At 37.4% G+C, this 57,671-nt stretch carries 56 protein-coding genes (2 of these 56 running past the window's edge); 40 read left to right on the forward strand and 16 right to left on the reverse strand.

The genetic code is table 11. The features are described from left to right. On the reverse strand, nucleotides 1-392 hold the 5' portion of the coding sequence (locus H6614_05535) for a tetratricopeptide repeat protein (GenBank protein MCB9243115.1). The gene continues 541 nt to the left of window position 1, outside the view; 392 of the gene's 933 nt are visible here — the first part of the coding sequence; the start codon lies at nucleotides 390-392; its stop codon lies off the left edge, out of view. A gap of 204 nt (nucleotides 393-596) precedes the next feature. Here H6614_05535 and H6614_05540 point away from each other — a divergent pair, with 204 nt between their 5' ends. Both H6614_05540 and H6614_05545 read left to right on the forward strand, forming a co-directional pair. After that, on the forward strand, nucleotides 597-1,094 hold the full coding sequence (locus tag H6614_05540) for a YajQ family cyclic di-GMP-binding protein (GenBank protein MCB9243116.1): 498 nt from the start codon (nucleotides 597-599) through the stop codon (nucleotides 1,092-1,094). Then, nucleotides 1,094-1,891, forward strand: a complete 798-nt coding sequence (locus tag H6614_05545; GenBank protein MCB9243117.1) for an N-acetylmuramoyl-L-alanine amidase — start codon at nucleotides 1,094-1,096, stop codon at nucleotides 1,889-1,891. The genes H6614_05540 and H6614_05545 overlap by 1 nt, the downstream gene beginning before the upstream one ends. Nucleotides 1,892-1,929: 38 nt before the next feature. Here H6614_05545 and H6614_05550 read toward each other — a convergent pair whose 3' ends face one another. Continuing rightward, on the reverse strand, nucleotides 1,930-2,871 hold the full coding sequence (locus tag H6614_05550) for a septal ring lytic transglycosylase RlpA family protein (GenBank protein MCB9243118.1): 942 nt from the start codon (nucleotides 2,869-2,871) through the stop codon (nucleotides 1,930-1,932). Between the two features lie 417 nt (nucleotides 2,872-3,288). Here H6614_05550 and H6614_05555 point away from each other — a divergent pair, with 417 nt between their 5' ends. Together H6614_05555 and H6614_05560 are read left to right on the forward strand one after the other, a co-directional pair. Continuing rightward, nucleotides 3,289-5,499, forward strand: coding sequence for a thioredoxin domain-containing protein (locus H6614_05555; protein MCB9243119.1), 2,211 nt, complete (start codon nucleotides 3,289-3,291; stop codon nucleotides 5,497-5,499). A gap of 12 nt (nucleotides 5,500-5,511) precedes the next feature. After that, complete coding sequence (locus H6614_05560) at nucleotides 5,512-6,435, forward strand: helix-turn-helix transcriptional regulator (GenBank protein MCB9243120.1); 924 nt, start codon at nucleotides 5,512-5,514, stop codon at nucleotides 6,433-6,435. A 2-nt stretch (nucleotides 6,436-6,437) separates the two neighbouring features. On the opposite strand, the gene H6614_05565 is transcribed toward H6614_05560, so the two are convergent. Beyond that, complete coding sequence (locus tag H6614_05565; protein MCB9243121.1) at nucleotides 6,438-6,863, reverse strand: hypothetical protein; 426 nt, start codon at nucleotides 6,861-6,863, stop codon at nucleotides 6,438-6,440. A gap of 192 nt (nucleotides 6,864-7,055) precedes the next feature. Here H6614_05565 and H6614_05570 point away from each other — a divergent pair, with 192 nt between their 5' ends. The 3 genes from H6614_05570 to H6614_05580 all read left to right on the forward strand — a co-directional run bounded on the left by H6614_05570 (nucleotide 7,056) and on the right by H6614_05580 (nucleotide 10,166). After that, nucleotides 7,056-7,541 carry a hypothetical protein gene (locus H6614_05570; protein MCB9243122.1) on the forward strand — a complete coding sequence of 162 codons (486 nt, stop codon included), beginning with the start codon at nucleotides 7,056-7,058 and terminating at the stop codon, nucleotides 7,539-7,541. A 163-nt stretch (nucleotides 7,542-7,704) separates the two neighbouring features. Then, complete coding sequence (locus H6614_05575; GenBank protein MCB9243123.1) at nucleotides 7,705-9,540, forward strand: VCBS repeat-containing protein; 1,836 nt, start codon at nucleotides 7,705-7,707, stop codon at nucleotides 9,538-9,540. A gap of 107 nt (nucleotides 9,541-9,647) precedes the next feature. Continuing rightward, nucleotides 9,648-10,166 (forward strand): DUF1579 family protein, encoded by a 519-nt coding sequence (locus H6614_05580; protein ID MCB9243124.1) that lies wholly within the window; start codon nucleotides 9,648-9,650, stop codon nucleotides 10,164-10,166. A gap of 5 nt (nucleotides 10,167-10,171) precedes the next feature. On the opposite strand, the gene H6614_05585 is transcribed toward H6614_05580, so the two are convergent. Beyond that, the gene (locus H6614_05585; GenBank protein MCB9243125.1) at nucleotides 10,172-10,870 is read right to left on the reverse strand and encodes a hypothetical protein; all 699 of its coding nucleotides are present in this window, start codon (nucleotides 10,868-10,870) and stop codon (nucleotides 10,172-10,174) included. 433 nt (nucleotides 10,871-11,303) lie between these two features. On the opposite strand from H6614_05585, the gene H6614_05590 reads away from it, so the two are divergent. Beyond that, the gene (locus tag H6614_05590) at nucleotides 11,304-11,825 is read left to right on the forward strand and encodes a GNAT family N-acetyltransferase (GenBank protein ID MCB9243126.1); all 522 of its coding nucleotides are present in this window, start codon (nucleotides 11,304-11,306) and stop codon (nucleotides 11,823-11,825) included. On the opposite strand, the gene H6614_05595 is transcribed toward H6614_05590, so the two are convergent. From H6614_05595 to H6614_05605, 3 genes are read right to left on the reverse strand one after another with little or no spacing between them, the layout of a single operon-like run. Beyond that, complete coding sequence (locus tag H6614_05595; GenBank protein ID MCB9243127.1) at nucleotides 11,826-12,305, reverse strand: DUF4870 domain-containing protein; 480 nt, start codon at nucleotides 12,303-12,305, stop codon at nucleotides 11,826-11,828. A 9-nt stretch (nucleotides 12,306-12,314) separates the two neighbouring features. Next, nucleotides 12,315-13,154: a dienelactone hydrolase family protein gene (locus tag H6614_05600; GenBank protein MCB9243128.1), complete on the reverse strand. Its 840-nt coding sequence runs from the start codon at nucleotides 13,152-13,154 to the stop codon at nucleotides 12,315-12,317. Nucleotides 13,155-13,191: 37 nt separating this feature from the next. Continuing rightward, nucleotides 13,192-14,430 (reverse strand): Nramp family divalent metal transporter, encoded by a 1,239-nt coding sequence (locus tag H6614_05605; GenBank protein MCB9243129.1) that lies wholly within the window; start codon nucleotides 14,428-14,430, stop codon nucleotides 13,192-13,194. A gap of 82 nt (nucleotides 14,431-14,512) precedes the next feature. On the opposite strand from H6614_05605, the gene H6614_05610 reads away from it, so the two are divergent. Genes H6614_05610 through H6614_05620 form a run of 3 tightly spaced genes read left to right on the forward strand, consistent with a single transcriptional unit; the run spans nucleotide 14,513 to nucleotide 16,753 of the window. Continuing rightward, nucleotides 14,513-14,992, forward strand: a complete 480-nt coding sequence (locus tag H6614_05610; GenBank protein ID MCB9243130.1) for a hypothetical protein — start codon at nucleotides 14,513-14,515, stop codon at nucleotides 14,990-14,992. After that, entirely contained in the window at nucleotides 14,992-15,900 is a 909-nt protein-coding gene (locus H6614_05615; protein MCB9243131.1) for an alpha/beta hydrolase, read from the forward strand. Before H6614_05610 ends, H6614_05615 begins: the two co-directional genes overlap by 1 nt. Further along, on the forward strand, nucleotides 15,890-16,753 hold the full coding sequence (locus tag H6614_05620) for a hypothetical protein (GenBank protein MCB9243132.1): 864 nt from the start codon (nucleotides 15,890-15,892) through the stop codon (nucleotides 16,751-16,753). Before H6614_05615 ends, H6614_05620 begins: the two co-directional genes overlap by 11 nt. Nucleotides 16,754-16,761: 8 nt before the next feature. Here H6614_05620 and H6614_05625 read toward each other — a convergent pair whose 3' ends face one another. The 6 genes from H6614_05625 to H6614_05650 form a co-directional block, all read right to left on the reverse strand. Continuing rightward, entirely contained in the window at nucleotides 16,762-17,439 is a 678-nt protein-coding gene (locus tag H6614_05625) for a DUF4476 domain-containing protein (protein MCB9243133.1), read from the reverse strand. 76 nt (nucleotides 17,440-17,515) lie between these two features. Beyond that, entirely contained in the window at nucleotides 17,516-18,658 is a 1,143-nt protein-coding gene (locus tag H6614_05630) for an N-acetyltransferase (GenBank protein ID MCB9243134.1), read from the reverse strand. A 9-nt stretch (nucleotides 18,659-18,667) separates the two neighbouring features. Further along, complete coding sequence (locus H6614_05635; GenBank protein ID MCB9243135.1) at nucleotides 18,668-19,339, reverse strand: aquaporin family protein; 672 nt, start codon at nucleotides 19,337-19,339, stop codon at nucleotides 18,668-18,670. A 15-nt stretch (nucleotides 19,340-19,354) separates the two neighbouring features. Next, a complete protein-coding gene (bcp, locus tag H6614_05640) occupies nucleotides 19,355-19,807 on the reverse strand; it encodes a thioredoxin-dependent thiol peroxidase (GenBank protein MCB9243136.1) in 453 nt (150 codons plus the stop codon). 76 nt (nucleotides 19,808-19,883) lie between these two features. Further along, a complete protein-coding gene (locus H6614_05645) occupies nucleotides 19,884-20,759 on the reverse strand; it encodes an ABC transporter permease (GenBank protein ID MCB9243137.1) in 876 nt (291 codons plus the stop codon). Between the two features lie 12 nt (nucleotides 20,760-20,771). Further along, nucleotides 20,772-22,538, reverse strand: coding sequence for a Na+:solute symporter (locus H6614_05650; GenBank protein MCB9243138.1), 1,767 nt, complete (start codon nucleotides 22,536-22,538; stop codon nucleotides 20,772-20,774). A gap of 208 nt (nucleotides 22,539-22,746) precedes the next feature. On the opposite strand from H6614_05650, the gene H6614_05655 reads away from it, so the two are divergent. From H6614_05655 to H6614_05705, 11 genes are all read left to right on the forward strand, one after another. After that, nucleotides 22,747-23,550: a T9SS type A sorting domain-containing protein gene (locus tag H6614_05655; GenBank protein MCB9243139.1), complete on the forward strand. Its 804-nt coding sequence runs from the start codon at nucleotides 22,747-22,749 to the stop codon at nucleotides 23,548-23,550. 83 nt (nucleotides 23,551-23,633) lie between these two features. Next, on the forward strand, nucleotides 23,634-25,415 hold the full coding sequence (locus tag H6614_05660; protein MCB9243140.1) for a hypothetical protein: 1,782 nt from the start codon (nucleotides 23,634-23,636) through the stop codon (nucleotides 25,413-25,415). A gap of 121 nt (nucleotides 25,416-25,536) precedes the next feature. Continuing rightward, nucleotides 25,537-26,418, forward strand: a complete 882-nt coding sequence (locus H6614_05665; protein ID MCB9243141.1) for a PASTA domain-containing protein — start codon at nucleotides 25,537-25,539, stop codon at nucleotides 26,416-26,418. 71 nt (nucleotides 26,419-26,489) lie between these two features. Next, nucleotides 26,490-27,143: a ribulose-phosphate 3-epimerase gene (gene rpe, locus H6614_05670; protein MCB9243142.1), complete on the forward strand. Its 654-nt coding sequence runs from the start codon at nucleotides 26,490-26,492 to the stop codon at nucleotides 27,141-27,143. Nucleotide 27,144: 1 nt separating this feature from the next. Further along, a complete protein-coding gene (locus H6614_05675) occupies nucleotides 27,145-28,680 on the forward strand; it encodes an NAD(P)H-hydrate dehydratase (protein MCB9243143.1) in 1,536 nt (511 codons plus the stop codon). A gap of 11 nt (nucleotides 28,681-28,691) precedes the next feature. Further along, complete coding sequence (locus H6614_05680) at nucleotides 28,692-29,603, forward strand: VanZ family protein (protein MCB9243144.1); 912 nt, start codon at nucleotides 28,692-28,694, stop codon at nucleotides 29,601-29,603. A 6-nt stretch (nucleotides 29,604-29,609) separates the two neighbouring features. Beyond that, complete coding sequence (locus tag H6614_05685; protein ID MCB9243145.1) at nucleotides 29,610-31,043, forward strand: NADH-quinone oxidoreductase subunit N; 1,434 nt, start codon at nucleotides 29,610-29,612, stop codon at nucleotides 31,041-31,043. Between the two features lie 9 nt (nucleotides 31,044-31,052). Then, complete coding sequence (locus tag H6614_05690; GenBank protein MCB9243146.1) at nucleotides 31,053-32,144, forward strand: hypothetical protein; 1,092 nt, start codon at nucleotides 31,053-31,055, stop codon at nucleotides 32,142-32,144. A 4-nt stretch (nucleotides 32,145-32,148) separates the two neighbouring features. Then, nucleotides 32,149-33,012 carry a DUF1207 domain-containing protein gene (locus tag H6614_05695; GenBank protein MCB9243147.1) on the forward strand — a complete coding sequence of 288 codons (864 nt, stop codon included), beginning with the start codon at nucleotides 32,149-32,151 and terminating at the stop codon, nucleotides 33,010-33,012. Nucleotides 33,013-33,025: 13 nt separating this feature from the next. Beyond that, a complete protein-coding gene (locus H6614_05700) occupies nucleotides 33,026-33,874 on the forward strand; it encodes an NHL repeat-containing protein (protein ID MCB9243148.1) in 849 nt (282 codons plus the stop codon). 21 nt (nucleotides 33,875-33,895) lie between these two features. Next, nucleotides 33,896-34,318, forward strand: coding sequence for a single-stranded DNA-binding protein (locus tag H6614_05705; protein ID MCB9243149.1), 423 nt, complete (start codon nucleotides 33,896-33,898; stop codon nucleotides 34,316-34,318). Here H6614_05705 and H6614_05710 read toward each other — a convergent pair. Then, nucleotides 34,315-35,151: an amidinotransferase gene (locus tag H6614_05710; GenBank protein MCB9243150.1), complete on the reverse strand. Its 837-nt coding sequence runs from the start codon at nucleotides 35,149-35,151 to the stop codon at nucleotides 34,315-34,317. The genes H6614_05705 and H6614_05710 overlap by 4 nt on opposite strands. Before the next feature lie 104 nt (nucleotides 35,152-35,255). Here H6614_05710 and H6614_05715 point away from each other — a divergent pair, with 104 nt between their 5' ends. The 3 genes from H6614_05715 to H6614_05725 all read left to right on the forward strand — a co-directional run bounded on the left by H6614_05715 (nucleotide 35,256) and on the right by H6614_05725 (nucleotide 37,520). Continuing rightward, nucleotides 35,256-36,035, forward strand: coding sequence for an enoyl-CoA hydratase/isomerase family protein (locus tag H6614_05715; protein ID MCB9243151.1), 780 nt, complete (start codon nucleotides 35,256-35,258; stop codon nucleotides 36,033-36,035). A 96-nt stretch (nucleotides 36,036-36,131) separates the two neighbouring features. Then, nucleotides 36,132-36,983, forward strand: a complete 852-nt coding sequence (locus H6614_05720; protein ID MCB9243152.1) for a M48 family metalloprotease — start codon at nucleotides 36,132-36,134, stop codon at nucleotides 36,981-36,983. An 18-nt stretch (nucleotides 36,984-37,001) separates the two neighbouring features. Continuing rightward, on the forward strand, nucleotides 37,002-37,520 hold the full coding sequence (locus tag H6614_05725) for a hypothetical protein (protein ID MCB9243153.1): 519 nt from the start codon (nucleotides 37,002-37,004) through the stop codon (nucleotides 37,518-37,520). A 58-nt stretch (nucleotides 37,521-37,578) separates the two neighbouring features. Here the strand turns inward: H6614_05725 and H6614_05730 are convergent, their stop codons facing one another. Then, complete coding sequence (locus H6614_05730) at nucleotides 37,579-38,220, reverse strand: MBL fold metallo-hydrolase (GenBank protein ID MCB9243154.1); 642 nt, start codon at nucleotides 38,218-38,220, stop codon at nucleotides 37,579-37,581. A gap of 61 nt (nucleotides 38,221-38,281) precedes the next feature. Here H6614_05730 and smpB point away from each other — a divergent pair, with 61 nt between their 5' ends. Genes smpB through H6614_05745 form a run of 3 tightly spaced genes read left to right on the forward strand, consistent with a single transcriptional unit; the run spans nucleotide 38,282 to nucleotide 40,521 of the window. Next, complete coding sequence (gene smpB / locus H6614_05735; protein MCB9243155.1) at nucleotides 38,282-38,734, forward strand: SsrA-binding protein SmpB; 453 nt, start codon at nucleotides 38,282-38,284, stop codon at nucleotides 38,732-38,734. Then, the gene (locus tag H6614_05740; GenBank protein MCB9243156.1) at nucleotides 38,731-39,945 is read left to right on the forward strand and encodes a tyrosine--tRNA ligase; all 1,215 of its coding nucleotides are present in this window, start codon (nucleotides 38,731-38,733) and stop codon (nucleotides 39,943-39,945) included. Before smpB ends, H6614_05740 begins: the two co-directional genes overlap by 4 nt. A gap of 30 nt (nucleotides 39,946-39,975) precedes the next feature. Continuing rightward, a complete protein-coding gene (locus tag H6614_05745; GenBank protein ID MCB9243157.1) occupies nucleotides 39,976-40,521 on the forward strand; it encodes an arginine decarboxylase, pyruvoyl-dependent in 546 nt (181 codons plus the stop codon). Nucleotides 40,522-40,532: 11 nt separating this feature from the next. Here the strand turns inward: H6614_05745 and H6614_05750 are convergent, their stop codons facing one another. Continuing rightward, nucleotides 40,533-42,050: a right-handed parallel beta-helix repeat-containing protein gene (locus H6614_05750; protein ID MCB9243158.1), complete on the reverse strand. Its 1,518-nt coding sequence runs from the start codon at nucleotides 42,048-42,050 to the stop codon at nucleotides 40,533-40,535. A 71-nt stretch (nucleotides 42,051-42,121) separates the two neighbouring features. On the opposite strand from H6614_05750, the gene bshC reads away from it, so the two are divergent. The 12 genes from bshC to H6614_05810 form a co-directional block, all read left to right on the forward strand. Continuing rightward, complete coding sequence (gene bshC / locus H6614_05755) at nucleotides 42,122-43,777, forward strand: bacillithiol biosynthesis cysteine-adding enzyme BshC (protein MCB9243159.1); 1,656 nt, start codon at nucleotides 42,122-42,124, stop codon at nucleotides 43,775-43,777. 10 nt (nucleotides 43,778-43,787) lie between these two features. Next, nucleotides 43,788-44,735, forward strand: coding sequence for a glycosyltransferase family 9 protein (locus H6614_05760; protein MCB9243160.1), 948 nt, complete (start codon nucleotides 43,788-43,790; stop codon nucleotides 44,733-44,735). A gap of 64 nt (nucleotides 44,736-44,799) precedes the next feature. Beyond that, on the forward strand, nucleotides 44,800-44,985 hold the full coding sequence (locus H6614_05765) for a hypothetical protein (GenBank protein ID MCB9243161.1): 186 nt from the start codon (nucleotides 44,800-44,802) through the stop codon (nucleotides 44,983-44,985). 5 nt (nucleotides 44,986-44,990) lie between these two features. Then, entirely contained in the window at nucleotides 44,991-45,458 is a 468-nt protein-coding gene (locus tag H6614_05770) for a hypothetical protein (protein MCB9243162.1), read from the forward strand. Between the two features lie 14 nt (nucleotides 45,459-45,472). Further along, nucleotides 45,473-47,008, forward strand: a complete 1,536-nt coding sequence (hutH, locus tag H6614_05775) for a histidine ammonia-lyase (GenBank protein ID MCB9243163.1) — start codon at nucleotides 45,473-45,475, stop codon at nucleotides 47,006-47,008. Continuing rightward, on the forward strand, nucleotides 47,009-48,265 hold the full coding sequence (locus H6614_05780) for a serine/threonine-protein phosphatase (GenBank protein ID MCB9243164.1): 1,257 nt from the start codon (nucleotides 47,009-47,011) through the stop codon (nucleotides 48,263-48,265). Between the two features lie 80 nt (nucleotides 48,266-48,345). Next, the gene (locus H6614_05785; GenBank protein MCB9243165.1) at nucleotides 48,346-49,758 is read left to right on the forward strand and encodes a choice-of-anchor B family protein; all 1,413 of its coding nucleotides are present in this window, start codon (nucleotides 48,346-48,348) and stop codon (nucleotides 49,756-49,758) included. 81 nt (nucleotides 49,759-49,839) lie between these two features. Further along, complete coding sequence (locus H6614_05790; GenBank protein MCB9243166.1) at nucleotides 49,840-51,237, forward strand: choice-of-anchor B family protein; 1,398 nt, start codon at nucleotides 49,840-49,842, stop codon at nucleotides 51,235-51,237. 254 nt (nucleotides 51,238-51,491) lie between these two features. Further along, nucleotides 51,492-52,880 (forward strand): sigma-54-dependent Fis family transcriptional regulator, encoded by a 1,389-nt coding sequence (locus H6614_05795; GenBank protein ID MCB9243167.1) that lies wholly within the window; start codon nucleotides 51,492-51,494, stop codon nucleotides 52,878-52,880. Nucleotides 52,881-52,951: 71 nt separating this feature from the next. Further along, nucleotides 52,952-54,091: a 4-hydroxyphenylpyruvate dioxygenase gene (gene hppD / locus H6614_05800; GenBank protein MCB9243168.1), complete on the forward strand. Its 1,140-nt coding sequence runs from the start codon at nucleotides 52,952-52,954 to the stop codon at nucleotides 54,089-54,091. A gap of 112 nt (nucleotides 54,092-54,203) precedes the next feature. Then, nucleotides 54,204-54,563, forward strand: coding sequence for an Hpt domain-containing protein (locus H6614_05805; GenBank protein ID MCB9243169.1), 360 nt, complete (start codon nucleotides 54,204-54,206; stop codon nucleotides 54,561-54,563). A 66-nt stretch (nucleotides 54,564-54,629) separates the two neighbouring features. After that, nucleotides 54,630-57,671 carry the 5' portion of a response regulator gene (locus H6614_05810; protein MCB9243170.1) on the forward strand. Its footprint extends 30 nt past the window's final position, so only the first 3,042 of its 3,072 coding nucleotides appear in the window; its start codon is at nucleotides 54,630-54,632; its stop codon lies off the right edge, out of view.

The following is a 57,671-nucleotide window of genomic DNA, read 5'->3' on the forward strand; positions in this document are numbered from 1 at the left end:
AATGAATTTATTCCACCGGCAGAATCAGAAGAATATTGTTTAGCTGCAGCATTGAATTTATTTATGCCGTCATTGAATGTTGTTATATAGTAGTTTACTATGTTAGTTGCATAAGCGTCTGACATTGACAAACTTTTATTTAATGCCTCACCACCTTCTTTATATTTTTTTGTTTCTATTAGAGAAACACCTAGCATATACCAGCCTTCAGGGTCATTGCTATTTTTTTCAAGCCCTATTTTCAATTCAGTAGCAGCTTTTTCATAATCTTTATTCTGGAATGCGATCTTTCCAGCGTTGGTTTCCGCAGATGCGCATCCGCTGAGATATGCTCCTATTAAAACTAAAAGAACGATAACTAGTGAGCTAATAAGATTATTTTTGCGGTTCATATTTTTTCTCCGATAATATTAACTTTAATTAAATTATTATGTAATATAAATAAATTAACTCTCTTATTCAATTTAGGTTTTTATGTAAGTCTATATTTTTAAACCTCATAATAGCTTTTGGCTTAAGAATTATCTTTAAAAAATGTATCTTTCCGTTAAGTTTAATAATAAGATATAGCTTTTCAATAAATTAAAAATTACTAAATGGCAAACCAGTTCTCATTCGATATTGTGTCTGAAATTGACATGCAGGAGATAGATAATGCGGTAAATCAGGCTTCAAAAGAGGTCCAACAAAGATATGATCTAAAGGATACCGGCAGCTCGTATGAACTCAATAAAAATGATAAAAAAATAACCATAAACTCGAAAGACGAATATACCCTCAAAACAGTAGTGGATGTACTTCAGAACAAAATGATAAAGAGGGGAATTTCCTTAAAAGCACTCCAATATGATGATGTGGAACCAGCAAGCGGAGGAACGGTCAGACAAATAATTACGTTACAATCAGGTATAAGCAAGGAGAACTGTAAGAAAATTGTTAAAATGATCAAAGATACTAAGCTAAAAGTACAGGCGGCAATTCAGGATGAACAAGTTAGAGTAACAGGTAAGGCTAAAGATGATCTGCAGGATGTGATTTCCATGTTAAAAGGTGCGGATCTCGATTTTGCTGTTCAATTTACAAATTATAAGTAATGCTTAAGTATTTTTTAACTATATCGGTTAGCGTATCATTTTTAATGCTCTTTCTTGGGAATCTGACATCCCAGGAAGAGGATCAAACCGGTAAGACAAATAAAGAGATTAAAACTATTGTTATAGATGCAGGACATGGCGGAAAAGATCCCGGTGCCATAGCTATTGACGGCACATATGAAAAGGATATCAATCTTCCTGTAGCTTTAAAATTAAGAGATCTCTTACTTCAGGGCTATAATGATGTTGAAGTGGTTATGACAAGAGATGATGACAGATTTATAGAACTTCATGAAAGGGGACGGATCGCTAATGAAAATGGCGGTAATCTATTTGTAAGTATACATTCAAATTCCAAGAAAGTTGATGATCTCGAAGAAAAGACGGGATTTGAATTATATCTACTGGACCTTGTACGTAAAGAAAGAGCTACTGAACTGACGCAACAGGAAAATGTTTACCTTAAAGGGTCTGAACCATCTGCTGTCTCAGACTTCTTTGTTGCCTCATTAATGGAAAGTTCAAATCTTAGAGTTGCACACAGACTAGCCAATATTCTTAAGACAGAAATAGTGAAGGGGACACCGTTAAAAAATAATGGTGTCAAGCAGGATGCTTTCGTTGTATTGTACGGAGCCTCAATGCCCGCGGTTTTGGTCGAGTGTGGATTCTTAACAAATCAGAAGGATACCGATTACTTAAAGTCCGAGAAGGGGCAGTATGAAATTGCAAATGCGATCTATAAAGGAATACGGTTTTTTAAATATGATTACGACTACGAAAATTCACTCCGTTGAGTATAATAAAAAAGCCGTCTTTAAGACGGCTTTTACTTTCAACTTCCGATTGCTACCAGCTTAGGAAGAAAATCTAACTTCTTGAGTAACTTTTTATCGTTCCTCGATTCTCTCTTATCCTTGTAGTTTCCTACAAATATTTTATAGCTGGTTTCATCACCGGAAATTATTTCTTCAATAAAGATTGTTCCGAAATTATTCGATTCTAATCTTCCAATCAGTTCGTAAGCAAGTAATTTATCTTCGAATTTTGCGATCTCAAAAGTATAACCCTTTACGAATTTTATCCTGTTCGTTACCTCAAAGTAGTTAGTGTTGGGTTCTTCATCGATTGCTTGATAAATTGTAGAGCTAGCGTCTTCCGAATTAGGTGTCAGTACTTTTATCTTAACCCTTTTGAAGGTGTTAAAGATAGTGTTGAACTCTTCGTCGGAAAGTTCCTCTCCGAATTTACTTACCTCCTCAGCTTCCTGTCTTTCGTATTCTACAAAGACTTTGGATTTAAGAGGTAATATATTCTCGAACAGATTTACGGGGACAAGTTGTTCCTCTTCCTCGGCTTGTTTTTCTGCATCGAGTTCTTCCTGAGTCACTACTTCAAGTCTGACTTCTGCTAAACCACCCATACCTATTTCTTCTTTTGCAGCTTTGGATAAATCTATTATCCTGCCTTTTGCGTATGGACCTCTGTCATTTATTCTGACAACTACGGATTTATCATTTGCGAGGTTTATTACTCTCACTAGTGTGTTGAAGGGAAGTGTCTTGTGGGCGGCTGTTAGTTCATAGGTATTAAATCTCTCGCCGTTGGCGGTTTTTCTACCATGAAAGCCAGGCCCGTACCAAGATGCTATTCCTTCTTGAGTAAACTCGGCAATTTTATCCTTTGGTTTAGCGTTAAGTTCGAAATTTTGCTTACTGACCGGATTGATTAGAATTAGCGCACCTAAAACAAAAAATAACAATGTTTTAGTTTTCAATAATTACTTCTCCTATGTATGTTATCGAATGGTAATTCAAAAAAAACTTACCAGCACATTAAACTAAACGAATCCTGTGCTAAAACTTTTGTTAAAGAACGAGCTATAATCGTAATTTCTATAGCTTGTTTTAGATATCATATAAGATACCAAAAATGGATTTGAGTATCAAGACATTTTATGTTCCATTTAGGAGCTTTAAACCAACAAATCAATAATATTATGCTGTATTAACACTAGTATAAACTACTCAGATCATTGATATTGCCTTGATCTCAACTGTTTATAAGGGTTTGGCACAAAATATTCTAGAAAATATTTGAAATCAGAAACGAGATTGCCTATATGTAAGTTTTACCTTATAAGATTTGGTTATTTTTATATTTTAGTTATAGATATTTATCCATAATTTGAACTATGACCCAAAAACAACGAGCTAAGGATAAGTCAACGATTATTATTATATTATTGGTCGTTCTTTTGCCTATAATCTTATTTTTTGCCAATAGTGATTCAATTTCATTATTCGATAATAAAAAGCCCAACCGACTTGTAAACGAGAAAAGCCCTTATCTCTTGCAACATGCATATAACCCGGTGGACTGGTATCCCTGGGGGGAAGAAGCCTTAAATAAAGCAAAGGAAGAAAATAAGCCCATATTTTTATCGGTTGGTTATTCAACATGCTATTGGTGTCATGTAATGGAAAAAGAAGTTTTTGAGAATGACTCGATTGCAAATTTAATGAATGAGTATTTTATTAACATTAAAGTTGATAGGGAAGAAAGACCCGATATAGATCGTATTTATATGACAGCCTTAACTGCAATGGGTGCAGAAGGTGGCTGGCCAATGTCAATGTTCCTTACTCCCGATTTGAAGCCTTTCTATGGAGCAACATACATTCCTCCTTTTTCTTCCGACAAAGGGATGGGCTTTACTGAACTCATAGACCAGATCCACACATCATGGGTCAATAATCCAAAACAGATAACATCCGCAGGTAATAAATTTGCTGAGTTACTAAAGGAAAGTTCTAAACACGAAATGGAAAAGTCTCCCTTGAAAAAGGAGATTTTCGATCTGGCTTTTTCAAATTTTGTTGAGTCTTATGACAATGAGAATGGTGGTTTCGGTGAAAGTGCGAAATTTCCCTTACCTTATTCGTATGAATTCTTACTAATGTACGGAGATAGATTCGAGAATAGCGAAGCGGATAATATTGTATTGAGCACACTCCGGAAAATGATAAACGGCGGCATATATGATCATCTTGGCGGCGGTATCCATAGATATTCTGTTGATAAATATTGGCGTGTACCTCACTTCGAAAAGATGCTTTATGACCAGGCGGGAGTTTCTTCTTTACTGATCAATGCTTACCTCTCGACAGGTGATAGCATATACAGAAAACCGGCTGAAAAAACCCTCGATTATGTTCTTGAGAAACTGACTTCGGAAGAAGGGGGATTTTATTCGGCAGAAGATGCTATTGGGGCTTCGGTAGAAGGTACTATTGGAGAAGGTGCGTATTATCTGTGGACAAAAAAAGAAATCGATGATATACTTGGAAGTAACGCAGACCTTGTAGAATTCTATTTCGGCGTATCTCAACAGGGAAATGTGCCTCCGGCTTCCGACCCACTCGGCGAAATGAAGGGCAAAAATGTTTTGTATATAGCTAATTCACTAAATCAAACAGCCCAGAAATTTAAAAAATCCGAACAGGAAACGGAAAAAATAATTGACGACGCAATAACGAAACTCTATTCAGCAAGAAACAAACGTCCAAGGCTTTACAGAGATGATAAGATCATACTTGCATGGAATGGGCTTATGATCTCGTCTTTCAGCAAGGGGTACTCCGCATTTGGTAGCCCCAAATACCTGGATGCCGCTAAAAAGTCAGCTGACTTTATCTTAGCAAATCTTTACGACGAAAACACTCATACCTTGAAGCGCAGATACATGGATAAAGAAACGAAATACGAGGGTAATCTTGCCGATTATTCTTCTTTTATCCAGGGCTTGCTGGATCTGTACGAAGCGTCATTCGATCAAAAGTATCTCAAAACAGCAAATGATCTGGCACTCTCAATGATAAGCATATTTTATGATAATGAGCATGGAGGGTTTTATGATATTTCAGGGAATGATAAGTCATTATTAGTAAGAACGAAGGATGAATTTGACGGAGCAGAGCCCTCTGGGAACTCAATAGCTATACTGGATATTTTGAGGCTTGCCCAATATACTGACAATAAAGATTTTACTGAAAAAGGGAAGAAATCACTCGACTATTTTTCCGGTTTTATGTCGCAAAATCCCAACAGTATGGCTAATATGCTGAGAGCATTATCATTTTATCTATATAAACCTAAACAGATCATCATAACAGGTGATCCGTCCTCCCAGGAAACACAATCACTTATAAACACTGTAAATAAAAGATTTATTCCTGATAAAATATTTATAGTTGCCTCAAAAGTTGATGATAATTCGTTAATTCCATACCTCTCCTCAATAGTGACTGACAAAACTAAGCCAATGGCTTATGTCTGCGAGAATTATACATGTAAACTTCCTGTAAATAATTCCGTACAACTAGAGAAACTTTTAGACGAATAAATCGCCCTCAGCATGTCGGAAGTAAGAGTGATAAATCAATTCCCGGACTGGTACGCTCCGGATTTTAGAATTTCAGAATGGAATCGGAATTTTGTCGATTCCAATGTAATCCTTAATTCGGATGTGTATGAAGCCATTTACCCTGAACATTGGGGACCTCTTTCTTTGAAGTTTGCTTTTAATGGATGCGAGTTTTATGAATCGGATAACTGCCGTTATAGGGTAACAGACGGGTATTTCCTTCTTTTCAACCATAATCAATATTACAGCAGTTATCTAAGCTCAAATAAAGCCGTCAGGTCATTTACAATAAATTTCGCCAGAGATTTTAAAGAAAAGAAGATCGCTGACCTGGTTGTAAGCGATGATCAGCTTCTTGATGACCCGCTTTACGAACCTATTAAAAATATGAACTTCTTTTCAGGATTATATAGATTTAATGGCGAGATCCTCAAAGAGATAGTTGAGCTTAAGAGTTATCTCGATGGTTTAAATTACAACACGCTTTTTATAAATCAGAAACTATCAAGTATCCTTGAGCAGATGTATTATCTTAATTGTAATGTGGCACTTGATGTAAAGAAGATAAAGGCTGAAAGACCATCAACCAAAATAGAGACTTATAGGCGGATTTGTAAAGCTAAAGATTATATAGAATCTAACTTTATGAATGAGGTAACTCTAGATAGGTTAGCTAGTGTTGCATGTATGAACCCTTTCCATCTACTGAGGAAATTCAAACAATTTTATAATGAAACTCCCCATCGGTATCTCACAAAAGTACGAATGAATGAAGCAAAGATTTTATTAGCTCAAAGGGATACCTCTGTTACAGAAGTTTGTTTCGAAGTTGGTTATGAAGATATCAGTTCATTTAGTAAGCTGTTCAAAAGATTTACCGGACTTTCACCGGACAATTTTAGAAGCTTATCTTAGAATTACTCCACTTTAAAAGTTTTAGTAATAGTAGCGTCTTTAGTTCCCATAAGGGTAACAACAAAATCCAGCCCCCTCGGATTCTCTTCCACCCGGCTCAATTTTACCACGAAATCACCTTTCTCTTTTGTCTTTATGGAAAGATCAGTATTTCTCATAGGGAATTTCACGTTTACTTCTGCGTTTGGTATAGGACTATCCCCGCATAATAATGTGCCTTCGAATGTTACGGACCATTGTCCTCTTTCATTATCTTCCACTGTGGATTTTCCATTTATCACAATATTAGTCTCAAGGCAGTTATAATACATGTTTTCACCGTGAGGCTGATTATCATCGGTAGATGTTTGCTGATTCTGTTCCTGTTGGCAGGAGGTAAGAAAAGATAGTAATAGTATAGTTAGAAAAATTGCTGTATTTTTTATCATAAATTGAATGTTTGTGTAAATATAGAATATAAGAACTTAAATTACAATTTAACCTGAGATTATATATAAAACTTGCTCTAGGTGGAGTATTTATAACTATTTTACAATATAATTATTGTTTATTAAGAATACGGTTTGACAAATAGAATATACTTTAATATTTTTAAATAATTTTAATTATATAATTAAGTTATGAATCTTGATCTCAGGGAACAATTAGATGAAATAACTGCCAATTGTATTACTTCAAGACAGAATCGGGAGGAAGTGACGGAGAAATATTCGACCCAGGATGATAGCGGATCGACGAAATTTTCCCAGATGATCATGGAAGTGATTATCCCTACTGTAAAAGACGCCTCATGGATTATCAGCCGTGCCGGGTGTTCGTTAAATTATTATACCAATAAGGGGGATAGGATCGATGATCCGGAGTTAAGAACTGTGATTCAGATTTTGTTTTACCCTAAAGGTCATAGCCGTAAGACTCTCGGGGTCAATGTCCCGTTTTTACAGTTTGCCTATAGCCCTTCTAAGAGAAATGTAAAAGTTACTACAAAATATTCTATAAAGACGGATGAACAACGGTTTAAGCTGGATCTTATAGATATTGATGATTTTAATGAGGAGATTTTTAATAGATACCTTCTGAGCTTTCTTAGGGAGGTAATGCAATAGTTTTCGAAAAGCTGTTTTTTATTTCAGCTAATTTTAGTACACTATAATAAGGAGTAACCGTAACGGCGGATTTTATAGAAATCCCACCTTAAAAAGTCAATTTTCGCCAAGCGGTTATATATGGGTGTCCGTAATTTTGTTTTGAAACTAAAACTAAACGATTATGAACACCCTTAATTACACTTTTAAAGCTTTACTTACAACACTTCTTATTCTTTTTGTCTCAGATTCTTATTCACAACAATTTACTAAAGTAACCGATGCATCGAATCCAATAGTGACAGCTCCGGGCGCAGCCGGAGGAACTTATGTCGGTGCCAGCTGGATAGATTATAACGGAGACGGCAGATTAGACCTTTTCTGGGATAGGAATACTTCTATCTATCAAGGGTTACCTGGAAATGTTTTTGTTGACATTACAAATATCATTACAAGCCAGGGAAGCGCCTATGGAAATACCTGGGCTGACTATGATAACGACGGGGATCTGGATTGCTTTATCTCCGGTGCCTTCAGTACCGGAAGTTTTTTGTATAGAAACGACGGGGGTATTTTTACAAAGATCACTTCCGATAGTATTGGTAACCCGCTTTTCAATAAGGCATGGGGATGTGCCTGGGGAGACTACAATAATGATGGTTATGTTGACCTTGTACTTGCTGCGGCATATCAATTCGGTGGCATTCTAAATCCAAACCGGCTTTATCTAAATAATGGTGATGGTACTTTCACATTTATTGATACTACACAAATTACGGATTCTCTTGATGCCTTTACAGTTCCCACATGGAATGATTATGATCTTGATGGGGATATAGATTTATTTATAGGTAGCGGTCCCGCAAACGGTATTGGTGCAAGGGATTACATATTTCATAATTATCTGAAGGAAACCGGAACGGCATATTTTAGCAGAATAGACACCGGTAGTATGGGTACCGATATTGTTGATGGACAGGTATGGAACTGGATAGATTACGATAATGATGGAGATCTGGACGGATTTCTTACGAATTATAGCAATAACATAAATAATAAACTATACCGGAACGAGGGTAATTATTACTTCAAAAGCATGACACAAGCAGAGGTGGGTACTATTGTATCCGATGCGGGTGCCTACCTTTCTAATATTTGGCAGGATTTTGATAATGATGGTGACCTGGATTGTATTGTCACTCGAGATAATGGTCAAAGATGCTATTATTATAATAATAATAATGACGGCACCTTTACTCGTGTTGACACAAATGCAATTACAACCTCGACAGGAAATAATTTCGGAGCAACAGCCGGGGATTATGATAAAGACGGAGATATGGATGTCTTTGTGATCGGTCCAAATACGACGAAAGGTTTATTCCGAAACGATAACTCTAATGGCAATAACTGGGTGAGTGTTACATGTAAAGGGGTTGGAGGAGCTAATGGATCTAATACATCTGCTATAGGAACAATTGTTCGCTTAAAAGCAACAATAAATGGAACACCGATATGGCAGATTAGACAGGTATTAGCCCAAAATTCCTTTAATTGCCAGAATGCGTTCGATGCACATTTTGGACTTGGAAATGCCACCGTGATAGATTCAATTGAGATACGCTGGACAAGAGGTATCGTAGATGTTTATACTAATGTTCCGATTAATTCATTTTACAATGCAATAGAAGGACAGTCGCTTGATCCTGTGAGTGTTCATAGTATAAGTTCATCTATTCCGGAGAGTTTTAATCTCTATCAGAACTATCCTAACCCATTTAATCCTTCAACAAATATTAAGTTTGATATAAAGTCAGCCGGATTAGTAACAATAAAAATATACGATATGCTCGGAAGGGAAGTCGTTCAACTTGTGAATGACATTCTTCAGCCCGGAGTTAAGCAGGTTGATTGGGACGGAAAAGATAAAAACGGTGTGGTTGTTTCATCCGGTGTGTATTTTTATAAAATGACAGCGAATGGGTTTACCGATTCTAAACGAATGGTTCTAGTTAAATAGTTTTTTTGCGAGTGCGGTAATTGGCTTAAAGGTTATTAGAAGGTTCAGAGGGTGTCCTTCAATTTCCAGCAAGCCAATTCCCATTCGTTTTATATAAAATTCTTATTATGAAATCATTTTACATTATTATGTTCGCAATATTTCCGATTTTTGCGTCTGCTCAGGACAATTCACAGACAACACCTTGCTCGTCACCGGAATCTGCACAGATGGATTTCTGGGTAGGGGAATGGAATGCTTCCTGGCAAGACAATGAAGGTAATACAAAAACCGGTACAAACACTATTAGTAAGATTCTGGGTGGCTGTGCCCTGCAAGAGAATTTTTCGACTTCGGATGGTTCTTTTGTCGGGAAAAGCTTTTCTGTGTATAATACCAGAAAAGGATATTGGGAGCAAACATGGGTTGATAATTCCGGTGCATTCTTGTCTTTTACGGGTGGACCAAGCGGTGATAAAGTGATACTTTCCCGTGAAGTTAATACAAAAGACGGAAGACATATAATGCAGAGAATGATATTTTCTGACATTAAACCGGATGCCTTTACATGGGATTGGGAATCATCGACCGATGATGGTACGACGTGGAATCTGAATTGGAGAATTAATTATACACGAAAAAACTAATTGTTTTATTGGAGCGAATTACAATCGAACGGATCGCTATCTACTATGGTTGATCCCTGGTAATACCTGAAATTTGTAATTCTTATCGAGCTTGTGTAAACAGGAGTGTTAGGATAATTTGAACCATAGAGGATACCAAAGACAATCGGAGTTATATAAAATGTCTTGCTGTATGTTGCAATTGTGGAACTTCCTGATTTTGATATAACTTCAACCGTTGAACCTGACCGCCTGAATCTCAACTCCCCGAAGGTATTTGTTGCCGGCTGTACATTTCCATTTGTTGAACTGGGTGAATTCCCCAGGGAATCAATAAATGCTCCTACATATAAAAAACCATCTATTCCCGGATATAATGATGTTCCTACCTGCGCAGAAAAATAATTATTATTGCCCTGGTTAAGCGCGTTTCCGGTTAATGAAACCTGGAAACCTAACCCCGGAGAATTATAAAAGAGATTTTCGTACTCTACGATCATTTCAAAATCGCCTGAAATTGTATCTTGATATAAAAATGTTGTCGGGGTGCCATTATTTAAGGAATTACTAAGTACTGCCATGCCACCGTTATTAAAACCTATACTAACATTCTGGTAGTTGTATAATATCCATCTCTTTGCGCATTCAACAACGCTTTCGTCGCATCCCAATAAAAAATTACCCAAAATAACAATCGTTCCTAATATTATTAACCGTAATTTCATTTTTTCTGCTGGTTTTTTTTAACATAATATTAATTTTTCAGATAATCAATAAATTAGCTCTCAACAATTAAATCCAACTTTCGTATATTTATATATGAAGATTGTAGTTTATTGGTTTATATTGATCCTTAGTTTCCAGATAGCGGTTATTTCGCTTCTTGAATTAGTGGGGGGATCATATAATATTATTTCGCCACCATCAATAGCATTGGTATTGGGATTTTGTATAGTAATGACTGTTTTATCGGTTGTCTCAATAAAAAAATTGTTAAAAATTTATAGACATACTACAAGATGAAAAATACATTTCTTTTAAAGGGGATCTTGGGACTTCTACTAACTCTTCTTATCCACATCTTACTCACTATTATATCCAATGTCAAGTTTGAGTATATGTTCACCTTTTATATTGTATGGATCGTTTTTCTATCCATTGGTATTGGCCAGACTATCAAAGCAAAACATAGAAGGGTATAACCTCTTGCTTATTCGTGAAATTACAAAAGAGGATAGAGAAAACATAACTTCTCTCTTACACGAGCACTGGGGTTCACCAAGGATTATTTCGAAAGGCATAGTTTATGAAGCGGATATGCTTGACGGTCTTATTATTTTGGAAGGGGATACTATATGCGGATTTTTAACCTATTTTATAAATTCCGATGGAATGGAGATCATTACGTTTAATAGTTTGGTTGAGAATACCGGGATAGGTACTGCTTTATTATATGAGATAATGAAAAAAGCAGTCGAGCTTGATGTTAAAAAGATCTCGTTAATTACAACGAATGATAACCTAAATGCCCTGCGGTTCTATCAAAAGAACGGGTTTAGAATTACCTCATATTACAAAGGTGCAATAAAAAATTCCCGTAAATTAAAGCCGTCAATCCCCTTAGTAGGAAATTACGGCATACCTATCGAAGATGAGATCGAATTGGAGTATAATGTGTAGTTATTGTGGAATAACTGTTCCTCCATATACTTTCTCGTAAACCTTCTTTCCGATTATAGGATACATTACCAGTTCTCCCTGGTATGACTTTACTCCCATGTATATACCGTAGCCAATTGCACCTAATATTATTACGATCATTCCTCCGTAAAATATTACCATCAAAATTATCATTAAAATAGATAAACCTGCATTAGGACCGGAATTATCCATACTTGTTAATGATGCGCTGGTTCCCATTATCATTATCACTATAAATAGGATAAAAACCAGGAGCATTAATGCAGCTATGTAGACAATGTGAAAAAATATTGCCTGCAATGAATGGAATCTTACAAATTTTGAATCATCTTTTTTTATCGCCCAGAATATCAAAGGAAGGAGTATCCCTGGCAATGTTCCCATAAACAAAGAAAAATGCGAGAGCATAGCGAATACTCTCTCGTCATTAGTTGGATATGGATTAGCTTTTTCTGCCATAGTTTTTATTTACTTCATTAAATTTTCTTTAAGGAAAGCTATGGTTTTTGACATCGCATCCTCCCTCGCTTCCGCATTATATTTCGGATTGCTTGGGTTTGCAAATGCGTGCGCCGCATCATACATATAGACTGTAAGTTCTTTATCTGCGGCTTTCATATTCTCCTTAAATTTCTCTACTATTTCAACTGTAATATGTCCGTCTTGTTCCGCAAAAATGCCTAAAACCGGGCAGTTGAGTGTTTTCAGCTTTTCTATATCATCCGATGGCATTCCATAATACATAACACATGCATCAGCCTGTTTCCCGGCTATCAATGTAGCATTTAGCGACCATCCACCACCGAAACACCAGCCTATAGTCCCAAATTGAGCATTTTCACCTGCATACTTAATAGCTCCTTCGATTATATCTATTGCTCTTAGTTGATCCAGGTTCTGCATATATTTCGATGCTTCGTCGCTGTTTGTTGCAACGTTGCCGTCATAAAGATCCAATGCAATTACATTAACGTCGCCTAAACTTCCCTGCAACAGATCAGATTCCTGTTTTATATAATCGTTCAATCCGTACCATTCATGGAAGACCATCAGCCATTTATTCGATGGGTTAGGCGATTCGATGTAATAGGCGTTTGCCGTTTTGCCGTCATCCGTATCATAGGTTATCATTTTACCCTTCATGTCTTTATAGATAAAAGTTATTGGATCGGGATGTTTCTCCTTAAAACCTGCTTCATTTCCTAATTTGGAAAATTTTTCTGTCGCCTCAATATCACAGCACGTTTTATTTTGCGCAAAGACTTGCGTAGTTACTAACATAATTACGAATATTATCAGTTTTTTCATTTTGTTTTATTTATTTACTATAAATTTAATATTCTGGCTAAAATAAATCAATTATTTCATCTGCTGAGATATAAACAAAAAGTAAAAGGCATATCAATAAAAGAATGTTGATTATTATACTATTTTTAAAATTACCAACCCAGTTTTTCTTATTGTTCATGATGAGTAAAGTGATTGCAAGAAATGGCATAAAGAACGATCCTGTAATAGTATAAATGATGATTATCCAGCCGGGTCTGTTAAACAACAATAACAATAAGGGAGGCACTGCAAGGAAGATTAGAAAAATATTATAGTAAAATTCGCCCTGTTTCTTTTGATTCTTATCCTCATCCTTCTTCGCATTATGCTTGTTAAATGTAACTATAAAATCGGAAAAGATATACGGGACACCCTGCCATACTCCAAGAAGCGATGTAAATACCGCTCCCCAAAATCCGATAAGAAATATCCATTTACCCATGGTTCCTAATAACGCTTCTAGTATTACAGACATTTCTAGAATTATCTGACTTCCTTGTAATATCTTTGGAGTAATTCCTGTTGCTATTATGAGTACGGCAATACCGAACAGCCCGGTAAAGAAATATGCTACAGCGAGGTCAAACTTTGATTTGTTCATGTCTTCTTTTGTTCTAAGACCTCTTTCTCTTATCCAGTAGCCGTAACTTAGTAATGTAACACTTCCGCCTACACCGCCTAAAATACTTAGAATAAATTTCCCGCTTCCCTGCGGTATTGATGGAATAAAATTGCTTAGTGTTAGACCCGTATGAGGTATGACTAATACAGCACAATAGATGAACGTTATGAACATTACTGCGATGAATATTTTCATTAGTTTCTCGAATACACTATACCTGCCGTAGTACACAACTATTGCGCCAAATAATGAATGAATTATGCCCCATACCTGTATTGAGAATTCAGGGAATATTGCGTTTGCCGCTATACCGCAAGCTGATATCAATGCTCCTGCAACTACAAACGACCATATGCATAGGTACGTTATAAAATAAATTGATACGATTTTTGGTAGCTTAGATACCCAGCCTTCAAGGATAGTACTTCCCGTGGATAATTGCCACCTTGCAATGCCTTCATTAAGGACATACTTAAATATCGCTCCCAATATCACTGCCCATAGTATTACTGTACCATATTGAGCTCCCGCAACCGATGCGGATATTAGATCGCCTGCCCCTACTCCTGTCGCGGCAACCGCAATACCGGGTCCGATGAATTTTAAATAGTCTAAAAAGGAAGTTTTTTTCAAGAATGGTTAATCTTTATAAGAAACATTTGGGTTTTGCATTAGTTAAAAATACAATTATTATTATTTTTAAAAAACAATAATCATGGATAAAATAAAGCATTTAATAATTTATACTTTCCTGTTGGTAATCCTCGCAGTGAGTACTGATTTATCTGCGCAGGGTTTTGGGCTGATGATGTCTGCGTCCGAGATTGAGAGGAGTAAAGATAGCCATACAGCTGAATATAGCGTTGTTATAGATGTCAATACGTTCTTCTTTTCGAAGGAAACTAGTGGTTATGGGGCTGAAGATCCTGAAAAAAAGTATTGCCAATTTTCTGAAACTGATCTAACTTCGATTTATAATTTGATAAAAGAACTCGGCTTATTAAAGTCCGATACCACTACAAATGATAAGAACGTTGTAGGAACATATTTCACATGTAATCTAACAATAGTAGATGAAAACGGAAGGTATGAAATAATGGTCAATGGAGCTGATGATCATTTTGGTAATGAAGAGCTTGTCACAAATGTAAAAAGACTATTATCTGAATTTAAGAGTCGTGCATTGGACTGTTAATGATTAGAAAAACTCTTATCATATCACTTCTATTAATTCTTTATTCCGGATTTAACTTTGCTGGCACTATAAAAGGTTCTATGAAAGTTGACGGCAAGAAGAGGACATACATGCTATATTTACCAAAAGGCTATTATATAGGTGACAAAAAACTTCCGCTTTTAATAGCAATTCATGGAAGGCTCGGTACCGGCAAGCAGATGATGACTACAACAGGATTTAATGATATTGCCGACAGGGAGGATTTTATTGTAGTTTATCCTGACGGACTGGATAGGAGCTGGGCTGATGGAAGAGGGGAGACACCTTCCGATAAAAACGGCATTAATGATGTTAAGTTCATTTCAAAGCTTATCGATAAGATCGTTGGGAAGTACAGGGTGGATACTTCACGTATATATGTAATGGGACATTCAAACGGTGGTGCAATGACAAACCGCCTTGGTTTTGATATCTCGGAAAGGTTAGCCGGGATAGCTCCCGTCGGGGCAAATGTTTCTGCCGAAATGGTAAAGAATTTTTCATCTAAAAGGCACATTCCGGTTCTTTTTATAAACGGAACTGCTGATGAATATATTCCCTTCGAAGGCGGAAATGGAAAATCGACTGATTATAACTATCCTCCTGTGATGGATATCTTTAACAAATGGAAGGAATTCAATGGATGTAACGATGAAATAACTATAGATACTATCGACAAAAAGGATGACGGTACAAAAGCCGTCGTTATAAATTATACAGATTGTTCGAATGCTCCTGTCAAAATGATCAAGATTATTGATGCAGGTCACTCATACCCTGGAGGAAGATCACAACTTCCCGAGTGGGTTCTCGGAAAATTTACTGAAGAGATTAACGCCTCGGAAGAAATATGGAAATTTTTTAAACAATCCAATAATGATAAATGAATTGTCTAACCTTCCGCCCGGTGTAATGGATGGAAGCATAAAAGTTGATGATCTAGATAGGCAATACCTTCTATATATCCCAAAATCGTATTCAAAAGATAAAAAAATGCCGTTACTTATTGCTCTTCATGGCAGGTTTGAGACCGGAGAGACAATGATGAAAGGTTCGGGGTTTAATGATATTGCAGATAGGGAAGGATTTATTGTAGTATATCCATATGGTTATAGAAGGAGTTGGGCTGATGGACGAGATGCGGTTCCGGCTGATAAAGATAATATTGATGACGTAAAGTTTATAACAACGCTTATGGATTACCTGATTAAGGAATTTAGTATTGCTAAGGAAAAAGTCTTTATCAGCGGTTATTCAAATGGTGCTGTTATGGCTAATACTCTTGCTGTTAAAATAACTGACCGGCTCGCAGGCGTTGCTTCGGTAGAAGGAGACATGACTTATTACGATATCTCATCTTTTCCATTGAGTAAGCACATTCCGATTATGTTTGTTAATGGCACCGCCGACAAAATAATTAAGATCGATGGCGGTTCTGGAGGGATCTTAAAGAATTATTCATTTCCTTCGATAGAAAGAGTTCTAAATGTATGGAAGAATTTCAACGGTTGTCATCAGACTGCATCTCTAAAAAGGTATGCTGAGAAGGATGACGGAACTGTCTCACTCGTGATCCTCTATGATTGTGTTAATGCTCCTGTCGAACTAATACTTGACATTAACGCAGGTCATATCTGGCCCGAATATAAAATAAAATACCCGCAATGGTTGCTTGGAAAAGCCACCACTGAGATCAATGCTTCAGATGAAATATGGAAATTTTTCAAAGAGAGCACATAATTATTCAACTACCAATCCGAACTGTGTTTCTTATGTGAATTAATATAGTCAGATAGTTCGTCTACACTGCTTGAGAAACTGAATACGTTATAGACCTTGTAAAAACTCCTTACATCGTCCATATTGTCGTAGCCGTATTTTGCCAATTCCAGCTTTGTTGACTCGAATGACATTTCATTAAGTATGTCGATCAATTGATCTACAGTTATATCGTAATCTGAAATTATTTGCTTTGCTACGGCTTCCTTGCCGGACTCGAAGCTTTGGTTTTTTATTATATCGAGCGCTTCCCGGAATTCTTTATTTGAAAGATAATCTCTATGATGCTTTTTCTTTTTTTTGTAATCATCACAGTTTCTATATTCCAGATATATCTTATCCCAGGAATCGAGGTAGGCATATACCTGACATCCATCTTCGAAACGGATAGATTTATTATATAATGTTTTTCGGTGAATACTATAATTTTGAGAATTTGTTCGTAACTCTGTGATAGTTAATCGATATGTGCCGGCAGAGACATGAGTGAATTCGATGTTACCATACCCTCTTTTGCTGTCATCGTCTAATGTTACTTCGTAGTATTTATCCCTGTCGAGTTCTACATAGAGCGATGAATAATACGAAGCAGACCTGGCGTTTTGAGCAAATATGAGTACAAAAAGTAAGAATAGGAATTGTTTCATATTTGATGGATTTAGTTAAACTTGCAGATTTTACTAAATCTTAGACAAATATGTTCCTTGAAAGTATTAATTGTAATTACGTCAGATTTTTATCGTAGATCCTATACGTTTTGTACACTTTCCCGCCCATATTCATTGCTGTTTGCATCATTGGCATGTTATCCTCCAGTATCCAGGAAACCTCTGCGCCCTTTACACCCTTCTTATTTCCTGTAACAATAGTATCTCTATAAAATACAGCATCTATCCCTTTCTTTTGGTATCCTTGCTTAACTCCCATTATTATTACACGGATCTGGTCTATCTTTTTCCTTTGAGAAAGGAATTTGAATATACCGAATGGGAAGAGCTTTCCGTTTAATCCCATTATTGCCTGGTTATTATCAGGTAATGATAGCGAAAATCCTACTGTTTCGCCCGTGCCCTTTTTTATTGCAAAGTATACAAAATCGGGATCGACCACCATTTTAAGATTCTTTGCAATAAACATAAACTCGTCCTCGGTCATGGGTACGAATCCCCAGTTATCTTGCCATGCATCGTTATATACTTCACGAACTCTCTGTACCTCGTTAATAAAATCTTTCATATTAACTTTTCTTATTTCCAGGTCCTCACGTTTTAGAATAAGGTCGCTTATGCGATTGTATTTTTCCATAGATGGGTACGTAATTACTTCCGCCGGTACCCAGATTGCATAAAGGTCTTTTGCTTTTTGGAATCCATAGTTTTCCAGGAGGTCTGCATAATATTTGAAATTATATGTCATCAACATTACGTTCGGCTTGTCAAACGCATCAATTAATAATCCGCATTCGTCGTTTGTGGAGGGATTTACCGGACCCCGCATCGTATCCATGCCATTATTCCTGCAAAATTCAGCCGCTTTATCAAGAAGCATTTTAGCTACTTCCTGGTCATTTTTACATTCGAAGAAACCGAAGAAACCAACTTTATCTTTGTGGAATTTATTGTGTGCCTCGTTTATAATACCGGCAATCCTTCCAACGATTTCACCATCCTTAAAGGCAAGCCACAGTTCGATCTTAGTGTGGTGATATAAAGGGTTCTTCTTTGTGTCAAGATTATTCCTTACATCAAACCGAAGGGGGGGTACCCAGTTCGGCTCATCTTTGTATAGTTTATATGGGAAGTTAATGAACTGATTCTTGAGCGAATCATTGTCAACTTTTACGAGATTTATATCTTTACCGCTCACTATTGTGTTTTATTTTATTTTTTTAGAATTCTCTTCTTCATGGTATTGAAGGTCAAGGTCTTGGTACTCTTCTGGGTTCATAAATTTAAATACGAAAGGAGCTGTCAGGCTGGCGAGGAACGGTCCGATCAAATAGATTATCAGATTGGATATCGAATTCCCGCCATTAATAGTATCGACTATTGCGGGACCTATAGCTACCGCCGGATTATATGCACCTCCGGAAAACGGACCTCCCGCAAATGCTGCCCCTAGTATCGTTGCGCCTATTGCCAATCCGAAATATGAGTTACCGGCGTTCTTTTGAGTTGTCGCAACATTTAATACTACCAGTATTAATGCAAACGTAAATACAAACTCTATTACTATTGCCGAAAGCATCGATATATTAGGGTTGGGGGCAGGAGCGAAGGTTTCCTTTGTAATCGAAAGGAACATTATTGCCGCTAGAGCCGCTCCGATTATTTGAAACAACCAATATATCAAGACATCCTTTGCTGATATTTTTTTTCTTAAATAGATTGCAAGGGATACAGCGGGATTGTAGTGAGCTCCGGAAATATGTCCCCCCATATATACAAGCGCAGTTAAAACTAAGCCGATAGCAATAGGATTACCCGTAAATGCGATGGTAAGTACTAAAAAGAACGTTCCAATTAACTCTGTAATATATCTATTCATATTAAGTAGATTATTTTATAATTCTTTTATCACCTCGTCGACATGACCGGGTACTTTTACTTTTTCGAATATCTTTTGGATCTTTCCTTTTTCGTCGATAATGAACGTGGTTCTGGCGATTCCCATGTATTTTCGTCCGTACATACTCTTTTCCTGCCAGATCCCATATTTTTCGAGCATTTTACATGATTCATCCGAGAGGAGCAAAAAGTTCAGATCATATTTTTCTTTAAAATTTTTATGGGACTTTTCCCCATCTTTGCTTACACCTATTACGATCGTATCTTTTTTGGCTATTCTTTTCATATTATCCCGGAAATCACATGCTTCTTTTGTGCATCCGGATGTATTATCTTTTGGGTAGAAATACAGAACTACCTTTTTTCCTGCATAATCCGAAAGACTGTGCATTTTTCCATCATCTCCGGGGAGTTTGAATGCAGGAGCTTTTGAACCAACTTTCAACATTTATTAGAAATTATTTTAAATTTGTAAGATTAATTAGTATTTATTTAATGCAATTAAATAGATCATCTAAAGTAATTTAAGCTTTGTAATTTTCCTTTAAATGACGTCTGATAGAGATACTGCTTCCGATTAATCCAAGTGTGATACCTATAAGAAGTAAATATAAAAAGTTTAAGAAGTTGAATATTTCCGGTTCTATTCCGGACTTGCTCAATGATTGGTAATATTGTACCATTAAAATTATCAAAATTATTGCCAAAATCCCTGCCAAAAATCCCTGAATAATTCCTTCAAAAAGGTATGGCAATCTTATAAAGTTCTTTGTTGCTCCAAGGAGCTTCATGGTTTGAATAACCTTTCTCTTCGAATAGATTACAAGCCTTATTGTATTTGAGACAAGGAATACTGAGGATGAAGTAATGACAATTAAAATAACCATGTTAACAAATAGTATTCCTGATGAAGTTTTTTCGATCGCTTTAAGATTTTCCTGCTGGTAATATACATCGGTTACTCCATTTAGAACTTCGATCTCACCCTTGATCTTATCGATCCGTTCCGTTGTTTTATATTCATCATATGTATTTATTCGTATCGAGGGGGGCAAAGGATTCGACTCCAGTATATCGAGCATTTCACTGCCGTACTCCTCGGTGAATATCCTTGCCGCTTCTTCCTTGCTGATAAATTTTAGTGATTTTATACCTCCAATACGTTTTATTACTTCCTCCAATGAATCGACTGAAGTAGGGGAAATGTCTTCCTGCAAAAATGCTTCCAGCTCAACTTTGTCCCTGAGGGATTGTATTGTATTGTTCGAAATGGTTGAAACGGCAAAATAGACCGCTATCAGTATGAGTGATAGTGTTATAGTAATAATGGAAGCAACGGTAGATACTTTTGCGCTGCTAAAACCCCTTAATGATTCTTTAAATAAATAAACTAATTTCAAGACCCCGTATATTTAATTTAGCTTTTCCCATCCGCGCCTGTTCAGATCCCAATAGATTATCCCGGCTGATATCAGCGCAATTATCAGAAACAGGATGCCGGTTATATAATCGCCAAAGATTATTTTGCCGGTACCAAACAAAAACATATAAACAAGTACTACTCCGCAAATCCAGTCAATAAAAAGAAAACCATAGCCTCTATCCGGCTTTATATCAGGATATTGTAATGCAAATTTTTTCCAGCCAATACCTCCGGGATGAACTTTTTTGTAAAAAGCGTGAAGTTTATTCTCCTCGGTAGGTTTTGTTATAAACATTATTATCATCCATGCGATAGTAGTTATAGGTACAATGATGAAAAGATTATTTGGGAATTCCACAGCCGTACCGCTAAGTTCCAGGTAACCATAAACAGCAAAAGGAATTACAGTAGCGGCTATTTCAGCCCAAGCGTTTACACGCCACCAGAACCATCGCAGGATCAATACAAGTCCTATTCCTGCTCCGCATGACAATACAAATTCCCAAACGCCCGAAATATTTTTCATTTGCGTGGTAACCAGTATAGACAATACCATTACGACTATAGTCAATATACGGGATACACCCACATAATATTTGGGAGGTTTGTCTTTAGTTATAAATCTCTTAAAGAAATCATTTACAAAATATGACGTACCCCAGTTAAGCTGTGTAGATATAGTCGACATGTATGCACCAAAGAAAGCCGCCAGTAGTAATCCTCTCAACCCGGTCGGAAGGAAGTCATTCATTGCGTAAACAAAACCTATTTCCTTGCCGTCAGCGGGGAGATCGGGGTAAAGTATTATAGCCGACAATCCCACGATTATCCATGGCCATGGTCTTATTGCGTAGTGGGCAATCTGAAAAAAGAGCGTTGCCAGGAGCGAGTTCTTTTCATCTTTTGCACTCATCATTCTTTGTGCAATATAACCGCCGCCACCGGGTTCGGCTCCCGGGTACCATGATGCCCACCATTGTATTCCGATGAAAGCAAGAAATGATGCTATTGTCATTGAAAATATTCCGGCTGCATCTCCCGCAGATGTGTCCGCTGATATTGACGGTAAGAATTGAAATGCCCATTCCGGTAATTTTTCCTGTAAGCCGGAGACGCCTCCTACTTCAGGCTGGTTAACTACGATTATTGCAAGGATGATACATCCTAACATTGCTATTGAAAATTGTACTGCGTCAGTTACAACTACACCCCATAAACCGGATAAGGCGGAATATATCGCTGTAATCAGCATGCACCCCCCGATAAAAAACAACACGTTCGATTCCGTTACATATTCCGGGAACATGCCCATAAGGATCTTTGCCATTGCTAGGTTTACCCAGCCTATGATTAGGACATTCATAAACAACCCAAGGTATATACTTTTAAATCCTCGCAATAAGGCGGCAGGCTTTCCCGAATAACGCAACTCGATAAATTCGACATCAGTTAGGATATCAGCTCTTCTCCATAGCCTCGCAAAGAAGAATACCGTTAGCATACCTCCGATCAAAAATGTCCACCAGAGCCAATTACCTGCAATACCGTTCTTTCCAACAAGTCCGGCAACTGCAAGTGGAGTATCAGCCGCAAATGTTGTAGCAACCATTGAAAGCCCGGCGAGCCACCAGGGAAGTTTTCTCCCGGAAAGGAAGAAATCTTCAATGTTTCCGCCTGCTTTTTTAATAAAATAAAGACCGATTCCGAGGGTAAGGATAAAATAGAAGAGTAGAATAGCCCAATCGAGTAGCTGCATCCTGAGATATTAATATTTAAGATTTTCCAAAAATAAATAGAATAATTGAAAATATGTATTTAATTTTTTCTTTTATTGAAAAAAGGCGATTTTAAATTAATAAATTGAAATTAAAGATTACTACCTGTAATTTATTATAAGTTATTTTAAGTCATTATTTAAACCTTATAAAATGAAATTAAAGAGACCAATAATTTTTTTAAGCAGTATGCTGTTTTTTGCAATACTGTTGATTAATTTGCTGGGATTGAGAAATGGTATAATTAACGTGACCAAGAAAACATCGGAATTTGGATGCGAATGCCATGGATTTATTCCTTCATCACAGACACATGTAAAGATCGACGGACCATCGATGATGGCTCCGGGAGATACTGCTTTATTCAGGCTTGTAATAACAAGCGATACGGTATTTAGCGCAGGTGGGACTGACATAGCTACATATTATGGTAATCTATTCGTGAGTGACCTTGACACCGGATTGAGAAGAGCAAGGGATACTATTATTTCACCTGATTATGAGCTGACTCATACATGGCCAAAACCTATAATGGGTGATTCGGTCGAATTTATTTTTACCTACATAGCACCTATGATGGACGGTGTGTATGATACTATATACGCAAATGGAAATGCAGTCGATCTGGATAATGATCCTTTTGGAGATAAGTGGAATTATGCAAGTAACAAGGTAGTATATGTATCTACTACATCGGTTGGAAATAATAATGGTATTGCAAACAGTTTCAAACTGGACCAAAACTATCCAAACCCGTTTAATCCTTCGACAAATATAAGTTTCTCTATTTTGAAGGCATCGAACCTTTCTCTAACGGTATATGATCTGAGCGGTAAGGAAGTAGCGTCTCTAATAAATAACGAGTATTACTCCGGTGGAGACTATACCGTTAAATTTGAAACATCGAAATACAATCTATCGAGCGGAGTTTATTTTTATAAACTCTCGGCAGGTGATGTAAGTGAAGTGAAGAAGATGATGCTCATTAAGTAATTAGAAGTTTTAAAGAAAATATGATCCCTGTTCGAGACTAAAAATTGAGCAGGGATTATTTTTTGTGATCAAACAGTAATCAATTGCCGGCTAAAAGCAAAAAAAAGACAAAAACCAAAGCGGTAAAAGTACCCGAAGTAAAGGACAATAAAATTTTTAATTATATTGTCCTCGCATTATTTGGGATTTTCCTCATTCTCCTAACAACATTTAAGATATCCGGAGATGATGACGTTTTCTGGCATATGGCTACCGGCCGGTACATAATTGAAACCGGTTCGGTACCTTCAACCGATGTGTTCGGTTTTGTAACACAGGGACAGGAGTGGATGCCTTTCGAATGGGGCTGGGATATTATTACTTATGGTCTATACAATATTGGCGGATATACTGCTCTTTCTATTTTTAGAACGATTGTATTCCTTGCCATATTTACCATACTCTTCTGGGTGATGCAGAGGTTCAAGGTCAGTTTTAATATCTCTATTCTTGTTCTTGGGTTAATGGCTTTTGGCACAATAGACCGGTTAACACCGCGTCCTCATATAATGTCATATTTATTTTTTGCAATTCTTGTATGGATAATTACCGATTACAAATACTTCCGGCATAACTACAAAGTTCTTTTCTTCCTCCCATTGATATTCTTGATCTGGAGTAATATGCATATGGGTATTATTGCTGGCATGTTCTTCTTTGGTATCTATGTGTTGTATGAACTCTTGCTTGTTATGTTTAAATCTAAGGATGCAATAAAGAAGGCTGACATGGTAAGGCTGTTATTAATTGCATGCGCATGTATTCTCGTTATGTTAATTAATCCCAACTCATACCAAACCTATGTATACGCTTATGAGCATACGCAAATGAAAATGCTTATGACGATAAATGAATGGAGATCCCCGTTCAATGAATTATTCGACGGAAGCTTTGTTACGATAATTTATAAAATATTTCTTTTCGGAGGCATACTGATTTTGTTTTATGCTGTCAAAAAGAAAGATCTGTTTATTGCAATGCTCGTGATAGGTTTTGCAATATATTCTGTCAGGGCGGTAAGGTTGACGGTAGATTACATCATTTTCATGGCAGTATTTTTTGCGCTTGCAATCGATTTTATGATAGCTTTGCCCGACTCAAGAAAAATAAAAGATTTTGTCTATAAAAGCCCGCTTATAAAAGGGGTTTATGCTATAGCTCTTCTATTCTTCATATTCAAACTTCCCGACAGTACCTTATATCTCGATACGCTCAAGTATTACCGTATTACGGGCGTGGGTATCAACTCCGATTTCATTCCGACACAGCTTTTTGATTTTATGAAAACGAACAAGATCACAGAACTAGGGGAGCATCCGCTGAATCATTTTGGGACAGGCGGTTATCTGATCTGGAATTTTCCGGAAGAAAAGAATTTTATTGACAGCAGGAATTTAAACGACAGTATATATTTCGAATATTACAATATAATGTCAATGAAACCGGGTTTTGAGCAGAAATTAAAAGACTATGGAATAGATTATGCAATATACCTGGCGCCGGATCTGGTGAGAGTGCCGACAGAAATGCAAAGTTCGCCGGTTTCCTACTTTTCGAAAAGCAATGAGTGGAAACTGGTTTTCTGGGATGATAAATCGTTTTTATTTTTGAAAGATACGCCTGTATTTAAAGATGTGATAGAAAAATATGAATACAAATATGTAACACCTTATAATTTTGCGTATGATAGGGAAAAGCTCCAGGAAGGTCTAACAAACGATAAAGGCAGATTTAAAGATGAAATGCAAAGGAAACTTTCTGAGGAGCCGAATGGTGTAATAGTAAACAACTTCCAGAGGCAATTCGGAAACGTTTTAACGCAATAAGCAGTTATTTATTTCAATTTTATTTTATGGAAAAGTTATTTAGCTTTAGGATATGTTGAAAAAATTAGGAATAATATTTGGGACATTGTTTGTGCTTTTTTTCTTATTTAACAATGTCTTAATGCCCCTATATGTCAAGCAATCGAATACTGTCGAAGTTCCAAACGTGGTGGGAATGAACTTCCGTGACGCCAAAACTCTGATAGAGGAAGCCGGACTTGAGGTAAAGCAGGGTGAGAACAGGTATGATGAATCGAAACCTATTGGTATGATACTCGATCAAAATCCTCCATCCGGGCAAATGGTAAAAGCCGGAAGAAGGATATATCTCTATCCGTGCGGCGGAGAGCAATTGATAGAAGTACCAAAGCTCACGGGAAGGACTTTAAGGGACGCAAGATTTACTTTAGAACAAAGGGGACTTGAAATTGGGGACGTTGTTAGAAAATTTTCCAATGAGTACCAGGATGAAGTAATCATATCACAAATAATACAGCCGGGTAGTAAGGTAAAAAGGAATTCAAAGATCGCGATGATAGTAAGTAACGGACCTGAGATAGGCTCCTTGCGGGTTCCGGATTTAATTGGAAAGACACTGGATGAAGCCAGGAAGCTTATTATAGATTCAAAACTAAAGGTAGGTAAGATAACGTACCAGGCGAGCTCAGATGTAACACCAGGAAAGGTGCTCGACCAGTATCCTAAGAAAGATAAGTCAGCTAATGAAACAACTGTAGTGGACCTGTTTATTTCTAAGAAGCGGGTTGTTGAGCTGGATGAGGAAATCCCGGAAATAGATGTAGAAGATGGTAACACCGATCAGGAAAATATAAAACCGACACCACAAAATCCCGGAAATGACAACGATCAGCAACAGGATCAAAACGATACGAAAGAAAAGAAGGACACCAAAAAAGATACAAAGAAAGATTCTAAAAAGGACAAAAAGAAAGTCGTTCCTAAGCCCATTGAGGGAAATAACGATACAAAAAACGGTAATTAGTTAGAATTTATAAGATAGAGAAACCCCCGAAATAACTTAATTTTCCGGGGGTTTTTATTTAATTTAAGGTAATGAAGAAAATCTGTCCTTCCATATTAGCCGCTGATTTCACCAAGCTTGGCGAAGAAATAAGGGATATTGAAGAAGCCGGAGCAGATATTATCCATTGTGATATCATGGACGGTCACTTTGTTCCTAATATCAGCTACGGTCCGGAAATAGTTTCCCAGGTAAACGAGATCACTTCAATGCCGCTCGATGTTCACTTAATGATAAATGATCCGCAACTATATATAGAAGAATTTTATAAAGCGGGTGCTGATTATATTTCGGTGCATTATGAGAATAATTACCATGTCAACAGGCTTGTTAACCAAATTAAGGAACTGGGCGCAAAAGCAGGCGTTGTCTTAAATCCGGCAACACCGGTGGAAGTGCTTGAAGATATACTTGAATACGCTGATTTCATTCTTTTAATGAGTGTGAATCCGGGATTCGGAGGGCAGAAATTTATTCCCAATGTAATAGATAAAGTGAGAAAGCTGAAGCAAATGATAAGTGAAAGAAATTTAAATTGTATGATTGAGATAGACGGCGGGGTAGGATTGAACAATATAGGTGAGATTTCTAAAGCAGGAGTAGATATGTTCGTATGCGGATCATCTATATTCAGGGAGCCTGATAGGAAACAAGTGATTGCCAGGATGCGTGAATTAATTTCCTAAAATGAAAAATGTCTTTTTCAATAGAGACGTACTCTCCGTAGAAAAAAAGATAATGGACTCGCTAGGCATTCCTTCCATTCTTTTGATGGAAAATGCAGGCGCCAACTCAGCGAAATACATACAATCAAAATTTAAAGATAAATTAGCAGAGCCGGTAATTATCCTTACCGGAAAGGGTAATAATGCCGGAGATGGCTTTGTTATCGCAAGACACCTTGCTATTGCCGGGGTAAAAAGCCTGGTGCTACTGGTTTATCCAGCTGAAGACCTCAAGGGAGACGCAAAGATCAATCATGATGTGATCGTAAAAACTGGAAATGATCTAATAGCTATTGAAGGCTATTCGGACAATATTGACTTTAATGGAAGAGTGATAATTGATGCAATATTCGGAATAGGATTTCGCGGTGAACCTGACGCGAAAATGAAAAGTATAATAAATAAGCTAAATAGACTCGAAGAGAAAACGATTATTTCAGTAGATGTTCCGTCGGGTCTAGAAAAATATGATCAGCAAACTGAGTGTATCAAAGCTGATTGCACAATTTCAATGGGAGTGAAGAAGTTTCACAGTATGTTTTATGAGGGAAAGAATTACAGTGGCGAGATAGAAGTAGCCAACATTGGTGTTCCTGAAAGCGAGTTCAATAAATATAACGAAGCCCATATTTACGAGATTGAAAAGAGTGATATTAAGAAGATGATTCCTCACAGGAAGTCAGATTCATATAAATATTCAAACGGAAAATTATTTGTTCTTGCGGGAGCGAAGGGATATACGGGAGCCGGGTGTCTTTCTGCGGAAGCAGGGTTGCGAACGGGAAGCGGGGCTGTCACGATTGGTTTCCCCAAATCACTTGATGACATATTTGAAAAGAAACTTACCGATGTAGTAAAGCTGCCGTTACCGGAGACGGATGATGTTACGCTCTCTATGGAAGGATTTGAAAAAATAAGAGAAAAAATTAAATGGAGTGATGTTACCCTTATAGGTCCAGGCATTGCAAGGGACAATGATACTATAGAGCTAGTAAGAAAAATAATCAGAGAATGTGAACATAATTATTTAATAGATGCAGACGGGTTGTTTGCTCTTAATGATCATCTTGATATTGTTAGAGATTCTAAGTCGAACATCATATTAACGCCTCATTTCGGAGAGTTTGCTTCGCTACTGGGAATTCATGTGGAAGAATTGAAAGCAGATTTTTACAATTACGCGAGAGATTTTGCGGGAGAGTACGGTGTTGTGCTTGTTTTAAAGAACGCACCGACGGTTATAACAGACGGAAATGGTTTTTATATTAATTCAACGGGACATGAAAACCTCGGCACTGTAGGAACAGGCGATGTACTTTCCGGTATAATATCGAGTTTATATTCACAGAGCGGAAACGCTTTGGAGAGCTCTATAGCAGGAAGTTACCTGCATGGTTTCTGCGGTGATATATTGTATGAACAGACAGGAGACAGCTCGACAATAGCGAGCGACCTGATACCATTAATATCAAAAGCAAAATATTATTTATCAAAATAGACAGGAGATCTTTGTTAGAATTCATTAAGAAAAATCCGTTTTTAAGATACCATTTACCTCTTATACTATTCTGCCTCGCATTGTTTATACAGTCTTCATTTCCGGCGGTAGAATTACCTAAGTCAGAAATATTCGCGACGGACAAGATCGCCCATTTCAGTGCTTTTGCCGTATTATGTTTTTTATTCTTTTATTCCTTAAATAATCAAAATAAAAGTGTTAAATTAAAAAAATACGCGCTAGAGTTTGCGCTGTTATTTACTGTTCTTTATGGAATAAGTGATGAAATCCATCAATCATTCGTGCCATTTAGGGACGCAGACATATTCGATGTAATTGCGGATTTTTTAGGAGCTTTGTTTGTTTACATAATTGTAAAGATTATTGTAAACAGAAAAGCAAAATCAATGAAAAGCGGATTAGCAGTTTTAGCGTTGATGCTACTGGGTCTGAATGGATGCGGTTCTGTCCCCGGGTATGATTCCGAGGATGAAGAAACCTACTATGGCAGGAAACACATTCTGAATGTGAACCTTGATATTTTTGTAGAAGATGTAGAAGCTTGGTATGATATGATGCCGGTTATAGATACAACCCAGGAGAATTTTAGGTTCTTCATGAAGATAACGATAAATAAGCTAGAGAATAGTTTTATAGAAATGGATCCGCAGAATTTTTTCATCACTAATTTTCGGATAGTTTTCCCTGAATATACAATAAAAGGGAAAAAGCCAACACTAGAGTATTTTAAGGCAAGTGACAAAAGTATAGAGATAAAAGTCTTTCATGATCTGAAACGCTGGTATACAGATAGGACAAAACCACTCCCTGAAGAGGTTGAATTTCACCTTGACCTCGATTATGGGATGGATTTATTAAAGAGGATCAAAACCCAGAAGGTAAAAATAAAAAAAGTATATTAATAATTTATGATCTCAGCCAACGATCTCCAGCATTCACTTCCGTTATTAACGATAGCATTCGGAGCAGTTGTTACATTATTAATAGATGCCTTTTCAAAGAATAGGGAAGTAGTATTTGTGTTTAGTATTATTACCGTCTTAACTGCAATGGCACTTTATATCCCTATTATTAATATGAACATGGTGATCTACAATGAATTCCTTAAGGTGAACAATATAAGCACATGCTTCAATTTGATCATACTCGCCGGGATACTAATGACACTATTTGCATCGAGGAGCTATCTCATAAAAGAAGACATAAATTTCGGAGAATTTTACTCCCTGCTTTTATTTTCGGTAATGGGAATGATACTCATGGTCCAGGCAAACGACCTTCTCGTAGTTTTTCTGGGTCTTGAACTAATGTCTATATGTTTTTATGTGCTGGCAGGTTTTTTGAGAAAGAGGGTTAAATCGAACGAGAGCGCGATGAAGTACTTCCTTTTGGGTGCATTCATGACAGGTTTCCTACTATATGGTATAGTATTGATCTATGGGGTTACAGGAACGACTAAACTCTCGATCATCTTTTCTCAATCCTTTGGCTTAATGAATAACACTGTTTTTTACATAGGCTTCGCGCTGTTTATGATAGGATTCTTTTTCAAAATGGGTGTTTTCCCATTTCATATGTGGATACCGGATGTATATGATGGAGCTCCAACAATTGTTTCGGGTATGATGTCAACCGCAGGCAAGATCGCAGCAGTCGGTACAATAGTACCCGCAATAGTTTTTGTAAATGTAGTCGATTTTAAAATGGTGTTTACGTTAGCCGCGATACTGACGATGATGTTTGGTAATGTTATTGCAATAGCTCAGACAAATATGAAAAGGCTTCTTGCATATTCTTCCATTGCAAGCGCAGGTTACATTATGGTAGGTGTGGCGGCACTGAATGCTCAAACCATAAAAGGTGTTACATACTATCTTGTTGCTTACACATTTATGCAGTTAGGCGCTTTCATAGTTGTTTCATTAATAGAAACAAAAACTGCCGACGGGAAGGATTACAAGAATATTAATATCGATGACTACAAAGGTCTTGCGAAGCGCAATCCAATGCTCGCCACCTTCTTAACTATATTTCTTTTCTCGCTTGCTGGCATTCCGCCCTTTGCAGGATTCTGGGGAAAGTATTACATCTTTAAAGCCGCTATCGAATCAAATCTAATTTGGCTTTCTATAATTGGTATTTTACTTAGTGTAATATCGGTTTACTACTATCTTCGTGTAATAGTATATATGTGGTTCCGTGAATCGGATGAGCCTTCGATCGAAGAACAGCATTACAAAATACCACCGCTGGTACTTACTTCGCTTACTCTTGCTCTTGCCGGTACTTTTGTATTCGGTGTATATCCCGATCTGTTTACGACATTATTTAAGATGATCTAATGATGCGTTATGCTTATTCAATATTCAAAATGGAAGCCCTGGTCAAAGACCGACGATAAGAAGCTCGAAGAGCTTTTCTCTCTCTTTAGCTATCTAATGATACAGGCAAATGGAGATGTTGACGAAGTACTTGAATGGCTTCAGGAAATGGGTGTTGAATATGAAATATTCGATGATGAGATTTCATTTTCGGATTTTGTAGAAGAATTGAAGAAGCAGGGATACATAGCCGAAAAGGACGGGATGAACATTCTCACCTCGAAGGGTTCACAAAGAATGCGAAAAGATTCGTTGAAGAAGATCTTTGGCGATATGAAACTCGACACCTCGGGGCTCCACGAGACCAACAAGACAGGTAAGGGTACGGAAAGACTAAGCGAGTTGAAGAAATATGAGTTCGGTGACCAGGTTACCAATATCGACCTAACCTCCACGATCAAAAACGCGTATTTAAACTCCGGTATCGACGATTTCAGACTTTCGGAAGAAGACATAGAAGTATTCGAGACAGAGCATACCTCAAGCTGCGCTACGGTGCTGATGATAGATATTTCGCACAGCATGATATTATATGGCGAGGACCGTATTACCCCTGCTAAGGAAGTTGCGATGGGGCTTTCCGAGCTTATACTTTCCAGATACCATAAAGATAAGTTGAATGTTGTTGTATTCGGTGATGACGCGAAAGAAGTAAGTATCAAAGACCTTCCGTTCGTTTCAGTCGGACCCTTCCATACAAATACACGAGCGGGGCTGAGGCTGGCAAGAAATATTCTCCGAAAGAAAGGTGCTGGTAATAAGCAGATATTTATGATAACGGATGGAAAACCTTCGGCTATCTTTACAGATGACGGAAGGATATATAAAAATTCATTCGGACTGGACCCAAGGATAGTGAACAAGACTCTGGACGAAGCCGTTGCTTGCAGAAGGGAAAAAATTAAGATAACTACATTTATGATAGCACAGGATTATTATTTAAGGACATTCGTGGATGACTTTACAAAGGCAAATAATGGAAAAGCTTTTTACGCGGACCTGAACGACCTGGGTCAGGTGGTTTTTGGAGATTACCTTAGAAGCAGAAGAAATCGCAAATAGATATTTGAAACATCTTCTTATATTTATATTACTAATTTCTGTAATTCCCGCATGCCTGTATTCACAGGAGCAAAATAATCAGAAAAACGGAATATTTCTTTTTAAGAGAGACGAGGTTTTTAAACCGCTTAAAGCGAGTATATTCGAAGCACGTAATGGAGCGACCAAAGATCTGAATGATGATTATTTGAAGCTGGATATAGGAGCTTCTATCGACGTTATAGGTTATAAGGACAGTATGAAAGTTTATTCCGCTGGTGTGGGTTTTTTCACTTTTTCATATCTCCGGTCGGAATCTAATTTCAAATTCCCGGTCGATGCAATAGATTACTTTTTCGGTGTAAATTTCAACTACAAGAGGCAGTTGATGAAATGTCTTTCCTTAAGTACTCGTCTTAGGATATCTCATATATCATCTCATTTCGAAGACGGTCATAAATATCCACGGACAGATACAATATTCACCCCGATTGTTTACAGCAGGGAGTTCATGAATATCGATTTTATGCTGGATTACTATTTCGCAAAAAAGTATAATATAAGGGGGCTTCTAGGTATGGAATATTTATTCAAATCCATCCCGGATGATTTTGGTTCGATATCGGGACAGCTGGGAGGGGAGTTCAGGTACAATATAACTGACTGGATGACATATTATTTTTCAGATGAAGTAAGAGCGGTTAAAGTGGATACAATAAGCGGATCATATAACCTGAACAACAATCTAGAGACCGGATTGAGATTCGGATTTAATAATACAACAGGGATGAGCGTATTTTTTACTTATTATGACGGTCAGGATTACAAAGGTCAGTATTATTACAGAATGACAAATTATAAAGGAATCGGGTTTACAGTAGATTTTTAATTTAATCTAGAAGATGATATTTGCGCTGGCATTAAATATATTACTTGGTGTTTCCGATACTGCTTATTCGGTCGAGAAGGAGCTCGATATGTTTACGCATGCTGTTTCAATGACTACGGATGGTAAGGGATTCATTTATGTTCTGGACAAAGACCAAAACCAGATATATAAGCTTGATTCTAATCTCAATGTCGTGAAAGTTGCCGGCGGTAAGGGCTGGAACCAGGTGCAGTTCGATGCGCCGACATTTATAGACGGTTCATCCGGGCTCGATATAATCGTGTCCGACCCAAACAATTATAGGATACAGAGACTCGACTTAAACCTTGCGTTTATTTCACAGCTTAAAACAGATCAGCCTACATTTTTAGAGCAGTACCAGTTTAAGACTCCCATATCTACGACAGTAGTAAATGCGTCCGATCTTTATGTAGTGGACGGAGACAATAAAAGGGTTGTAGTATTTCCCAGAGGAGCAGACCCTAATAATGCCTTCGGAGGATTTAATTCACCAAAAGGAAAAGTAGTAGATCCGGCGAAGATCAGCAAGGACGGGAATAATATGATATATGTGCTGGACAAAGGGAACAGTTCAATCAAAGTATACGATAATTTTGGTTCATACCAAAAGGATATTCATCCGGATAAGATATTGTCGTTTTCCATTTACGGCAACACGCTTTTTATATTTGACGGAAAGACGGTCGTCACTTATGATATAAATAAAGGCTCATTTGCTGGAAGTATGATACAGATCATTGAAGAAGAGGGCAGGGATTTCACAGATTTTTTGGTCTATAATAATAATAAGTATTTATTATTAGAAAAAAATAAAGTAAGTTTATTGATTAATAAAAATTAAGACTACAAAGGAGTTATCTTTATGGCAAGAGGTTTAAATAAAGTTTTACTTATAGGGCACCTTGGAAAAGATCCGGAACTGCGTTATACACCAAATGGTACGGCTGTATGTAATTTTTCACTTGCAACCACCGAATCGTATAAGGCGGATGACGGTAACTGGGTAGATAAAACCGAGTGGCATAATATTGTAGCCTGGAGAAAACTTGCCGAAACATGTTCGAACTATCTAAAGAAGGGCAGTAAGATATATGCTGAGGGAAAAATAACGACAGAGAGTTATGAAAAGGACGGGGGAGACAAAAGATATATTACAAAGGTAGTTTTAAATTCTATGATAATGCTGGATGCAAAAGGCAGTTCGGGAGGTTCACAATCAAGCAGTTCCGGTTCAGAGGAATCGGCTCCAGTCACCGAAGATGGTGATGACGATCTGCCATTCTAGTAATACATAAGTTTCATACAAAATACACTGCCGCCGGATTTGATAAACTCGCTGGTATTAACCTCGATGATATCAAACCCGGCGGTTTTTATTTTATTTTTAAAATCCTTCGAACCCTTCTGCACTATAACATTCTTCCCGTCGGGACAGTGACAATTGCAAACAAAGTATTTCATGTTCTCTTCGTGATCTGCTTCAATGATATTGTCGAAGTAACGTGTCAGCTTTTTGAGGCTCTCGATATCGAACCCTTTTCTGTCGATAACAACTGTATTAGGATTGAGTATAGAAAAGCACGTGTCCAGATGATAAAGAGAAACGTTTGTAAGGTTTAAAGTGGCGACGTGAAAGTTTGTAAATTCGGAAAGGTATTTGTAAACCTGGCGCTGTGTTCTGATGCCAATTCCCCCGAAGATGATCTGTTTCTCATAGTCGAGTATTGCGTCACCCATACCTTCAAAATATTCTACTTCATCAGGAAGAGAGATTACACTGTAACCTTCGTTATCATAAAACTTCTCAAAAAAAGTGACCTCCGGTTTGCGTTCCTGATTACGCATCTTGCTTAGTATAACTTTCTTGTTACCGTTTGTATCGATGAAGGGAAGAGATTGGTTAGCAGTGAAGACCATATCAACCAGGTCCTCCACGGGTTCTATAAGATTGACTTCATATCCCAGTCCGTTATAAGTATCTTTTAATATTTCCCATTGTTTAAGCGCAGTGTCCTTTTTTACTTTATGCTGATTCTTTATCATGAACTTGTTACCGGCGTATGTCACGTCGAAGTATTCCGGCTTACACATCAATACTTTATTGGGAGAATGGGACATCGTTTATAATTTAATGATAATATAAATATGTTTACTTTTGAAAAAAGTGTAATAATAAACTGTTCTATTAAAAATGGGTTTTATAATTTAAAATAATTAGAGATATGTTCAAATACATCACTTCGGAAATTAAAGACTCGGTTCAGTGGATCACATTGAACAGACCGGAAGTTTATAACGCATTTAATGAAAATATGTTATTCGAACTTCAGGATGCTTTTAAAACCGCAAAGGAAGATGACTCGGTCAGGTGTGTTGTCGTAACAGGTGCCGGGAAGGCATTTTGTTCGGGTCAGGACTTAAAAGACTTTAACGAAAAGAAGTCCACGTTTAAGGAAGCATTAGATAAGAAATACAATCCTCTCATAAGGCAGATGACGTCATTGCCAAAACCGGTGATCTGCGGTATCAATGGTGTAGCCGCAGGAGCGGGATTATCAGTTGCACTGGCATGCGATTACAGGATAGCAGTTGAAAATGCGTCGCTAATCGAGATTTTTATCAATGTGGGACTTGTGCCTGACAGCGGTTCGAGTTTTACATTGCCAAGACTGATAGGTTACGCAAAAGCATTCGAAATGTGTGCGACAGCAGATAAAGTAAGCGCAAACGATGCTTACAAAATGGGTCTTGTAAATAAAGTTGTATCCAATGGAGCAGTGTTGAACAAATTACTGCAAAAGACATCTGCAAAATTCGCCTCGATGCCAACTAAAGCAATTGGGATGATCAAGGATATGCTTATGAAATCATTCGATTCAAACCTGGATGAAATGCTGGAGCTGGAGAGTCAATACCAGGATATAGCCGGAAATACAGAGGACTACAGGGAAGGTGTAAACTCGTTTTTAGAGAAGCGAAAACCGAATTTTAAAGGCATGTAAGGGTGTTACAGATAGGGAACATTACCTCTAAGTAAATTGTATAAAAGGTAATTTTTACATAATTTAGAGGGATTTTGGTGAAAAAAGGCATTATTTATGGAAAAATTAATATTAAAATTAAGAGATAATTCGGCTTTATACTCGTTTATTGTTTCATTATTGTTTTTGGTTAGTACGGCTGTTTTTTATAGCTGTGGTGCAAATATATTCAGCGAAGAAGATGATGTAGCAATTGGACGCGACCTCGATAGGCAGATCAAATCGGATCCCAGGCAGTTCCCAATGCTTCAGGGACACCAGGATATAAAGGATTATGTAAATGGTATTGGAAAGGACATCCTTACAAAATCCAATTACATCCGTTACGAAGGTATATTCCCATACACTTTTCAAATAATAAATGATACTGTAGTTAACGCTTTTTGTACACCGGGCGGTTTTATTTATATCTACACAGGGCTCATGAAGTTCGTTAATAACGAGGCAACGCTGGCTGGGGTAGTAGGACACGAGATAGCGCACGCGGAGCGCAGACATATGACACAGAGGCTGACCGCAGCATATAGTGTGAATGCAATAGCGAGTCTGGTACTGGGGGGCAATCCAAATATGGCAGCACAAATATTCGCGAACCTATTTGTAGGACTTGGCTTCCTGGCTAACAGCAGGGCGGATGAGGAAGAAGCGGATGATTACTCTATACGTTATCTTGCTTCAACGGAATACTATCCGGGAGCGATCACATTTTTCTTTGATAAGATACGAGAAGAGCAGAAGAAAAAGGGGACAACTCCGGGAGATCTCGAAAGACTTCTCTCTACCCACCCATTACCGCAGGACAGGATTGACAACGTAAAGGAAGAGATTAAGAAGATGAAGTTAAAAGTGGATCCAACAAAAGGTTTGTTTACAGAACGATACCAGCAAATAAAAGCAAAATTACCATAATAATTAAATGAAGATAAAGTGATAAAAACATTAATTTTCGTACTGACAGGTTTGTTATTGCTAAGCTACAATGCAAACGCCCAATCAAAGGTTACAGATAATAATTTTAAGTTCTCAATATTCCTTGCTTCAGACTGGACTAAGACAAAAGTAGAAGAAACTCCTAAGAAGGATGCTATATCATATTCATTCGATAATACAGACGGCTCTAACGCACTTATGATACTTGCATTTAAGGTGAATGGAGTAAAGGATATCGATGACTTTATATACAACCTGGAAAAGGATATTGGTCTAAATATTTCTCCTAAGACCAGTACAGGTTATACATCAAAGGATTTCGATAGTTATCAAAGAAAAATGGCATTATATGGAGATGACCAGGTGGTGGAGACTATTTATTATTACACTACTAATAATGAAGGAGCGACTGAGAATTATGCATATGTGTTGAGATTCATTACATTAAAGGACAAATACAACAGTACTGTGGCAAAGGAAATCGAGGAAATAGCAGGGACATTCGAGCCACTTTAACTTTCCTTATGTTATATAACATTTTATCCCGGTAATCAGGATTATGGTTACCGGGTTTTTATTGCAAAAAAGGGTTAGTTTTCTTTTCGCCTGCGACATTAGTTATCTCCATATGTCCCGGAAATAGCGTATAATCGTCCGTAACCTCATTAAAAAGCTTATCCTTGATAGATCTTAACAATGTATCGTAATCGCCATCCATAAGGTCTGTACGCCCAATAGAATTTTTAAATATTACATCTCCGCAGAAGACATTCTTATTTTTGTCATCAATGGCGCATACACTGCCGGGGGAGTGGCCGGGAGTGTGTATAAACCTAAGTTTTGCGCTTCCCACGGGTATAATTGTATTTTCATCGATAAGCTCATCAATTGCAGTCTGCTCATCTATATCAATTCCCATCATTTCGGCTTGTTTCGGGGCGTTATCGAGAAGGAATTTATCGTCAGCATGCATATAGATTGGAACCGAGAAAAGATCCTTAGCAAATTTATTTCCGAGAATATGGTCAATATGACCGTGGGTATTGATTATGTGTGTAATTTTGATACCTTTGTCTTTAACCAGCTTTTCAAGGGCTTGCTTTTCCTCCATGTAAAAGACCGCCGGGTCAAAGATTACGCCTTCGAGTGAGTTTTCATCATAATAGATGTAAGAATTCATCTGGAAAGGATTAACGGGGAGCTGAATAACCTTCATAAATAACTAAATTGATTTTGCTTAGCAGTTTAAATATTTTTAAATACTTGACTTACGCCGTATGAGTGACGATAATACTAAAATTAAAGTAATTGCAACAAACCGTAAAGCTAATTTTGAATACGAAATACTGGCAAAGTATGAGGCGGGAATGTCATTGCTTGGGACAGAAGTAAAATCATTACGGGAGGGAAAAGCCAACCTTAGTGAAGCTTATGCAACGGTGCAAAACGGGGAAGTATGGTTACAGAATTTTCATATTAACGAGTACAAATATGGAAATATAAATAATCATGACCCCATACGGAAGAAAAAGCTTCTATTCCATAAAAGAGAAATTAATAAAATAAGAGCGAGTCTAGAGGAAAAAGGATTAACATTCATTCCTCTGAAAATATATTTTAAGGGGTCGCTTGTAAAGATAGAGATGGGTATAGGAAGAGGTAAAAAGACGTACGATAAGAGAGAATCAATCAAAAAGAGAGAAACCGAAAGGAGAATTAAGCAGATATAATGTTCGCTCCAGTAAATGAACAAATGGACCTCATCAGAAAGGGGACAGTCGATATCATCCCCGAGGACGAGCTGGTAATGAAGCTGGAAAGGTCCAGAAAAGAAAATAAACCGCTTATAGTAAAGCTAGGTGCTGATCCCTCACGCCCGGATCTGCATATAGGACACGCAGTGGTACTTAATAAGCTTCGCGACTTTCAGAATCTGGGTCACATTGCTGTATTGATAATAGGAGATGCTACAGGGATGATAGGAGACCCGACGGGAAAGAAGAAAACCCGTCCGCAGCTCACATGGGATGAAACTCGTGAAAACGGGAAGACATACTATGATCAGGCTTCAAAAATTCTCGATAAAGATAAAACAAAAATATTATATAACAGTGAATGGCTCAATAAGCTGACATTAGTCGATATAATAAACATAATGGGCAAGTTCACTGTCCAGAGGATAATGGAAAGGGATGATTTTGAAAGCAGGTGGGAGAGCGAGCAGGAAATAGCTATGCATGAGCTTCTGTATCCGCTTATGCAGGGATACGATTCGTATGCCATACATGCCGATGTCGAGCTTGGAGGAACCGACCAGAGATTCAATAATTTGGTTGGAAGAGATATGCAGAAGAGGTTTGGTCAGGAGCCGCAGGTGGTAGTTGTGACTCCACTGCTGGAAGGTGTAGATGGAAGCGAGAAGATGAGCAAGTCACTTGATAACGCTATTGGGATTACTGATGAACCGAGGGATATATTTGGTAAGACAATGAGGATACCAGATACATTGATCCATAAATATTTTCAACTCGGTACACAGCTTCCATTGGAAGATCTGGAGGCAATCAGGAAAGAATTAGAACACCCGGATACCAATCCCCGCGATCATAAAAGAAAGCTGGGCATGGAGCTGGTTAAGTTGTACTACGATGAAGAGACAGCCCAAAAAGCAATTGAGGAATTCGATCAGATATTTATTAAAAAGGAAGTACCGGATGATATCCCGGAGCATAAGCTTAACGGTGGTGAAGTAAGACTAACGCAGTTAATGACGGATACAAGGATGACATCGTCGAATTCGGAAGCGCGCAGGCTGATCGAGCAGGGGGGAGTAACAATCGATGGGGAAAAAGTGAGTGATGTGAACTATGTAGTAGGAAAAGGCGAGGAATTTGTGTTAAAGGTAGGTAAAAGAAAGTTTTTACGTGTACTAAGCTACTAATACTCAACAAAAAATCTAAATAGAAAAAAATTGTTCAAACCGACAAAAATCTTTTTTACCAAAGGAGTAGGGAAGCATAAAGACCTGCTTCAGTCATTCGAGCTTGCACTAAGAAATGCAGGTATTGAAAAATGTAATCTTGTAATGGTATCCAGTATATATCCTGCAGGATGTAAACGGCTCTCCAAACAAAAAGGAGTACAGCTGTTAGAGCCGGGTGGAATTACATTTTGTGTAATGGCAAGAAATCAAACAAACGAGCCGAGCAGGTTAATTGCTTCATCTATTGGTGTAGCATTGCCTTCTGATGGAAGCCATTACGGATATATATCCGAGCACCATCCATATGGTGAAAAAGAGAAAGTTGCCGGTGAATATGCTGAGGACCTTGCCGCAACGATGCTTGCGACTACCCTGGGCGTGGATTTTGATCCTGAAACAGCCTGGAACGAAAGGGAACAGGTATATAAGCAAAGCGGAAAGATATTTAAATCATTCAATATTACGCAATCTGCTACCGGTGATAAGGACGGTAAATGGACAACAACCATTGCCGCCGCAGTAATGCTTCCGTAAAAATAGGGAATCTATTTAGATAACACCAGCTTTTTGCTTAAAACAAGACCATTTGCTTCGAGGCGGACGAAGTATATTCCGCTCGGATGCCTTGAAGCATTCCACTGAATTTTATAGGATCCCTGACTTAGCTGTTGATTTACCAGGTTATCAATCTCTCTGCCTATCATATCGAATACTCTTACCTTAACGAATGATACAACTGGTATCTCAAATACAATAGTAGAAATAGGATTAAATGGATTAGGATAACTATCATGTAAGTAATATGATTGAATATTTTTATTTGAACCTATTTCTTGTATATTGACGGGTGGTGCGATTGGTAAATAATCGACAAATCCTAATGAGGCATTATCTGGTTTATGGAAAATGTGCGCTTCTACACTATCGAAATCGATCGTTCCCCAATTATTGTTTTCAGCTTTAATTGAATCAGGAGTATTATTATAAAGGTCATAAATTTGCCCGGAATTGCCATTTCCATAGATATGATTGGCTCCATCGTCAAATGGTGTAGGAGTCGTAAGATTCCCAAGGTTAGGTTTGGCTGTTCCCTGTATTGTAACACCCCATAAATTGCCTCTAATTGCGTTATTCGTACAAATTGCCACTATTGTGCTATTACCATTGAAGTTAAGCCCACTTCCACCAGTATTTGGATTATTATCAATATTATTGCTATCAATGCGGTTATTATCGATTATGGCAAATGTATTTGCGCTTGCCAGAGCTATTCCGTAACGATTATGCGTAATAGTATTTCCTTCGATGCGTATATTGGCATTTCCGATAGGTAGGAATGCTATCCCGCCAGCCATAGGGAATGGACCGCCCCGTATTATGTTATTTTTTATTAAAATAGTATCAGTTCCGGTAGCTCCAAAGTTAATTTGGGGATAATTGCCATTATCAGTATCGTTTTCATAGATCAGGTTATTTATAATTTTCGGTGCTGAGCTGATGTTTGCCCCGGATTGGATGGCGGCACGACGATTTCTGTATATTATATTATTAGAAATCATAGGATTTGACTGAAAAAGCGCAATTGCACCACTACCGAAGGAGCTGTTTTGGGTATTATATCGAATAATGCAGCTATCGATTATCATATCGGAATTCAGGAGGCGGATAGCGTTTCCATATTCCATTATAACTTTTTTCAAGATTGAAGGATCACTGAATTCCTCGAATTTAAGTCCAAGGAATTTTTGATTGGTATCGGCTGCTGTTATCTTGAATGAATCCGGGGGAGTTATTCGAAACACCCCGAAAATATCGATCATTGTATTCCCGGCAAATTTAAAGTTACCGTTAGAAGTGACCTTTATCGTATCGGATGCTGATATTACCAGAGTATCGTTAAGGTAATATTCTCCACCAGAAAATGTAACCACACCGCTAGAATTAGAAACCAGGTCTGTAAGAGTCCAGCTGACCCCTGTGCCGGGTGTAGAATAATCTGAATAGGCTTTAGATGAAAATGAGATCAAAAGTATTATCAGAAGAAAAGGGAGTAGTTTTCGCAATTTGAATTAAATTTTATATTTATATTAGGTATTTTGATAATAACAAACATTTTAAATACAGAAAATTCAATATGTCAGTATCTTTTTTAGAGAGAAACGATTTCAATGAACTATATCTTGACTATACGCACAGTTTTGAGAAAGTTAAGGATTTTTTTACCTATGATTACAGGAATGAGAAAGAATTTATTCGATGTGCCGAGGATAAGAAGAGGACGTACCTAAAGAACGCTAACTTCGACAGAAACCAGCTTGCTGAAATTTTAACTGAGCAAAACGAGAATTTTAATTCATCACAGGCTGCGCTAACAAATATAGAGCAGTTGCGGGAAGAATATACATATGCGGTTGTCACAGGACAGCAGGTAGGAATGCTTAGCGGACCGCTTTACACAATATATAAAGCAATAAATACGATAAAGTTGGCGAACGAACTCAGCGGGAAATTTCCCGATTACAAATTCGTTCCGGTTTTCTGGCTGGAATGTGAAGACCACGATTTCCTGGAAATTAATAATATCAGTGTCCTTAATAAAAAGAACGAGCTGGAAAAGGTATCTTATTATGAAGGGGGAGAGCCAAAGGAAAAGTATCTGACTCCGGTAGGGAAGATAGTACTCGATGAATATATAAATAAATTCAAAGACGGGATCAAGGAAGCACTGCAAGAGACTGATTTTACCGGAGAGCTAACCGAGGCAATCGATAAAGCATATTCTGAAGGTGTTGACATGAAGACGGCATTTGCTCGGTTTTTGAATTATGTAATAAAGGATTCGGGATTAGTGTTCTGCGATTCGTCCGATGTGAGAATAAAAGAGTTTCTTGTGCCTGTATTCGAGAAGGAGCTGGCAACATTTTCACAGTTGAGTGAGATAGTGATAGGAACGACTGCTGATATAGAAGTGAACTACGAACCGCAGGTAAAGCCAAGGGCTATAAACCTTTTTTATTTACATGAAGAGAATCGGTACGCTCTTCAGCCGCACGAGAGCAGGCTGATCGCGTTAAAGAATTCGAGACAGAAGTTCGAGAAGGAAGAATTGTTTCAGATACTATACGCAACGCCGGAGAAATTCAGCACAAACGTAATAACGAGACCGATCGCACAGGATTATCTATTGCCGACAATAGCGTATGTAGGTGGTCCGTCGGAGATATCATACTTCGCCCAGCTAAAAGGCGCATATGAGTATTTTGGTGTTACAATGCCTGTGGTATTCCCGAGGACTACGGTTACATTGCTCGAGAAGAGGGTAACTGCGTTCCTGGAAAAGAATTCGCTGGACTTTGTCGATCTTTTCAATGAGAGAGCTTTATCAGAAAAACTAATTGCAAAGACTGACCAGACAAATGTTGAAGAGCTCTTCACAAAATATCTCGACGCGCTGAACAGTCTCAATTTTGAGTTCGCAAATGAACTGGAACAGGTAGACAAGAACGTTGTGAATTCGCTAAAGAACAAAGCTCAGAAGAACGTAGAGATCATAGAAGACTTTAAGAAAAAATTTCAAGATTCACAGTTAAGGCAAAACGACACAAATCTTGTCAAAATGAGGTCAGTAATAGAATCTGTTTATCCGAATTCTACATTACAAGAAAGAGTATACAATATTACTTATTTCTTAAACAAATATAGCCCGGATCTAATCAATTACTTATATAACGAAATCAACCTCTGGGATTTCGATCACCAGGTGATAGGTATATCGCCTGACGAAGAGTAAACATAGATTATTGGCAGGGATAAAAAAAATACTTATTGTAAGATTATCTTCTTTCGGGGATATCATTCTTACGTTCCCACTTATAAATATCCTCAAAAATAAATTTCCTCAATCACACATTTCCTTTGTTGTAAAAGATAAGTATGCAGATCTTGTTAAGCTTAATCCAAAAGTAGATGAAGTAATAAACTATTATACCGACGGGGGAGAAGATTTAAAAACAGCACTCAAGAGTGCAGGTTATGAGGTTGTATTAGATCTCCAGAATAATCCCCGAAGCAGAATATTGACGAACGGGCTTAAGAACGTATACAGGTTTAAGAAAGATAATTTCAAAAAATTTCTCCTTGTCCGGTTCAAAATAAACAAACTCAAGGATGCAGAACCTGTTTACAAAAGGTACATCAGAACGGCATCTGAAGCATTTGGGATTGGTGAGGGCGAGATGATGTTCACCCCATCTGAAATCAGCACTGACACCGGTAAAAAACCTGATTCGAATTATGTTGTTGTCGCACCTTCATCGAGGCATTTCACAAAGACATATCCTAAAGAAAAGTTTGTTGAATATATAAAATCAAATCCCGATACCAACTATTTGCTTGTAGGGGATGATTCAGAGGAAGACAAAGAGATATGCTCTACCATAGAAAATGAAACAAATAACACAATCAACCTATGCGGGCAATTGTCTTATGCAGAGCTTGCAGGAATAATTGGCGGTAGTGATCATGTAATATGCAATGACAGTGGTATACTTCACCTATCAGAAGCGATGGGGAAGAGGGTGGTTGCAATATTTGGAAGCACAGTAAAAGAATTCGGATTCTTTCCGCAATTAAAGGAATCGCTTGTTTACGAAATCGAGGGCTTGAAATGCAGACCATGCAGTCATATTGGATTACCTTCCTGCCCGCTGGGACATTTTAAGTGCATGAACGAGATAGAATTGGAATGATAATATTTCAATTTCTTTTGTAGAGTAATTAGTTTAATTTGGTCAAACTTTAATACAAAACTGTATGTCAACAAAGGAAATATTAAAAAGCACTTCGGGAAAAATCGTTGAGATCCTAAACAGGGACTCAGATCCGACAATGTGGATAGTTAGCGTTTATAAAAGGATCTTGTTCTTTAAGAAGAAGGTCGCATCGGAATGGTTCAGTAAAAAAGAAGACGCCCTCGAATTTGCCAATAACATAAAATAAAAAACATGAAAAAACTAATTACATGTTTGGTTTTTTGTTGTGCTTTTGTTGCAGGTTGTGATGAATCTACTACCGATGTTATTATAACAGAGCAATTGGTAGCAGAGTATCCCGGTGATTCCGTTTCAACAACGGGTTCAGGAGCCGCCACAAAGACCTCAACGATTTCTTCCAGCTCGTTAGATTTTACAAATGCTGACAGCATGAGAATAAAAATTACTTACTGGGGTTCGACGAACAACACCTCGACAAACGCTATAAATATTGGCTACATATTTAGCACATCACCTGATTCTAATGTATATGTTTATTCCATTCCAAGTTCCATCGTTACTACAGCTGAAACTACGCTGGATGTAACAATCGGATCGCCCAAAGTAAACAAATCCTTCATTTACAATTTGGTCTATCTTAATACTGATGGATTTGGAGGTTATTTAAAGTTTAAAGACCTAAAGATATACAGGAAATAATTTAAAATCTATAAATGGCTGGTAAAACTTTCGAAATTGACGGTAAGAATCTAACGATAGATAATTCAGTACGAATAGTAACGGGCAGTTATAAAATAAAATTAAGTTCGGCTTCAAGATCAAAGATAAATGCATCGAGAAAGCTGATCGATAAATGGATAGATGCTGATGAAGTCATTTATGGAATTACAACAGGTTTCGGTGAATTTAAGGATGTGAAAATTCCCAAAAAGGACAGAATAAAATTACAACGCAATCTTGTCATATCACACTCAGCAGGGGTAGGGAGTTACATCCCGGATTACATTGTCAGGTTAATGATACTTTTCCGGATAAATTCATTAGCAAAAGGCTATTCAGGGGTAAGGCTGGAGCTTATGGAGTTTTTGGTAAAGTTCTTTAACAGTGGGATAGTACCTCTAATTCCTTCACAGGGTTCGGTTGGCAGTTCCGGCGACCTTGCACCGCTCTCACATCTCGCATTGTCATTTATTGGTGAGGGATATTGTAAATACAATGGCAAGGTATTGAAAAGCACGGAAGCATTGAAGAAATGCGGAATGAAACCTATCGAGCTTCATGCTAAAGAAGGATTGGCATTGATAAACGGTACTCAGATGATGAGTGCTTATATGTGTATGGCTTTATATGAAGCACAGAGGTTATCTATTTTAGCGGATATATCGGGAGCTTTATCTTTGGAAGCGTTAAGGGGAACAAACAAAGCGTTTTCGGCTAATTTACAGAAAGTTCGGTCACACAAAGGACAGGAACAGTCAGCGGATAATCTTAGGCGCTTGCTGAAAGGAAGTGAAATCATGGAGTCGCATAAGGACTGCGGTAAAGTACAGGATGCATATTCACTTCGCTGTATGCCACAGGTCCACGGAGCAATAAAAGATACGATAAATTACTGTGCTGGAATTCTGGAAACCGAAATAAATTCAGTTACGGATAATCCATTAATATTTCCCGAAACAGGGGAGCGTGTGGAAGGCGGAAATTTTCACGGCGAACCGATAGCCTTAATTGGAGATTTTCTTTCAATTGCTATTACTGAACTTGGAAATATTTCAGAAAGAAGAACAGCAAGACTTGTCGATGGAAGTTTAAGCGGATTGCCACGATTTTTGACTGATAAAGGAGGACTTAATTCCGGTCTTATGATAGCGCAATATACGGCGGCCGCATTGGTAAGTGAGAATAAAGTTCTATCTCACCCGGCATCGGTTGATTCGATACCAACAAGCGCTAACCAGGAAGATCATAACTCAATGGGGTCAATTTCATCGAGAAAATGCTTTGATATTGTAAATAACACAAAGAAAATAATTTCGATCGAATTTCTCTGCGCGGTACAGGGAATAGATTTTTTAAGACCTTTGAAAAGTGGAAAAGGGGGAGAGACAGCTTACCAATATATCAGAAATAGAAGTGATCATATCGAAGAAGATGTTATACTCGAAGAAGAAATGTCAAACATGAGTTCGATAGTTTTTGAGTCGGGTTTCATTTCGGCAGTTGAGAAAAAAACAGGTAAACTAAACTAAGTGGAACAAAAAAGATTATATAAGACAATCGAAACGATCTCCAAGGATGCTCCGAAATTCAAATCGGATGAGGAATTACTATGCCATGTGCTGGGTGAGATTATTAAAAGTGAAGAGATAGAAATAATCGGAGGAAGAGTTTGGAAGCTTACTCCTGAGAAAGATGCATATGTTTTAATACAGCAAATGGGTGATGTGGAACCAATTGAAGATGATTATAAAATAGCTATCAGGGATTATCCAATAGTTAGAGAAATTGGTAAGAAAAGATCGGTGATTGCAAAAGAGACAGACGATTATTTGATCAAGAAGGGGATTTATCATTACTCGGCAACGGGTGTAGGGGAGAGATATAAAATTCGTTTTCTGGACGAAGACGAAGATAAATCCTATTTGTATGAATACCTTATTGCTTTAAATGCCAAACAACTTGGAAATGATCTATTAGACACACTAAATATAATTAGTACAACACTCAGCTCCATATTAAAAACCAGGGATATTGAATCGGAAGCGAAGACTAATATTGTAGAGCTCGAGAAAGCACGAGAAATACAAAGAAATATTTTACCCGAACATGAGATGAGTTTCGGAAATTATGAGATGTTCGGAGTATCTATACCGGAAAATATAGTCGGAGGTGATTTCTTTGATTATTTAAAGTCTGAAGATAGCGATATTTTAGGTGTGGCAATAGCCGATGCGGCGTCTAAGGGAATATCAGCAGCCGCACAGTCGCTTTATGTGTCAGGAGCACTCAAGATGGGTGTTGAGTTCGACATTAAGATGACTTCATTAATAAAGAAAGTGAACAGGCTTATATACGAACTTTTCCCTTTTGAACGATTTGTAACTTTATTCTATTGTGAGCTGTTTAAAGACACAAAGGGACTTTGTATTTATGTAAATGCGGGTCATAATAGACCTCTTTTTTATAAATCAGAGACAGGAAGCGTTTCCGAACTGGCAACTACCGGTCCAGTGCTCGGACCCTCCCCGGAGCAGGAATATTTTTACGAAAGTATTCTCATAAAGAAAAATGATGTTCTGATCCTCTATACAGATGGTATAGTTGAGGCTATGGATTCGAAATATGAGCTTTATGGTGAAGAAAGGCTTAAGAATGTCATTTTAAAAAACGCTGAAAAAAGCCCAAAAGAGCTTTGCAATGCTATCATTGAAGACGTGCAGATATATTCTGCCGGTGGCGAATATGCAGATGATAAAACGCTAGTTGTTATTAAGAGAGTAAATTAATCGCTTTTTTATTATTACAGTAATTTATAATATATTTCTTGTCTTGGGGGAAATCAGTATTAACTCTTAAAAACACCAACATGAAAAAAATCCTTACTCTACTGTTGTTTTGTTCAGTAGCATTCTTATCAAATAATTCATTCGCCCAATTAGGAAATAATAACACATATCTCTTATCCAATCTCAGACCACATGCAGGAGCGAGTGCAACATCCGCATATTTTTCTGCATTATGGGGTTATAGAGCACCTGACGGAAGAGAATATGCTATTCTTGGATGTGATAGCGGGACTTCCTTCATTGATATAACGGATTCTGCAAACATTGCAGAGGTAGCCTTTTTGAAAGGTAATGTAAGTGACTGGAGAGAAATGAAAACATATTCGCACTATGCATACATAGTCTCTGAAGCAAGTAACAGCTTCCTTCAAATCGTTGATCTACAGTATCTGCCTGATTCTATCCATTACCTTGGAACCTGGCAATACTCAGGATACACACATACACACTCAATTCAGCAATCAGGACCTTATTTGTATCTTCATGGTGGAAACGTATCCCCCGGTGGTTCAGATGTGGGTGGACTTACGATCGTGGATGTAACAAATCCAGAAGTTCCAGTAAAGAGGGGATCATGGTCAAATGAATATGTGCACGATAGCAGGGTAATAGATGACACAATATATGCATGTAATATATATGATCCGCCCGGAACTGTTACAATAATTAACGCAGTGGATAAAGATAATCCGACGACGGTTACTTCCTGGGTTAATAATCCGAATCCATTCCCGCATAACTGTGCGCTTACAACTGATAAGAAATACATATATACAACAGATGAAACTTCATCACCAAACGGTAAGCTAAAAGTTTGGAACATACAGGATCTGCAAAACATAACATATGTTACATCGTGGCAACCGACAGGTATAACTACGGCGATCGTTCATAATGTCGAAATATATGGTGATTATGCAGTGATAGCACATTACTCAGCGGGTATCAGGATCCTTGATATTTCAAATCCGACAAGCCCTGTTGAAGTTGCATGGTATGATACATATACAAACAATAATAGCTCAAATTATAACGGTTGCTGGGGAGTATATAAATTCCCATCAGGAAAGATAATTGGTTCTGATAGACAGAAGGGATTATTTGTTATTAAGACAAATATAAGTGCTTTGACTGAAGTGCCCGGTAATACAAGCCAATTACCAGAAGGTTTCGAATTATCACAAAATTATCCGAATCCATTTAATCCTTCTACAAAGATCAACTTTTCGATCCCGAAAAACGCATTTGCAAGCCTCAAAATATATGATATTACCGGGAAGCAGGTGGCTACGGTATTTAATGATAGAAGGGATGCGGGAGTATACGAAATATCAATTGACGCAGGAAAATATGGTCTGTCGAGCGGGGTATATTTTTATGAATTAAGGGCAGGTGATTTTATTCAGACTAAAAAAATGATATTGACGAAGTAATATATTTTAGTGAAATTTAGATATCATGGGGGATATTAAAAGATATCCCCTTTTTTATTAATAATGAAAGGAAACTGTTTGATGAAAAAATTATACGTTTTGATCTTTGCTTTCATTTTACTTTCCAACCTTGCATACTCTCAGCTTGGTAATCACGAAATGTACTTGCTTAAAAATCTGAATGAGCATCCCGGAGCAGGAGGGAATCTGTATTCCGCATTATGGGGATATGTTGCTCCTAATGCAAGAGAATATGCTCTTCTTGGAGCATACACTGGAACCTCGTTTGTGGATATAACTGACTCAGCGGATATTCATGAAGTTGATTTTCTTCCGGGTACATCCAGCAATTGGCGTGAAATGAAAACACATTCACATTATGCATATATTGTTACTGACGTTGCTTCGTCGAGCACGGGAATACAAATTGTTGATCTGCAATATCTCCCGGACTCTGTGCATTTTGTGAAAAACTGGAGTGTAAATGGTATAATGAAGATTCACACAATTTCAACCGAAGGTAATTATCTATATATAAATGGCGGACAAAGCACAAGTAACGGCGGTATTGCAATAGTCGATATATCTGATCCCGAGAATCCAGTTCTTAGAGGAACGTGGGATGAAAAATACGTTCACGATTGCCGGGTAGTGGAAAACAGGGTGTTTGCGTGTAATATTTATTCATCAGACGGTGGAACGGTAACTGTAATCGACGTGTGGAATAAAGATAATCCTGTTACTATTGGTTCATGGGCAAATAATCCTAATCCCGGTCCCCATAACTGTGCTATTACGCCCAACAGAAAGTATTGTCTGGTAACAGATGAGATAAATGGTAACCCCAGGCTGCTAAAGATCTGGGATATCCAAAATCTGAGCAATGTCGTACAGGTTGGAACATGGCAACCAACAGGAATAACAACATCTATAGTTCACAACGTCGAGATATATGGTAAATATGCTGTAGTTGCACATTATACTGCCGGTGTAAGGGTCATTGACATCTCTAATGTGGCATCACCAACTGAAGTCGCATGGTATGATACATATCCATCGGATAACGGTTTTACGTATGACGGATGTTGGGGTGTATATATGTTTCCATCAGGTAAGATAATTGGATCAGACAGACAGACAGGTTTATATGTTTTAAAAACAACTTTTGCGCTTGTAACCGGGTTGCAGGGGAATGGAAGTTTATTACCGGATAATTTTGTGTTATCGCAGAATTACCCAAATCCGTTCAATCCATCTACAAAGATAAGTTTTTCGATTCCAACCAATTCTGTTGTTTCCTTAAAAGTATTTGATATCAGTGGGAAAGAAGTAGCGACCATAGTTAATGATAGGAGAGATGCAGGCACTTATGAAGTGACTTTTGATGCAGGTAAGTACGGTTTAACAAGTGGTGTATACTTTTACAAACTTACAACACCTGAACACAGTGAGACAAAAAGAATGATATTGGTTAAGTAGAATTTTATCTATAATTTTTTGAAAAAAGGAGCATTTTTAAATGTTCCTTTTTCTTTTGTAAAAATTTAAGCATTAAAATAATTGTTTTGATTTAATAGTTTATTTACTATATTTGTACATGAAGGGCATATGAGGGGGTTAGAAATTGAGTTCTAACCCCCTATTTATTATTAGATTAATATTTAAATGGTTTATTGTATATTTAAGATTTTCAAGCATAGCCCGGTTTAAAAACGAAATAAAAAGACTATACTATGGCAAAAATACTTGTTGTAGATGATGAAGTAACTTCAGCTGCGATAATGAAGAAAGTCTTGGAGCAAGAGGGACATGAGGTAACAACCGTTACTGATGGAAAAACTGCATTAGAGAAGGTAAAGCAGTATGATTTCGAGGTATTGGTAACTGATTTCAATATGCCAAAAATGAATGGAATGCAGTTAACCAGGGAAGTACTTGAGCTTGAACCGGATCTTGTTGTTATTTTGATTACTGCTTATTTTTCGATTAAATCTGTTGTAGAAGCGATAAAGCTTGGTGCCTTTGATTATCTGACTAAGCCAATCAACAAAGATGAGCTTGTACTCGCGGTAAATAGGGGATTGGAAAAAGTCAATCTCATGAATGAAAACTTATTCTTAAAATCCAGTCTTCAGAAATCTATGGATAAAGAACATGATGATGAATCATACTCGACAACAAGTAAAGAGATGCAGGAAATATTAAAAGAAGTTAAAAAAGTTGCCAGATCCAATTCGACAATTCTTATAACAGGTGAAAATGGTACGGGTAAAGAAGTTCTCGCGAAGTATATCTATAAGAATAGTACAAGGGCAGACCAACCATTTATTGTCGTAAACTGTGCAGCAATACCGAGCCAGCTTCTCGAATCAGAATTATTCGGTCATGCAAGGGGTGCCTTTACTGGGGCAATAAAGGATCATAAAGGGTATTTCGAAATTGCAAATAATGGAACGTTATTTCTCGATGAAATTGGTGAAGTAGAGCCAATGCTCCAGGTAAAATTATTGCGTGTGCTTCAGGAAAAAGAGTTTTCTAAGGTTGGGGATACAAAGATAAGACATACCAATGTAAGAATAATTGCAGCAACAAATAGAGACCTTAAAAAAATGATCGAAGAAGGGACATTTAGGGAAGATCTATATTACAGATTAAACGTATTTGAGTTTCACCTACCGGCTTTAAGGGAAAGACCTGAAGACATTGAATTTTATTTTGAAAAGTTTATCAAAGAGTATTCTCATAATAATGATGTGAAGATCAAAAGTATTTCGCCGGAAGTAAAAGAAATACTTACTCATTACAACTGGCCCGGTAATATCCGTGAACTGAAAAATATTGCAGAAAGGGTATCAATACTTTGTGACGACGGGAAAATAAGTCCGGACCTTCTGCCTGATAAACTGAAGGGGAATACTCAAGTTGTTACTGTAACAAGTGATTATTCCGAAAATAAAGATAATGTGATCAGGGATTTCGAATCGAAGTTTATAAGAAAATACCTGAAATTGAATAAAGGAAATGTTGCCGCGACTGCGAAAGCTATAAACTTTCATCCTGTTAGCCTTAGACAAAAGATATATAAGCTGGGAATAGATCCAAAAGAGTATAAAAATTTTTGAAATTAATTAATCGTCCATTTATGCTATATTAAGATTTGAATGGGATTTACTTAATTTAAAGTTAGTGAGAAATGGAAACCACACAAGAATTACAGCAAAAAGATACCGTCCAAGTAGAGGATTTTCTTCCTCTAAAGAGAATTGACCATGTAGAATTTTATGTTGGTGATGCCAAACAATCTTCATTTTTCTATCAATATGCAGTTGGTTTTAAGCTAAAGTATTATGCAGGTCTTGAAACGAAAAATAAAGAAACAAGTTCATATGTGCTGGAGCAAGGAAAGATCAGGTTCGTTTTAACATCCGCAAATACTGACGATTCATTTGTTGCCGAGCATCATAAAAAACACGGTGATGGAGTTCGTGACATTGCTTTTGAAGTCGATGATGCAGAGAGTGCCTACAACGAGACAGTCAAAAGGGGGGCAATTAGTGTTTTAGAGCCTACAAAATTCGAAGATGAAAACGGATATATTATAAAATCTTCAATCGCAACTTACGGAGATACAATACATTCATTTATTGATAGAAGGAACTATAATGGTAATTTTCTTCCCGGATTCATGAATGCAGAAGAAAGAGGTGTCAAAGGTATTAAGGACGTAAACCTTCGTTCTATAGACCACATGGTAGGTAATGTCGAACTTGGAAAGATGAACCACTGGGTTAATTTCTATGCACAGACAATGGGGTTCAATCAGCTTATCTCATTTGATGATAAAGATATCTCAACCGAGTATACAGCGTTGATGAGTAAGGTGATGCAGAATGGTACAGGAAAGATCAAATTTCCGATCAACGAGCCGGCACAGGGAAAGAAAAAGTCACAGATTGAAGAATACTTGGATTTTTATAAAACAGGCGGTGTACAACATATTGCTTTAACGACTCCCAACATTATAGATACTGTGAAAGAATTGAGGAATAGGGGAATTGAGTTTCTTACTGTTCCAACGACATATTATTCCGAATTAGAGGGAAGAGTCGGTAAGATCGAAGAGGAACTGGAAGAACTTGAAGAGCTTGGAATTTTGGTGGATAGAGATGATGACGGATATCTGCTCCAGATATTTACCAAACCTATTGTTGAACGTCCTACTTTGTTTTTTGAGATAATACAAAGGCGAGGTGCAAGGAGTTTTGGTAAGGGTAATTTTAAAGCTTTATTTGAAGCGATCGAAAGGGAGCAGGCTTTAAGAGGAACTCTATAGGCAACTATCGAGCGCCTTAGTATGTTTTTTGAAGCCCTTTGGTTTTGACAAAATCTCAGGGCTTTATTTTTAACATATAGCTAAAACACTATATTTAATTAAATCTAAATAAATGAAACCATCTACCGAGGAACTTGTTGACATGAATGTGATAGAGGGTTTGAAAGAGCTGGGTGACGGCGATACGGATTCTTTTTTTAAGGAAATTGTTGAGCTGTACATTGACCAAGCAGTCGGTTTAATTAATGAAATTAAAGAACTTGCAGCATCCGGAGATGCTGAGAAGTTAGGAAAAACAGCCCACACACTAAAAGGAGCAAGTTTGAATGTAGGTTCAAAGCTTTTCGCCGAAGTATGTAAAACTATTGAATTGGCTGGAAAACAGAATAATTTAGCTGAAATTGGCAGTGAAGTTGATAAACTTGATGAATTACATATACTTACTATTGAAGAGCTAAAAAAGTATTATTAAATTGTAAATAAGGCATAGTATTTGCACAATTGATTGTTTTGAAGGTAATTTACGTATAAATATTATATGACAGATAGTTCATTTTTCGAAAATATTGGTAAAGAATTTGATATAAAATCTGAAGAAGATTTTAAAGATGCGCTGGCGTGGTTATCACAGGTACCATCATATCTTAAGGTACCGGAAAATGTAGAGAAGCTTATATCAGGATTGAGGGAGCATTTTTCTGAGTCACAATCAGAAGAGCAGAGACCTGTATATTATGAGAATAAAGAATATCTTTTAAAGAACCTCCGCAGACTTTCTAAAGAAATATTAAAAGATTCAGATTACAATAAACTCGATCTGGACAGTCTGAGTACACAAAAGCTAACCGAGATAACTTTAAACTTTCTTAACGAACGAAGAAAAACCCCGGGTGAGTTACATGTAATGGATCCAAGATTTTTTTACCTGCTTAAAAATTTAAATGAGGTTGTCTTTCAACTTGATTCATCAGGTAAGATATTATATTTGAACTCGCACTGGACTGATCTTACAGGATTTTCTGTTGAGGAATCGATAGGCAAGAATTTCCTTAATTATATACATGAGGATGATTTTTCACAGTACGAAGAAAAGATAAAATCATTTATTAATAAGGGTGAGAGTTTGACAGTAGAAGAGCTCCGCTGGCTTACAAAAAAGGATACTTACATTTGGGTAGAGCTTTCTTCAAACGTAAATAGAGAGGGGAATGAAGTAATAATATCCGGTTCTATAAAGGATATTTCAAGAACACGCGACATAGAGAAAGAGCTTAAAAAAATAGAAAACAGATATGATACTGTTTTAAACACGGTAAAGGATATTGTATATCAGACCGACAAAGAAGGCAAATGGACCTATCTGAGTAACGCATGGGAAAAAACTACAGGTTTTACTGTTAAGGAAAGCCTGGGTAGAATAACGAAAGAATTTATTCATGCTGATGACAGGGAAAGGCATGGTGAGATCCTTAGAAGCATGATCGAAAAGAATGCGGACTTTGATCACGGTCATTTTAGAATTACAAGGAAGGATGATGAGACGAGGCTGTTTGAGTACAGTAGATTTTTAATTTATGATGAGGATAATAATTTTATTGGTACAACGGGTACACTTACGGACGTTACTGAAAGAAAGAAATGGGAAGAAGAGCTTATTAAAGCAAAAGAAGCTGCTGAGGAAGCCGCAAAAGTTAAATCCGAATTTCTTGCCATAATGAGTCATGAGATACGTACTCCGATGAATGGTGTTATTGGTATGACAGGTTTATTAATGGAAACGGATCTTACACCGGAACAGAGGGAATTTGTTGAGACAATTCGGGTAAGTGGTGATACACTGCTGACTTTAATAAACGACATTCTTGACTTCTCAAAGATCGAATCCGGTAAAATGGAGCTGGAAGAACAGCCTTTCGAGCTTAAGGAGTGCATCGAAGACGCTTATGACCTACTCGCTTCAAAAGCGGTGGAGAAGAAGCTCGACCTTTTACATCTTATAGAAAAAGATGTTCCACCATTTATCATAGGGGATGTAACAAGGTTAAGACAGATACTGGTAAACCTTGTCAGCAATGCTGTAAAATTTACTAATGAGGGTGAAGTTTTTATTTCCGTCAGGAATATATCGGATAATCCGGAAGAGTTGTTGTTAGAATTTTCCGTTAAGGACACCGGTATCGGTATACCTCCTGAAAAGTTAGATGTTATATTTGAATCGTTTTCACAGGTAGATTCTACAACCACACGGAAATACGGCGGTACTGGACTTGGCCTGGCTATTTGCTCAAAACTCGTAAACCTAATGGGTGGCAAAATATGGGTGGAGAGTACGCCTGGGAAGGGCTCTATATTCCACTTCACAATGAAGTCGAAACCTGCACAACTCGCACCTGCTAAAATATATCTTAAGTCAACCATGTCGGTCTTACAGGATAAGAGAGTTCTTATTGTTGATGACAACGAAACAAACAGACATATACTGACACTCCAATGTCAAATGTGGGGAATGATACCGCGAACAGCTTCAAGCGGGGAGGATGCATTAAGAATTATTAAAGACAAGGCACCGTTCGACCTCGCTATCGTAGATATGCTCATGCCGGAAATGGATGGTTTACAGCTTGGACAAGAAATAAGAAAGCTTAGAACTCCTAAACAACTTCCAATGATCATGCTGACGTCTGTTGGCAAACAGGAGGAGAATGAAAAACAGTTCAAGGAACTTTTTACCGCATATTTATCTAAACCCGTTAAACAGTCATACTTGCTTGACGTTCTTCTAAAAGTATTTTCAGATGAGATTAAACAAAAGCTGGAACTGATTGAATCGGAAAAGACAAAAGATCTGAATGAAAGAGTACCGTTGAGGATACTTGTTGCTGAAGATAATATTATAAATCAAAAACTGGTACTTAAGATACTTCAACAATTAGGTTACAGATCAGATGTGGCAAGTAATGGTACGGAAGTCATTGAATCATTAAGAAGACAGTATTATGATATAGTGTTTATGGATATACAAATGCCCGAAATGGACGGTCTAGAAACAACTAAGTATATTCATAACCATTGGAAAAAAGAAAATCGCCCGGTTATTATTGCTATGACTGCTAATGCAATGAAAGGTGACAGGGAACGATTTATATCGGAAGGAATGGATGATTACATTAGTAAACCGATCATGATGGAAGAAGTTCAGAACCTTCTTAGGAAGTGGGGAAGAACTACGAAAGAACTTCAGAAGAATGGTAAGCACCAGATCAAATCCAGCCTCATGCTTGACCTTAATTTGATCTCCGGCTTAAACACCGAGTCGAATAATGGCAATGATTTCTCTAAGGTAGTGGACCTTTACATCAATGTTGCTCCCGAGATATTGAATGAACTAAGTAACTCTTACCTTGAGCAGGATGTCGATAAATTCAGGAAATCAGCAAATAACCTCAAAAGAATTAGCTTCAAAGTAGGTGCAAAGAGGCTTGCAGAGCTGTGTATGAAGCTCGAGCATATCGATTCAGGAGTTGATTTCGATGAGCTTGGTAAGATAGTCGAAAGAATGAAGGATATTTACAATATTACT

It is taken from the genome of Ignavibacteriales bacterium (assembly GCA_020635255.1).
In the GTDB taxonomy this organism is placed as follows: domain Bacteria; phylum Bacteroidota; class Ignavibacteria; order Tepidaquicellales; family Tepidaquicellaceae; genus JAEYVS01.

Excerpts from the sequence above, each read along its gene's own strand:
- H6614_05545 (MCB9243117.1), top strand. The coding sequence starts at position 1,094 with ATGCTTAAGTATTTTTTAACTATATCGGTTAGCGTATCATTTTTAATG.
- H6614_05720 (MCB9243152.1), top strand. The coding sequence starts at position 36,132 with ATGGAAAAATTAATATTAAAATTAAGAGATAATTCGGCTTTATACTCG.
- H6614_05620 (MCB9243132.1), top strand. The coding sequence starts at position 15,890 with ATGATAAATGAATTGTCTAACCTTCCGCCCGGTGTAATGGATGGAAGC.
- hppD (MCB9243168.1), top strand. The coding sequence starts at position 52,952 with ATGGAAACCACACAAGAATTACAGCAAAAAGATACCGTCCAAGTAGAG.
- H6614_05575 (MCB9243123.1), top strand. The coding sequence starts at position 7,705 with ATGAACACCCTTAATTACACTTTTAAAGCTTTACTTACAACACTTCTT.
- rpe (MCB9243142.1), top strand. The coding sequence starts at position 26,490 with ATGAAGAAAATCTGTCCTTCCATATTAGCCGCTGATTTCACCAAGCTT.
- H6614_05675 (MCB9243143.1), top strand. The coding sequence starts at position 27,145 with ATGAAAAATGTCTTTTTCAATAGAGACGTACTCTCCGTAGAAAAAAAG.
- H6614_05635 (MCB9243135.1), bottom strand. The coding sequence starts at position 19,339 with ATGAATAGATATATTACAGAGTTAATTGGAACGTTCTTTTTAGTACTT.
- H6614_05765 (MCB9243161.1), top strand. The coding sequence starts at position 44,800 with ATGTCAACAAAGGAAATATTAAAAAGCACTTCGGGAAAAATCGTTGAG.
- H6614_05770 (MCB9243162.1), top strand. The coding sequence starts at position 44,991 with ATGAAAAAACTAATTACATGTTTGGTTTTTTGTTGTGCTTTTGTTGCA.
- H6614_05785 (MCB9243165.1), top strand. The coding sequence starts at position 48,346 with ATGAAAAAAATCCTTACTCTACTGTTGTTTTGTTCAGTAGCATTCTTA.
- H6614_05570 (MCB9243122.1), top strand. The coding sequence starts at position 7,056 with ATGAATCTTGATCTCAGGGAACAATTAGATGAAATAACTGCCAATTGT.
- H6614_05540 (MCB9243116.1), top strand. The coding sequence starts at position 597 with ATGGCAAACCAGTTCTCATTCGATATTGTGTCTGAAATTGACATGCAG.
- H6614_05795 (MCB9243167.1), top strand. The coding sequence starts at position 51,492 with ATGGCAAAAATACTTGTTGTAGATGATGAAGTAACTTCAGCTGCGATA.
- H6614_05600 (MCB9243128.1), bottom strand. The coding sequence starts at position 13,154 with ATGAAAAAACTGATAATATTCGTAATTATGTTAGTAACTACGCAAGTC.
- bshC (MCB9243159.1), top strand. The coding sequence starts at position 42,122 with ATGTCAGTATCTTTTTTAGAGAGAAACGATTTCAATGAACTATATCTT.
- H6614_05625 (MCB9243133.1), bottom strand. The coding sequence starts at position 17,439 with ATGAAACAATTCCTATTCTTACTTTTTGTACTCATATTTGCTCAAAAC.
- H6614_05555 (MCB9243119.1), top strand. The coding sequence starts at position 3,289 with ATGACCCAAAAACAACGAGCTAAGGATAAGTCAACGATTATTATTATA.
- H6614_05610 (MCB9243130.1), top strand. The coding sequence starts at position 14,513 with ATGGATAAAATAAAGCATTTAATAATTTATACTTTCCTGTTGGTAATC.
- H6614_05805 (MCB9243169.1), top strand. The coding sequence starts at position 54,204 with ATGAAACCATCTACCGAGGAACTTGTTGACATGAATGTGATAGAGGGT.
- H6614_05715 (MCB9243151.1), top strand. The coding sequence starts at position 35,256 with ATGTTCAAATACATCACTTCGGAAATTAAAGACTCGGTTCAGTGGATC.
- H6614_05700 (MCB9243148.1), top strand. The coding sequence starts at position 33,026 with ATGATATTTGCGCTGGCATTAAATATATTACTTGGTGTTTCCGATACT.
- H6614_05665 (MCB9243141.1), top strand. The coding sequence starts at position 25,537 with ATGCCCCTATATGTCAAGCAATCGAATACTGTCGAAGTTCCAAACGTG.
- H6614_05685 (MCB9243145.1), top strand. The coding sequence starts at position 29,610 with ATGATCTCAGCCAACGATCTCCAGCATTCACTTCCGTTATTAACGATA.
- H6614_05650 (MCB9243138.1), bottom strand. The coding sequence starts at position 22,538 with ATGCAGCTACTCGATTGGGCTATTCTACTCTTCTATTTTATCCTTACC.
- H6614_05615 (MCB9243131.1), top strand. The coding sequence starts at position 14,992 with ATGATTAGAAAAACTCTTATCATATCACTTCTATTAATTCTTTATTCC.
- H6614_05595 (MCB9243127.1), bottom strand. The coding sequence starts at position 12,305 with ATGGCAGAAAAAGCTAATCCATATCCAACTAATGACGAGAGAGTATTC.
- H6614_05565 (MCB9243121.1), bottom strand. The coding sequence starts at position 6,863 with ATGATAAAAAATACAGCAATTTTTCTAACTATACTATTACTATCTTTT.
- smpB (MCB9243155.1), top strand. The coding sequence starts at position 38,282 with ATGAGTGACGATAATACTAAAATTAAAGTAATTGCAACAAACCGTAAA.
- hutH (MCB9243163.1), top strand. The coding sequence starts at position 45,473 with ATGGCTGGTAAAACTTTCGAAATTGACGGTAAGAATCTAACGATAGAT.
- H6614_05585 (MCB9243125.1), bottom strand. The coding sequence starts at position 10,870 with ATGAAATTACGGTTAATAATATTAGGAACGATTGTTATTTTGGGTAAT.
- H6614_05730 (MCB9243154.1), bottom strand. The coding sequence starts at position 38,220 with ATGAAGGTTATTCAGCTCCCCGTTAATCCTTTCCAGATGAATTCTTAC.
- H6614_05690 (MCB9243146.1), top strand. The coding sequence starts at position 31,053 with ATGCTTATTCAATATTCAAAATGGAAGCCCTGGTCAAAGACCGACGAT.
- H6614_05790 (MCB9243166.1), top strand. The coding sequence starts at position 49,840 with ATGAAAAAATTATACGTTTTGATCTTTGCTTTCATTTTACTTTCCAAC.
- H6614_05710 (MCB9243150.1), bottom strand. The coding sequence starts at position 35,151 with ATGTCCCATTCTCCCAATAAAGTATTGATGTGTAAGCCGGAATACTTC.
- H6614_05560 (MCB9243120.1), top strand. The coding sequence starts at position 5,512 with ATGTCGGAAGTAAGAGTGATAAATCAATTCCCGGACTGGTACGCTCCG.
- H6614_05580 (MCB9243124.1), top strand. The coding sequence starts at position 9,648 with ATGAAATCATTTTACATTATTATGTTCGCAATATTTCCGATTTTTGCG.
- H6614_05655 (MCB9243139.1), top strand. The coding sequence starts at position 22,747 with ATGCTGTTTTTTGCAATACTGTTGATTAATTTGCTGGGATTGAGAAAT.
- bcp (MCB9243136.1), bottom strand. The coding sequence starts at position 19,807 with ATGTTGAAAGTTGGTTCAAAAGCTCCTGCATTCAAACTCCCCGGAGAT.
- H6614_05705 (MCB9243149.1), top strand. The coding sequence starts at position 33,896 with ATGGCAAGAGGTTTAAATAAAGTTTTACTTATAGGGCACCTTGGAAAA.